Here is a 49352-nt window from a genome sequence, read left to right on the forward strand (position 1 = left end):
TCGAACCCGGAGTCCACGTCGCCGGAGTTCTTCGAGCGGTTGCTCGCCGGCGGATTCACGCGGATCTCGCTGGGCATGCAGTCGGCGGCCCAGCACGTGCTGAAGGTGCTCGACCGCACCCACACACCCGGACGTGCGGTGGCGGCGGCGCAGGAGGCCCGGGCCGCCGGATTCGAGCACGTCAATCTCGACCTCATCTACGGAACGCCGGGGGAGCGCGACGAGGACCTCGACCTCTCGCTGGACGCCGTGCTGTCCGCCGGGGTGGACCACGTATCCGCCTACGCGCTGATCGTCGAGGACGGCACCGCGCTGGCGAGGAAGGTGCGCCGCGGGGAACTGCCCGCGCCCGACGACGACGTCCTGGCGTCGCGGTACGAGCGCATCGACGCGCGGCTCGCCGACGCGGGCCTGACCTGGTACGAGGTGTCGAACTGGGCATCGGCGGACGCCGCGACGGGGGAATCACGCTGCCGGCACAACCTGGGGTACTGGGACGGCGGGGACTGGTGGGGCGCCGGGCCGGGCGCGCACAGCCACGTCGGCGGTGTTCGCTGGTGGAACGTCAAGCACCCGGCGCGCTACGCGGACCAGCTGGCGGCGGGAAGTCTGCCCGTCGGTGGGAGCGAAAAGCTGACCACGGAGGACGTCCACGTCGAGCGGGTGATGCTCACCGCGCGGCTGCGGACGGGACTCCCGGTGGCGGAGCTGGATGCCGCGGAGCAGCGCGCGGCCGAGACCTTGGTGGCCGACGGACTGCTGGTGCGCGAGGGCGAGCACCTGGTGCTGACCGACCGTGGGCGGCTCCTCGCCGACGCCGTGGTCCGGACGGTGCTGCGCTGACGCTCAGCCCTCGACCGCTCAGCCCTCGACCGCTCAGCCCTCGAATCCTCAGGCCGTGACGATGCCGGGCATCTCGTCGTAGTCGAAGACGCGGGCGTGCAGCACGACGCGGTTTCGCAGTGCCGAGCGCACGGCCCGGTGCAGTCCGTCCTCGAGGTAGAGCACCCCGTGCCACTGGACCGCGTGCGGGAACAGGTCGCCGTAGAACGTCGAGTCCTCCGACAGCAGCCGGTCGAGCTCGAGAACCTTCGTCGTGGTGACGATCTCGTCCAGCCGCACCTGCCGGGGTGGGATCTTGGACCAGTCGCGCAGCGACAACCCGTGGTCCGGGTACGGCTTGCCGTCCATGACACCTTTGAAAATCATCGCCTCGTCATCCGCCCGTGGTCGTTGCCTCTGCTCGTCTCCGGTCACCACAGTAAGGCCTGAACCGGTATCGGCGGCGCGGCGATTAGACTGGACCGAGCCGAGATGCACGTGCATCTGCACGTAGCTCAGGGGATGTGGCGGCCGATCCGAACGAAGGTTCGGTGACGCCGCTGCTCGTGATGATCGAGAACTGGAGGTGGACGGCGATGTCGAGTACGGACGACAGACGGTTCGAGGTTCTCCGCGCCATCGTCGCCGACTACGTCTCGACCCAGGAGCCGGTGGGATCGAAGGCGCTGGTCGAGCGGCACAACCTGGGTGTGTCCAGTGCGACGGTCCGCAACGACATGGCGTTCCTCGAGAGCGAGGGCTACATCGCCCAGCCGCACACGAGTTCCGGCCGTGTTCCCACGGACAAGGGCTACCGGCAGTTCGTCGACCGCATCGCCGACGTGAAGCCGCTGTCGACGGCGGAGCGGCGCGCGATCCTCGGTTTCCTCGAGTCCGGGGTCGACCTGGACGACGTTCTCCGGCGCGGTGTGCGCCTGCTCGCGCAACTCACACGCCAGGTCGCGGTTGTGCAATATCCCACACTCTCGGCGTCGTCGGTCCGGCACCTCGAGGTGGTCGCGCTGACGCCTGCCCGCCTGCTGCTGGTGCTCATCACCGATTCGGGTCGAGTGGATCAGCGCATCGTCGAACTCGGCGACGTGCTCGACGACCAGGACCTGGCGCGGCTGCGCGGACTGCTCGGGGGCGCCCTCGACGGCAAGCGGCTGGCGGCGGCGTCCATCGCGGTCTCGGAACTCGCCGACGAGGCCCCGGAGGATCTGCGCGACGCCGTGATCCGTTCGGCCACCGTGCTGGTGGAAACGCTCGTCGAGCATCCCGAGGAGCGGTTGGTCCTCGGCGGCACCGCGAACCTGACCCGCAACGCTGCCGACTTCTCGGGAATCAGCGGGTTCCCCGGTTCGCTGCGCGCGGTCCTCGAGGCACTGGAGGAGCAGGTGGTGGTGCTCAAGCTGCTGGCCGCCACGCAGGACGCGGGCACCGTGACGGTGCGGATCGGTGAGGAAACCCAGGTGGAGCAGATGCGCGGCACCTCCGTCATCTCGACCGGCTACGGTGCGGCAGGCACCGTGCTCGGCGGAATGGGCGTGCTCGGACCCACCCGAATGGACTATCCGGGAACAATCGCGTCGGTGGCAGCCGTTGCGAGATACATCGGCCAGGTGCTCGCGGAGCGCTGACGGCCGGCCCCGGCGACAGCGCCGCCGTGGGGCGAGCACAGGTACCGGTAGCGAGATAACGAAGTAGAGAAGGACGAGAGACTCAACGTGGCACGGGATTACTACGCAACGCTCGGCGTCGATCAGAAGGCGACCGATCAGGAGCTCAAGCGCGCGTACCGCAAGCTTGCGAGGGAACTGCATCCCGACGTGAACCCCGACGAGGCGGCGCAGGCCCGGTTCCGGGACATCTCGACGGCCTACGAGGTGCTGTCCGATCCGGAGAAGCGTCGCATCGTCGACCTCGGCGGCGACCCCCTCTCCTCGGGTGGTGGCGGCGGCGGTGCCGGCTTCGGCGGCGGTTTCGGTGGCGGCCTCGGCGACGTGTTCGAAGCGTTCTTCGGCGGCGGAGGCGGTGCAGGCCGCGGGCCGCGCGGCCGCGTCCAGCCGGGCGCCGATTCACTCCTGCGCACCAGGCTGACGTTGGCGGAATGCGCGACCGGCGTGAGCAAGCAGGTCACCGTCGAGACGGCGATCCTGTGCGACAGCTGCACCGGTGCGGGCACCAACGGCGATTCCAAGCCGGTGCGCTGTGAGACCTGTGGCGGCGCGGGCGAGGTCCAGTCGGTGCAGCGTTCGTTCCTCGGCCAGGTCATGACGTCGCGGCCGTGCCCCACCTGCCGCGGCGCCGGCGAGACGATCCCCGACCCCTGCCACAAGTGTGGCGGCGACGGCCGGGTGCGGGCCCGCCGCGACATCACGGTGAAGGTGCCCGCGGGCGTCGCAGGCGGAATGCGGATCCGGCTCGCCGCGCAGGGCGAGGTCGGCCCCGGTGGCGGACCCGCAGGCGACCTGTATGTCGAGGTGGTCGAGCAGGCGCACGAGGTGTTCGTGCGCGACGGCGAAGACCTGCACTGCACGATCCGGGTTCCGATGATCGACGCCGCCCTCGGCACGACCGTGACGATCGACACGATCATCGACGGACCCAAGGAGATCACCATCGAGCCGGGAACCCAGCCGGGATCGGTGACGGTCCTGCGCGGGCACGGCATGCCGAAGCTGCGTTCCGGCATCCGCGGCGACGTGCACGCCCACCTCGAGGTCGTGGTTCCGTCGCGCCTCGACCACAAGGAGACGAAGCTTCTCCGCGAACTCAAGGACCTGCGCGACCGCGACGTCGCCGAGGTGGTCTCCACGCAGTCGCAGCACAGCGGCGGATTGTTCTCACGCCTGCGTGAAGCGTTCAGCGGTCGCTGACCGTGGCGGCGACGGTCTTCTTCCTCGACCCGCTGCCCGAGGTGGGGAGCACCGCGGTTCTGGACGGCCCGGAGGGCAGGCATGCCGCGACGGTGCGCCGGATCGGTGTCGGGGAGCGGATCGTGCTGGCCGACGGCCGGGGTGGTCTCGCCGACACCGAGGTGACGGGGGCCGGTAAGGACCGGCTCGAACTCACCGTTCACGAGCGTCGTCAGGTGTCGGCGCCGTCGCCGCGTGTGACTGTGGTGCAAGCGCTTCCGAAGGCGGAGCGGTCCGAGTTGGCGGTCGAGCTGGCCACCGAGGCCGGAGTCGACGCGATCGTGCCGTGGCAGTCGTCGCGTTGCGTGGCCCGGTGGGAGGGCCCCAAGGTCGCGAAGGGTGTCGCTCGCTGGCGTAGCGCGGCTCTCGCCGCCGCCAAGCAGTCCCGGCGGGCGATCGTCCCCGAGGTGTCGGAACTGCACCGCACCGCCGGGATGCTCGCCGTCGTCCGTGAGGTGGTCGGCCGGGGCGGCGTCGTCGCCGTGCTGCACGAGGCGGCCACCCAGAGCCTCGCCGAGCTTCCACTGCGCTCGGCGGCCGAGATCGTGCTCGTCGTCGGCCCGGAGGGCGGTATCTCCGAGGAGGAGATCGCCGCGCTGACGGACGCCGGCGCCGTCCCGGTGCTGCTCGGTCCGCACGTTCTGCGGACCTCGACCGCCGCGGCCGTCGCGCTGGGCGCCATCGGTGTCCTCACGGACCGCTGGGGCGCGGCCCCGCTAGCCTGACTGTCCGTGGACCGCATTCGCATCGCCTACGGAAACGAACCGCAGCAGTTCGGGCACTTCTACCCGCCCGAGGAGCCCGTGGCCGCCGCGGTCCCGGTGGTGATGGTCGTCCACGGCGGTTTCTGGAGCGGGAAGTACCACCTGAACCTGGGCACGAGCTTCGCGGTCGACCTCGCCCGCCACGGCGTCGCCGTCTGGAACATCGAATACCGCAGGCTCGGTGCGGGCGGCCGGTGGGACGAGATGTCCGCCGACGTTCTCGCCGCGCTCGACGCGATCGCCGGTCCGGTCGCCGAGCAGTCGCCCGTCCCGTTCGACCTGTCGAAGGTCCGGGTCGTCGGCCACTCCGCCGGTGGACAGCTCGCGGTGTGGCTCGCCGGGGAGAGGCAGACCACGGTCCGGCCGGAGCGGGTCGTGTCCCAGGCGGGCGCCCTCGACCTCGCGTCCGCGGGGGAGCGGGGCCGGCGGATCGGCTACATCGAGGATCTCCTCGGCGTCCCCTTCGACGAAGACCCCGATCGGTACCGCGCCGCGTCCCCACGGCACCGCATCCCCACCGGGGTGCCGGTGGTGTGCGTGCACGGCACGGAGGACGCGCAGGTTCCGGCGAAGGTGAGTGTGCGGTACAGCGAGGTCGCGCGGGCGGCCGGGGACCCGGTCGCGCTGCACGTCGTCGAGGGCGAAGACCACTACGCGTTCCTCAATCCCGAGACCGACTGCTGGAAGATCTCGCGGGACGCCCTGCTGTCCGACGCCGGTGAGTGCTCGGGCTGACGCCCGACGACGGGGCCCGCGTCGGCGGGCGAGGCGCGGCAGTGACCGGGCGGGCATCCGAATGTCCCGAAGTCGTGACGGCGTCGCGTAATCGGGTGGGCGCTGTGACCTGCGAGCGATAGACTTCCCTCAGCACGACGACCGTCGTGACCAACCAGGAACCGGGAAGAAGGCCATATTCCTCACGTGAGCGAACAAGACCAGAACGGCGAGACGTTCGGCGCCACGCGTCCGGCGGAACGCACCGTGCGTTCGAGTATCGATCTCCCACCCGAAACGGTCCCGCCTCTCCTCGGTTCTTCCGACGAGAATCTGCGCGCTCTCGAACGGGTCCTGGACGCAGACATCCATGTACGCGGCAACGCCGTCACGCTGACGGGACGGCCCGGCGACGTCGCGCTCGCCGAACGGGTCATCGCCGAATTGGGCTCCATCGTCGGTCGCGGGCAACCGCTGACCCCCGACGCGGTGCGTCGCACGGTCGGCATGCTCACGCAGGGGCTGAGCGAATCACCCGCCGAGGTCCTGACCCTCGACATCCTGTCGCGGCGCGGCAAGACGATCCGGCCGAAGACGCTGAACCAGAAGCGCTACGTCGACGCGATCGACGCCAACACCATCGTGTTCGGCATCGGGCCCGCCGGTACCGGCAAGACCTACCTCGCCATGGCGAAGGCGGTGCAGGCCCTGCAGACCAAGCAGGTGTCGCGGATCATCCTCACCCGCCCCGCGGTCGAGGCGGGCGAGCGGCTCGGGTTCCTGCCCGGCACGCTGCACGAGAAGATCGATCCGTACCTGCGCCCGCTGCACGACGCGCTCCACGACATGATGGACCCCGAGGCCATCCCGAAGCTGATGCAGTCGGGTGTCATCGAGGTGGCGCCGCTGGCGTACATGCGTGGCCGCACGCTCAACGACGCGTTCATCATCCTCGACGAGGCGCAGAACACCACCGCCGAGCAGATGAAGATGTTCCTCACCCGGCTGGGCTTCGGGTCCAAGGTCGTGGTCACCGGCGACGTCACGCAGGTGGACCTGCCGGGCGGTGCCCGGTCCGGGCTCCGCGCGGCCACCGAGATCCTCGGTGACATCGACGACATCTACTTCGCCGAACTCAACAGCAGCGACGTGGTCCGGCACCGGCTGGTGTCCGACATCGTCGACGCGTACGAGCGTTTCGAGGCGGACCGGGACGGCAAGGTCGAGCTCGGGAACCGCGCACAGCGGAGAGCGGCGCACTCGCGTTCTCCACGACGGTAGGGTGAGTGTCGCCGGAACCAGGAGGAAGCGACACACATGAGCATCGAAGTCTCGAACGAATCGGGCATGGACGTCTCCGAAGAGGAGCTGATCAGCGTTGCCCGCTTCGTGATCGCGAGGATGGACGTGCACCCCGCGGCCGAGTTGTCGATGGTCCTCGTGGACTCGGCCACCATGGCCGACCTCCACATGCGGTGGATGGACCTGCCCGGTCCCACCGACGTGATGTCGTTCCCGATGGACGAGCTCGAGCCCGGCGGTCGCCCGGACTCGCCCGAACCCGGACCGTCGATGCTCGGTGACATCGTGCTGTGCCCGTCGTTCGCCGCGGACCAGGCCGAGAAGGCCGATCACCCGCTCGCCCACGAACTCGCTCTGCTCACCGTGCACGGTGTGCTCCACCTCCTCGGCTACGACCACGCCGAACCGGAGGAGGAGAAGGAGATGTTCGGGCTGCAGAACCAGTTGCTCGAGGACTGGTACGAGGATCTGCGCAGGGCCGAACGCGACGCCGCACTCGCTGCCCGGGATCAGAAGCTGCTCGGCAAGGCCGGCTTCTTCGACTCACCCGACCAGTAACCGCCACGTGAAGGGTCTTCTGTGAGTAGCGCCATCGCGCTGATCGTCCTCGCGATCGTCCTCGTCCCGCTCGGTGGTGTCTTCGCCGCCGTCGATTCCGCACTCAACACGATCTCGTCCGCGCGCATCGAGGAGATGGCGAAGGAGGATCGCCCCGGCGCCACCCGCGTGCTCCGCATCCTGTCGGATCGCCCCCGCTACGTGAATCTCATGGTGCTGCTGCGCATCCTGTGCGAGATCACGGCGACGGTGGTGCTCGTCGGTGGCCTGTCCGATCTCCTCGAGCCGGTGTGGGCGCTCACGTTCACGGCGATCATCATGGTGCTCGTCGACTACGTGGTGATCGGGGTCGGCCCCCGGACACTGGGCCGCCAGCACGCCTACTCGATCGCGTTGATCACGTCGTTTCCCCTGCAGGTCATCGGAACTCTGCTCGGCCCGATCAGCCGCCTCCTGATCCTGATCGGTAACGCGATCACCCCGGGTAAGGGATTCCGCAACGGCCCCTTCGCCTCCGAGATCGAACTGCGCGAACTCGTCGACATGGCGCAGGAACGCGGCGTGGTGGCCGACGAGGAACGCAGGATGATCCAGTCGGTGTTCGAACTCGGCGACACGTCCGCCCGCGAGGTGATGGTGCCGCGCACCGAGATGGTGTGGATCGAAAACGACAAGAGCGCCGGACAGGCGACGTCGCTGGCTGTCCGCAGCGGACATTCGCGGATCCCCGTGATCGGGGAGAACGTCGACGACGTGCTCGGGGTGGTGTACCTCAAGGATCTCGTGCAGGAGACGTATCACTCGCGCGACGGCGGACGCAGCGTCCGCGTCGCCGACGTGATGCGGCCCGCCGTGTTCGTGCCCGATTCCAAGCCCCTCGACAGCCTGCTCGCCGAGATGCAGCGCGACCGCAACCACATGGCCATCCTGGTGGACGAATACGGCGGGATCGCCGGGCTCGTCACCATCGAGGACGTCATCGAAGAGATCGTCGGTGAGATCGCCGACGAATACGACCAGGACGAGACACCGCCCGTCGAGGATCTCGGCGACGGCATGTACCGGGTCTCCGCGCGCCTGCCGATCGAGGATCTCGGTGAACTGTTCGGCATCGAGGTGGAGAACGACGAGGTCGAAACAGTCGGTGGGCTCATCGGTTACGAACTCGGCAGGGTGCCGCTCCCGGGGTCGGAGGTCGTGTCGCACGGTCTCGTCCTGCGCGGCGAGGGCTCACCCGACGTGCGCGGACGGGTGCGCATCAGCACGGTCTTCGTGCAACGCGCCCCCATCGACGAGGACGACGACAGTGGCGACGGCGACCGGGAGGACGGCGATGACTGAACTGGGCGACGAAGACGCCACACTGGTCGTGCTCGCGCGAGGAGCGTTCGGCCGCACCGGAAGTGGTCAGGGCGCCGCCGTCCGCGATCTCGACGGACGCACCTACGCGGCGGGCGCGGTCGCGCTGGCGGCGTTGTCGCTGACCGCGCTGCAGGCCGCCGTCGCGGCGGCGGTGTCGAGTGGCGCCGAGGGATTCGAGGCCGCAGTCGTGATCGGCGGCAGCCCGGAAGACCCGGGCATCGCCGCCCTACACGAAGTCAGTGCGCAGGCGGCCGTCGTCTTCGCGCGAACCGATGGATCCGTGATCGAGGAGCAACATGAGTAAAACCGAATTCCGTTCCGGATTCGTCTGTTTCGTCGGACGGCCCAACACGGGCAAGTCCACGCTGACCAACGCGCTGGTGGGCAGCAAGATCGCGATCACGTCTTCGCGTCCGCAGACCACCCGCCACACCATCCGCGGCATCGTGCACCGCGACCACGCGCAGCTGATCCTCGTCGACACCCCCGGGCTGCACCGCCCCCGGACGCTCCTCGGCCAGCGCCTCAACGACCTCGTGCGCGACACCTACTCCGAGGTCGACGTGATCTGCCTGTGCATCCCGGCAGACGAGAAGATCGGCCCCGGCGACCGGTGGATCGTGCAGCAGGTCCGTCAGATCGCGCCGAAGACCACGCTCGTCGGCATCGTCACGAAGATCGACAAGGTCAGCAAGGACATGGTCGGGCAGCAGTTGCTGGCCGTGTCCAAGCTCCTCGGTCCCGAGACGGATGTCGTGCCCGTGTCCGCCGCCTCCGGTGAGCAGGTGGAGGTGCTGGTCGACGTCCTCGCGTCGAAGATGGAGGAGGGCCCGGCGTTCTACCCGGACGGCGAGCTCACCGACGAACCCGAAGAGACGCTGATGGCGGAACTCATCCGCGAGGCCGCGCTCGAGGGGCTCGGCGACGAACTGCCGCACTCCCTGGCCGTGGTCATCGAGGAGATCATCCCCCGCGAGGGACGCACCGAGAAGCAGGGCGAACTGCTCGACGTCCACGCCCTGCTCTACGTCGAACGCCCGTCCCAGAAGGGCATCGTGATCGGCAAGGGCGGCGCCCGCCTCCGCGAGGTGGGGACCAAGGCGCGGCTGCAGATCGAGAAGCTGCTCGGCACCAAGATCTTCCTCGAACTGCACGTCAAGGTGGCCAAGGACTGGCAGCGCGACCCGAAACAGCTGGGCCGCCTGGGGTTCTAGGTGGCTGCGCCGCCCGTGCGCGGTTGACGAGCCCTGAGACTCGTCAACCACTCACGGGGCCGGCGGCCCTCAGAAGGAGGAGCACCGACGTCGCGAAGTCCTGATCGCCGTCGCTTCCGGTCGCGAGTCTCCTGAGCTGCAGGCCGGCGATGGTGGCGACGATGGTCGGCGCGACGGACGCCGCGTCCGGGACGCCGAGGGCGGTGAGGATCGTCACCGTCAAATCGTCGTACGCGGCGAAACATTCGGCGGCAGCCTGACGCAGCTCGTGGTCACGTCCCGCCTGGATGTACAGCTCGAACGGGGCGATCCGCTCGGCGGAGAACGCCAGATCCTTCGCGACCTTCCCGGTGAGTGCCGCGGCGTCCTCGAGGCTCAGCCCCTTGTCCCGGTATCCCTCCGCCAGATCGGACAGCCGCTGCGTCTCCTCCGTCACGAACCCGGACAACGCGGCGCGCAACAGGTCGGTCTGCGTGGGGAAGTGGTACGTGATGGAGCCGAGCGACACCCCGGCCTGCGCGGCGATCCGCCGATTGGTCACGCCCGGAATGCCTTCCGTGCCGACGATGTGCAGCGCCGCCGCGAGGATGCGGTCACGGACGTCCGTCGAAGCCATCGGTCACCACCACCTCTCGGGACGTTCCAGGTCCCACCGCAGCACCGACTCGAGCTGGGCCGCGACCGACACCAGCAGCGGCTCGGCACCGTCGTGTCCCATCAGCTGGGCTCCGGTCGGCAGGTTGCCGGACGTGAACCCGGCCGGGACGTTCACGCTGGGCCAGCCCAGCACGTTCCACGGCCACGCGTACGGGCAGACCGCGGTGATCACCTTGTCCGTGGCCCAGGAGCTGATGCCGTCGATCCCCTCGACCCTCGGTGGGGGAGTCGCGGTGGTCGGGGCGAGGACGAGGTCGTACTTGTCGAAGATCGCCCCGACCCGTCGCTGCATCCTCGGCTCGGCGGCGCGGGCGGCGCGTAATGGCGCCCCGCGCAACAGTCGTCCGGTCCGGGCGTTGCCCTTCGTGCGGGGGTCGACGAGTGACGGGTCCGGGACCTTCCGCACCCAGTCGTCGATGCCGACCATCGACCGCGGGAGGAAGCCGAGCCCGAACATGATCCCGTAGTCGGGGTCGTCCACCACGACGCGATGCCCGAGCCTGCGCAGCGCCTCGGCGATCCGCGCGACGCCCTGGCGGACTTCGGGATGCAGTGACGTGGGGGTCGCGGTGAACGGGATCCGCAGCGACAGCGCGATGCGTAGCGGTCCGGGGTCGCGGCCGACGGCGTCGCTGACGGTGACCGGTGCGGGCGTGTGCAGGTCGCCCTCGTGCGGTCCCGATGCGACGTCGAGAAGCAGGGCCGCGTCGGCGACCGTCCGGGCCAGCGGGCCGTTGACGGTGAGGCCGTAGAACGCCTCGGCAGCAGGCCAGGTGGAGATTCGGCCGCGTTGCGGCTTGATCCCGACGAGGTTGGTCCAGGCGGCGGGGATGCGGATGGACCCGGCGCCGTCCGAACCGATCGCCGCGGACACCACACCGGCGGACACGGCCGCCGCGGCGCCGCCGGACGACCCTCCGGGGGTGTGGTCACCGTTCCAGGGATTGCGGGTGTACCCGAAGGCCGATCCGCCGGTGAGCGGCCACTGTCCCAGCTCGGGACTGTTGGTCTTGCCCACGACGACGGCGCCGGCGGCGCGCAGCCTTCGCACCAGCTCGGAGTCGCGCGCCGCGGGCGGGAAGTCGCCCGGGCACCCGAACGCGGTCGGCTCGCCGGCCACGTCGACGTCGTCTTTCACGGCGATCGGGACCCCGAGCAGCGGCAGGCGCTCACCGGCGGCGATCCGGTGGTCGGCCTCGGCGGCTTCGGCCAGTGCCGTGGTCCGGCGGATCACCTTGAACGCGTTGAGTGTCGGCTGGCTCGCGTCGATGCGGTCGAGGGCGGCGCGGGTGGCCGCGACCGACGTCGTGGCGCCGGAGGTCAGCGCCGTCACCTGCTCGACGAGTCCCGGGGCCCGATCCCCGTCGTCGTCGCGCTGCCGTCGATCGTCCAAGTGTTCCGCGCTCATGTCGCCCCTCCCCGTGACTGTTCGTTCGAACGAACAGTATCAGCCGAGATGTCGCCGGACTACCCCGCCGATCGCCTCGGCTGCCCCGCGGGCCCGCGATTCGGGCAGCCGGGCATACCCGCACACCAAGCCCCGCGGTCCGTCCGGGGTGGTGCGGTAGTCGGCGAGGCTCGGGACCGTCACACCGTGGTCCCGCAGCTCAGCCGACAGGGCGACGTCGTCGACGGAACCGGGCAGCGTGAGGACGACGTGGAGACCGGCCTCGATGCCGGCGAGCCCGACACCGCCCGTGTGGACCGCGGACAGTTGGTGCTGCAGTGCCGTGACGAAGGCGGCCCGGCGGGCCGAGTAGGTGCGGGAGGCGCGGGCGAGGTGCCGTGACAGCGCACCCGAGTCGATGAAATGCGCCAGCGCGAGGGCGGTGATCGAGCAGCACGCCTCACCGCTCGCGTCGAGGGCCCGGACGAGTCCCGGCCGCAGCGCCGGAGGGGCGATCACCCACGCCACCCGGATCGAGGGCGTGAGGATCTTCGACGCGGTGCCCACGTACGCCACGCATTCGGACCCGCGGTCGATGCTGCGCAGGGCGGGCAGCGCCGACACGTCGTAGCGGAACTCGCCGTCGTAGTCGTCCTCGATGATCACCGTTCCGGACGCTGCGGCGTCGGCCACGAGCCGGGCCCTGCGGCCCACCGGCATCCGGGCACCCATCGGATACTGATGGGCAGGCGTGCAGTAGGCCGCGGCGTCGGACGCACGCAGCAGCGCGGGGTCGAGGCCGTCGCCGTCCACGGACACGCAGCGCGTCCGCACCCCCGAACCGTCGAGGACGGTGCGGGCCCGGCTGTAGCCGGGCTCCTCGAACACCACGTCCCGGCCGTCGAGTCCTGCGGCGGCAACGAGAGTGCGGAGCGCAGCGCCCACTCCGGGGACGATCACCAGTTCGTCGGGGCGCGCGGCGATCCCCCGGGTGCGGCGTAGATGCGCCGCGAGAGACCGTCGCAACTCCGGGTGTGCGCCGGGGCCCGGGAGGTCCGACGTCACGGCCGCGGCGGCGGCCGACCGCCACGCCCGGCGCCAGTCGACGGTGGAGATCAGGGCGGGATCGGGGTGACCCGGAGTGAGATCCCAGAGCGCCGCCGGCTTCTCGGGGGCGGCGGAGGACGCCCGCTCCGAGGTTCGGGTGATCGTGTGCGAGGCGACGTGGGCGCGAGCCGCCACGTCGGCGCCCGGTGCGATCCGCGTGCCGGAACCGGCGCGGGCGTTCGCGTATCCGGACGAGCAGAGTTCGTCGTAGGCGTCGACCACCGACGCCCGCGCGACCGTCAGGTGTTCGGCCAGCGCCCGCGTGGAGGGCAGTGGGTCGCCGGGCCGCAGGCGACCCACGCGGATCTCGTCGAGGATCGACTCCGCGATGCGGTGCCGAAGCGGCGCGTCGGTGTCGGGGAGCCGCAACGTCAGGTGCAGTTCGGGGCTGATCCGGGGCATGGTCCTGACAATACTGGTCTGCCGATAATGGTGATTGTGGATCTGGATGGGTAATCCACATGGGGTGAGGATGGTCTCGTGGACAAGATCATGAGATACCCGGACCGTGCCCGCACCGAACGAGCGCAACTCGACGCCGTCCTCGACGCCGCCCCGATGGGCACCCTCGCCACCGTCGTCGACGGGCTGCCGTGGGCCGTGCCGATGCTCTACGCCCGCGACGGCGACAGGATCCTGCTGCACGGCTCCACCGGGGCCGGCGCGTTGCGGCAGGTGGCGGCGGGCGCACCGGCGGCGCTGTGCGTCGCGATGCTCGACGGAATCGTCGTCGCGGACACCCTGTTCGACTCGTCCGCCAACTACCGTTCGGCGGTGGTGCGGGGCAACCTCGTCACCCTCGGCGAAGACGAATCCGCCGACGCACTGAACGCGCTGTCGGACGTGCTGATCCCCGGCCGCAGCACGGAGGTCCGGGGGCACCGGCGCAAGGAACTCGCCGCGACACTCGCCCTCGCCCTCCCGATCACGGCGGGCCAGTGGACCGTCAAGGTGCGGGACGCACCACCGGGTGAACCCACCGAAACCAGCAGCGCCTGGGCCGGCGTGGTCCCCGTGCGGTCGGTCGCCGGTGCGCCCGTCCCGGCACCGTGGGTGGCGAGCAACACACCCGTGCCCGCGTCCGTGTCGCGGCTGACCCGGACCGCGTAAGGAAAGCGTCAAGAGCCGTAGGAGCCCCGTAAGCGCTTCGTCAGCGCCGCCTCTTTCGCCGAGATCGCGCGTGATGCTGGCATGACACCCCACAACCGTGGGGTGTCATGCCTGCGCTGAACCGCAGGATCAGTACGAAGAGGGATCCTCACATGGCCGATGTGGCCTACGTCGCGCTCGTCCTCGGCGGATTCGCCTGTTGCGCGCTCGTTCTCCGTGCCCTGCAGACCGGACGCGTGAAATGACGGGCGCCGGAATACTCGCGGTCGCGCTCGTCGCGATCGCCGCCGCGCTCGTCGTGTACCTCCTGATCGCGCTCATCGACCCGGAGCGGTTCTGATGACGCCTGCCCTGGCGGCCGGACTGCAGGTCGCTTTCGTCCTCGCGGTACTCGCGGTCGCGTACGTGCCGGTGGGCGACTACATGGCGCGCGTGTACGAATCACGCCGTCACCTTCGCGTCGAATCCGTGCTGTACCGCCTGTGCCGCATCAACCCCCACACCGAGCAGACCTGGTACGGCTACGCGGGCAGCGTGCTGGGATTCTCGGCGGCGAGTGCGCTGTTCCTCTACTCCCTGCAGCGCATCCAGGGAGTGCTGCCGCTGTCCGGCGACCTCTCCGGGGCCAGCCCCGCCGTCGCCTTCAACACCGCCGTGTCGTTCGTGACGAACACCAACTGGCAGTCGTATGCGCCCGAAACCACAATGAGCAACCTGACCCAGCCGGTCGGGCTCGCCGTGCAGAACTTCGTGTCCGCAGCGGTGGGCATGGCCGTCGCAGTGGCGCTGATCCGCGGGTTCGTCCGGGTGTCGCGCGGCGGTGAGATCGGCAACTTCTGGGTGGACCTCACCCGCGGCAGCCTGCGCATTCTGCTGCCGCTCTCCTTCGTGATCGCACTGATCCTGCTGAGCCAGGGCGTGATTCAGTCCTTCCACCCGGGCTTCGCGTCCACCGGTCTGGACGGCAACTCCGTCACCAACGCGCTCGCACCCGTCGCCTCACAGGAAGCGATCAAGGAACTCGGCACCAACGGCGGCGGGATCCTCGCCGCCAACTCGGCGCATCCGTTCGAGAACCCGACGCCGGTCAGCAACATCGTCGAGATCCTCGCGATCCTGCTGATCCCGGTCTCCCTCACCCGCACGTTCGGCACTATGGTCGGCGATCGCAAGCAGGGGCTGACCCTGCTCGCCGTGATGGGAATCCTGTGGGGATCGCTCCTCGCGGTCACGCTCGCGGCGGAGTCGGGTCGGCGCGGCGTCGCCGCCACCGCCGCGGGCGCGATGATGGAAGGCAAGGAGGTTCGTTTCGGAATTCCCGGTACGGCACTGTTCGCCGTGAGCACCACCGGAACGTCCACGGGCGCGGTGAATTCGGCGCACGACAGCCTGTCGCCACTCGGCGGCGGAGCCGTTCTGCTCAACATTCTGCTCGGTGAGATCGCGCCCGGCGGTGTCGGCACCGGGCTCTACGGAATCCTCGTCCTCGCCCTGATCGCCGTCTTCGTCGGCGGACTCCTCGTCGGCCGCACACCCGAATACCTGGGCAAGAAGCTGCGGCAGCGGGAGATCACGCTCGCCGCCCTGTCCGTGCTGGTGATGCCGGCGCTGGTCCTGATCGGCACCGGGATCACCGTGATCCTGTCCTCGACCACCGGCTACCAGGGCAACAGCGGCGACCCCGGAAGTCCCGGATCCATCCACGGGTTCTCGGAAGTGCTGTACGCGTTCGCGTCGGCCTCGAACAACAACGGCAGTGCGTTCGGCGGGCTGACGGTGACGAGCGACTGGTTCCAGACCGCCCTGGGCCTGTGCATGCTGTTCGGCCGGTTCCTGCCGATCATCTTCGTCCTCGCGCTCGCCGGATCCCTGGCGTCGCAGAAGAAGACCGCCGCGGGCGCCGGAACCCTGCCGACGGCGGGCCCGATGTTCACCGGGCTCCTCACCGGCACCGTCGTGCTCGTCGCGGCGTTGACATTCTTCCCGGCCCTCGCGCTGGGACCGATCGCGGAGGCTCTGCAATGAGTGTGAACGTGACCAGTCGTCCGGAAACCGGGGCGGCGACCATGACGCCCGAGGCCGGCCACGACCCGGCGCCCATGAAGGCGGGAATCTTCAGCCCCGCTCAGCTGGTGACGGCGCTACCGGGCGCCCTGCGCAAACTCGACCCCCGGCACCTCGCCCGCAACCCGGTGATGTTCGTGGTGTTCGTCGGTTCCGTCGTCACCACCGTCATGGCCGTCGCCGACCCGTCGGTGTTCTCCTGGGCTGTCGTCGCCTGGTTGTGGTTCACCGTGTTGTTCGCGAATCTGGCCGAGTCGGTCGCGGAGGGGCGGGGCAAGGCGCAGGCGGCGAGCCTGCGGAAGGTGAAGCAGGACACGGTCGCCCACCGGATCACGGTGAGCGGCCGGGTGGAGTCGGTGGCGGGTACCGAACTCACCGTCGGCGACCGGGTCGTCGTCGAGGCGGGTGAGGTGATACCCGGCGACGGCGACGTCGTCGACGGCATCGCGACCGTGGACGAGTCGGCCGTCACCGGCGAATCGGCGCCCGTCGTCCGCGAATCCGGCGGCGATCGGTGTGCCGTCACCGGTGGCACGACCGTGCTCTCCGACCGGATCGTCGTCCGCATCACCGCGGCCCCCGGACAGTCGTTCGTGGACCGGATGATCGCCCTCGTGGAGGGGGCGGCGCGGCAGAAGACGCCGAACGAGATCGCGCTGAACATCCTGCTGGCGTCGCTGACGATCATCTTCCTGCTGGCCGTCGTCGCGATCGGTCCGATGGGCCTGTACGCGGGCCAGGAGCAGGATCCGATCAAGCTGATCGCGCTGCTGGTGTGCCTGATCCCCACCACGATCGGGGCCCTGCTGTCGGCCATCGGCATCGCCGGGATGGACCGGCTGGTGCAGCGGAACGTCCTGGCGATGTCGGGGCGGGCGGTGGAGGCCGCCGGCGACATCGACACACTGCTGATGGACAAGACCGGCACCATCACGTTCGGTAACCGGCAGGCCACGGCCTTGCATCCCGCACCGGGGGTTTCCGCGATCGAGTTGGCCACGGCCGCACGGTTGTCCAGCCTCGCGGACGGCACCCCCGAGGGTCGCAGCATCGTGGACCTGTGCGCCCGCGACTTCGGGCTGGACCCGGCACCGTCCGAGGTGGAGAGAGCAGCGGAGTTCGTGCCGTTCACGGCGCAGACCCGGATGAGCGGACTCGACATCGACGGTGCCCGGATCCGCAAGGGCGCGAGCGACGCCGTGCTGACCTGGGTGCAGGCGCACGGCGGGCGCGCGGCGCCCGCGGTCACCGACAGCGTGAACCAGATCGCGCAGTCCGGGGGAACGCCGTTGGTGGTCGCCACCGTCCGCGGAGACGCGGCGACCGTCCTCGGCGTGATCGCGCTGTCGGACGTGGTGAAACCGGGCATCGCCGAGAGGTTCGCGGAACTGCGGGCCATGGGGATTCGCACGGTGATGATCACCGGCGACAACCCGTTGACGGCGAAGGCCATCGCGGCCGAGGCCGGAGTCGACGACTTCATGGCCGAGGCGACACCCGAGGACAAGCTCGCGCTGATCCGCAAAGAACAGGAGGGCGGCCGGCTCGTCGCGATGACCGGGGACGGCACCAACGACGCTCCGGCGCTGGCCCAGGCGGATGTCGGGGTGGCGATGAACACCGGCACGTCGGCGGCGAAGGAAGCCGGGAACATGGTGGATCTCGATTCGGATCCCACCAAGCTCATCGAGGTGGTCGAGATCGGCAAGCAACTGCTCATCACGCGCGGTGCGCTCACCACGTTCTCGCTCGCCAACGACCTGGCCAAATACTTCGCGATTCTCCCCGCCCTGTTCAGCGGCATCTATCCGCAGCTGGACACGCTGAACATCATGCGGCTGGCCACCCCGGAATCGGCCATCCTGTCGGCGGTGATCTTCAACGCCGTGGTGATCGTCGCGCTGATCCCGTTGTCGCTGAAAGGCGTTCGCTACCGTCCGGCGTCCGCGTCGACGCTGCTGGGCCGCAACCTGCTGATCTACGGCCTCGGCGGTGTGATTACGCCGTTCGCCGGTATCTGGCTCATCGACCTCGTCGTTCGTCTCATTCCCGGAATTGGGTGATCCCGCATGCGATTTCTCATCGGCCTGCTCCGGCAGACCTGGGCCGGACTACTCGTCCTGCTCGCACTCACAGCAGTCCTCGGTGTGCTCTATCCCGCCGCAGTGTGGGGGGTGAGCAGGATCGGCGCCGGAGCGGCCGAGGGGTCTGCGGTGCGCGACAGCACCGGCTGCGTCGTCGGGAGCCGGTGGGTCGGTGTCGACCCGCAGGTGCCGGCGGGGGAGCCGGATCCGTTATTCCACAACCGGGTCACCGGGTCGGTGGCCGATCAGGATCCGTTCGCGCCGGGAGACCCCGCTACCGCCCTGCCCACCAATCAGGGGCCGAGCAGCGAGATCCTGGCGACGTTCATCGCCGACCGGCGGGCGGCGATCGCCACCCGGGAAGGGGTGGACCCCGCCGAGGTACCGGCGGACGCGGTCACCGGTTCCGGCTCGGGCATCGACCCGCACATCAGCCCCGCGTATGCGGCGTTGCAGGTGCCGAGGGTGGCGGCGGAGAACGGCCTCAGCGAAACCCGGGTCCGGCAACTCGTCGACGAGAACACCGAGGGAAGGCAACTCGGCTTCCTCGGTGAGGAACGGGTGAACGTCCTCGGACTGAACCTGGCCCTCGGACTGACCGCTCCTGAGTGCACGGCCCCGACCGCTGGTGGATGATGGCGAGGTGAGCGGTACCGGAACCGACGGCGAGCGCCGGGACATCGAACGCCGACGCGGTGAACTGCGCATCTATCTCGGTGCCGCACCGGGCGTCGGCAAGACGTTCGCGATGCTCGGTGAGGCGCACCGCCGCCGGGAGCGGGGGTGCGACGTGGTCGCGGCCGTGGTGGAGACCCACGGCCGCGACCGCACGGCGGCGCAGCTCGGCGACCTCGAACTGATTCCGCCCAAGCTGATCGCCTACCGGGGCACGCTCGGCCGGGAACTCGATGTCGAGGCCGTACTGGCCCGCAGGCCGGCGCTGGTCCTCGTCGACGAGCTCGCGCACACGAACACGCCGGGCAGTGTCCACGAAAAGCGCTGGCAGGACGTGGAGATACTCCTCGCCGCGGGGATCGACGTCCTCTCGACGCTCAACGTCCAGCACCTCGAAAGCCTCAACGACGTGGTCCAGCGGATCACCGGCGTGGTGCAGCAGGAAACGGTTCCCGACGAGGTGGTGCGCGCCGCCACCCAGGTCGAATTGGTCGACATCACGCCGGAGGCTTTGCGCCGCAGGCTGTCCCACGGAAATATCTATGCCGCGGACAAAGTCGACGCGGCCCTGAGCAACTACTTCCGGAAAGGGAATCTCACCGCACTCCGCGAACTCGCGCTGCTGTGGGTGGCCGACCAGGTGGATGCCGCACTCGCGAAATATCGTGCGGAGAACAAGATCACCGACACGTGGGAGGCCCGGGAACGGGTGGTGGTCGCGGTGACGGGCGGACCGGAATCGGAGACGCTGGTTCGCCGCGCCGGCCGGATCGCGTCGAGATCCAGCGCCGAACTGATCGTCGTGCACGTGGTGCGCGGCGACGGCCTCGCAGGTGTCTCGGCCCCGGAGATGGGCAAGGTACGGACCCTCGCCGCGAATATCGGCGCGAGTCTGCACAGCGTCGTCGGCGACGACGTCCCGACCACTTTGCTCGACTTCGCCCGGACCGCGAACGCCACACAACTGGTGCTGGGCACGTCGAGACGCTCACGGTGGGCGCGGATCTTCGACGAGGGCATCGGCGCAAGCGTGGTGCAACAGTCCGGGTCGATCGACGTGCACATGGTGACGCACGGCGAATCCCACCGCCCGAGGCGCTTGTCGCCGGTGGGATCCCGTTCGCGCACGGCGATCGCCTGGATCGCCGCGGTCCTCGTACCGACCGTGGCCACGCTGGTGATGAGTGCCGTCGACCGTCGGCTCGGATTGGTCGGCGAGGGGGCCCTGTTCTTCATCGTGGTGCTGCTCGTCTCGCTGCTCGGCGGTGTCGCCCCCGCCGCGTTCTCCGCGCTGATCTCGGGTCTGTTCCTCAACTACTTCTTCACGCCGCCGGTGCGGAGCTTCACCATCGCCGAACCGGACAACTTCATCACCACGGTCGTGCTGCTCGTGGTGGCCGTCGCCGTCGCGGTCCTGGTCGACGCGGCCGCCAAGCGGTCGCGGGAAGCCCGCCGGGCGTCGCAGGAAGCCGAGTTGCTGGCACTGTTCGCCGGATCGGTGCTGCGCGGCGCCGACCTCGACACCCTGCTCGAGAAGGTGCGCGAGACCTACAGCCAGGATTCGGTCAGCGTGCTGCACCGGGACCGCGGTCCGGTGGGGTCCGTCGGGCCGCACCCACCGGTGAGCGTCGACGACGCCGACACCGTCTGCGAGGTGGGGGAAGGGGAATACGCGCTCGCCCTGCGCGGCAGCGAACTGCACGCCCGGGACCGTCGCGTGCTGCTCGCTGTCGCCAACCAGGCGGTGGGCATGATCCGCCAGACCGAACTCGCGCAGGAGGCGGGTCAGGCGCAGGCGCTGGCCGAGGCCGACCGGTTGCGGCGGTCGCTGCTGTCCGCCGTCAGCCACGACCTCCGGACCCCGCTGGCCGCGGTCAAGGCCGCCGCGTCCAGTCTGCGCAGCGACGACGTCGACTTCTCCCCGGAGGACACCGCCGAACTGCTCGCGACCATCGAGGAATCGGCCGACGTGCTGACCTCTCTCGTCGGCAACCTGCTCGACTCCTCCCGTCTCGCGGCGGGAGTGGTGACCCCGGCGCTGCGGCCGGTGTACCTCGACGAGGTGGTGCACCGGGCGCTGGTGGGTCTGGGAATCGGCGGCCGGACCGGGACCAGGGCCCGGGAAAGGGTGGAAGTCGACGTCGGAACGGTCACGGCGATGGCGGATTCGGGCCTGCTCGAGCGGGTGCTCGCCAATCTGATCGACAACGCACTCCGCTACGGTGAGGATTCCGTGATCCGGGTCGGTGCCGCGGCGGTGGGAGACCGCGCCGTCATCACCGTCGCCGACACGGGGCCGGGAATTCCGCGTGGGCGGGCAGACGAGTTGTTCGCCCCGTTCCAGCGGCTGGGGGACCGCGACACGACCACGGGAGTCGGGCTCGGGCTCTCCGTCGTCCGCGGATTCGTCGACGCGATGGGCGGGACCATCAGCGCCACCGACACCCCCGGCGGTGGTCTGACGATGGTGGTGGAGCTGGCCGGGGCGGGAGGGGAGCATTCATGACGAGAGTTCTCGTCGTCGACGACGAACCGCAGATTCTCCGCGCCCTGCGGATCAATCTGAGCGTGCGCGGGTACGACGTGGTGACGGCCGCGTCCGGTGCGGCCGCCCTGCGCGCCGCGGCCGAGCGGCCGCCGGACGTGATCGTGCTCGACCTCGGGCTACCCGACATGGACGGCACCGAGGTGCTGGCCGGCCTCCGCGGATGGTGCCCCGCACCGGTGATCGTCCTGTCGGCGCGGACGGATTCCGCCGACAAGGTCGAAGCCCTCGACGCCGGCGCCGACGACTACGTCACCAAGCCGTTCGGGATGGACGAGTTCCTGGCCCGGGTGCGTGCGGCCGCCCGCCGGGCGACGACGGTCGTCGACACGAGTGAACCTGTGGTGGAGACGGATTCGTTCACGGTCGATCTGGCGGCGAAGACGGTGCGGCGGGCGGGGGCCGAGGTGCACCTGACACCGACCGAGTGGGGAATGCTCGAGATGCTGGTGCGCAACAAGGGCAAGCTGGTGGGACAGAAGGAACTGCTGCGGGAGGTGTGGGGGCCGGCGTACGCCACCGAGACCCACTATCTGCGGGTGTATCTGGCGCAGCTGAGGCGCAAACTCGAGGACGACCCGTCCCATCCGCGTCACCTCATCACCGAGGCCGGGATGGGGTACCGGTTCCAGATGTGACTGGGCGTTGTGATCCTGCTCACGACCGATGATTCCGGCCGGCTCCGGGAGTCCTACCTTCGACCGCAGCATCACACTCGACCGGAGGAGCCACGAATGCCCGCACCGAAGACCCCGCAACCACTCGCGCACACCTTCACGGCGCCGATCCAGAAGGACGGGGCGTTCGCGACGTACGTGACCGTGCCGGACTCCGCCGAACTTCTCGGAACGCGGCGGCCGGTGAAGGTCGGCGGGACCATCGACGGCCACCCGTTCAATGCGACCCTGATGCCCTCGGGTGAAGGTCCGCACTGGCTTCCCCTGAAGATCGCACTGTGCACGCTGATCGGTAAGGACGGTGCCGGGGAGGAGGTGACGGTGCACCTCGAGCAGCGTTTCAGGTGACGCCGGGCGGCGTCCGGGTTTGATCCGGGGAGAGTGGGGTACGGATCACCCGGAAGCGGTCTGCGTTTCCGAACGGGTTTCGAGGTGTGTCGTGCCGATGTGGCCGCGGTTGTCGGGGTGGCTCCCCACTCTGGGGGTCGTGGTGCTCGTCGCCGCGTGCGGAGCGAGCGACGACGGCGGCACGAGCGAAAATTTCGCCGGCACCGTCGACATCGGCGGGGGTAGGCACATCCATCTCGAGTGTGCGGGCACAGGCGCACCGACCGTCGTGTTCGTGTCCGGTCTCCGGTTCGGTGCCGATCAGTGGACGACGACGGCCGATCCGGCGAGCACCTCGGCCTTCGACGGGGTCGCCGAGTTCACCCGAGTCTGCTCGTACGACCGGCCGGGAGTCGTGCTGGGCGACGACGCATTGAGCCGCAGCGACCCGGTTCCGCAGCCGATCACCACCACGGACGCGGTCGCCGACCTCCAGTCGCTGCTGGGCGCCACCGGCGAGGCCGGCCCCGGCCCCTACGTGCTGGCCGCCCACTCCTACGGCGGTCAGATCGCGAGACTCTTCGCCGGCACCCATCCCGACGAGGTGGCGGGCATGGTGCTGATCGACGCGCAGTCGGAGGAGTTGCAGACACTCCTGCCGCCGGAGCAGTTCGAGGAGTTCCTGCGGCTCAACACCCCGCAGCAGGACAGTCTCGACGAGTACCCGGACCTCGAGCGTGTCGACTTCGTCCGCAGCTTCGACGAGATCCGCGCCGCCGAACCGATCCGGCCCCAGCCGCTCGTCGTCCTCTCCGCCGACCGTTCGGTGGCGCCGCAGATCGCGGAGGGCATTGCGAACGGAAGCCTCCCCGCCGACATCGATCCCGGCTACGGCCCGGCCCTCGACGCCGTGCAGCCGAAGGCGCAGGCGGATCTGGCACAACTCGTCCCGGGTGCCACGCATGTCACGAACACGAACAGCGGCCACAACATCAACATCGAGCAGCCGCAACTCGTCATCGACGGAGTCCGCGACGTCGTCGACGCCGTGCGCGACGGGCGCACCGAGCCCTGACCGTCGCACGCGGCTCGGCCTGCGGAATGTGGTCGCCTCGACGTGGGAGACTGGACCGGTGAGGTTGTATCGAGACAATGCGGTGGTCCTGCGCCAGCACAAGCTGGGCGAGGCCGACCGTATCGTCACACTCCTCACCCGGCAGCACGGTCTGGTGCGCGCGGTCGCCAAGGGGGTGCGCCGCACGAAGTCCAAGTTCGGTGCCCGGCTCGAGCCGTTCGCGCACATCGACGTGCAGCTCTACCCCGGCCGCAACCTCGACATCGTCACCCAGGTCCAGACGGTCGACGCATTCGCGACCGACATCGTCGACGACTACTCCCGGTACACCACGGCGTGCGCGATCCTCGAGACCGCCGAGCGTCTCGCCGGTGAGGAACGGGCTCCGGCGCCGCAACTGCATCGCCTGACGGTCGGGGCGCTGCGGGCCGTCGCCGAGCACAACCGCCCGTGCGAGCTGATCCTCGACGCCTTCCTGTTGCGGGCCATGGGTTTTGCGGGATGGGCTCCCGCCCTCGACGACTGCGCGCGGTGCAGCGCCCCCGGACCGCACCGGGCATTCCACGTGGCCGCCGGGGGAGCGGTGTGCGTCCATTGCCGGCCGCCGGGCGCCGCCACGCCGTCACCGGGTGTCCTCGACCTGATGGATGCGCTGATCCGCGGCGACTGGGCGAGCACGGAGGACGTGCCCGAGTCGTTGCGGGGGCAGGCCAGCGGTCTGGTCGCGGCGCACCTGCAGTGGCACCTCGAACGGCAACTCCGCACTCTCCCGCTGATCGAACGCGCACGACCGCATGCGGCGGTAGGGGTGGAGAATTCGGTCAGGCAGGATGGGGACCGTGATTCGACGACGCGAACCTCGAGCCCCGCATGATTCCGGGGCCGAGCGCCAGATCCGGCTGCCGGACCCGCACCCCTCGGGTGCTCGCCCGCCGGGCCTGCAATCCGAACTCGTGCCCCGGCACATCGCGCTGGTGATGGACGGCAACGGCCGCTGGGCGCAGGAGCGGGGACTGCCCCGGACCGCGGGCCACGAACGCGGCGAGGCCGTGTTGATGGACGCCGTCTGCGGGTGCATCGAGATGGGCGTCGAATGGTTGTCGGCCTACGCGTTCTCCACCGAGAACTGGAAGCGCAGCCCCGAGGAGGTCCGCTTCCTGATGGGCTTCAACCGCGACGTGATCCGCCGTCGCCGCGACGAGATGCACGAGATGGGAGTGCGTGTGCGGTGGGCGGGCCGCCGGCCCAAGCTGTGGCGCAGCGTCATCAAGGAACTCGAGATCGCCGAGGAGCTCACGAAGCACAACACGGTCATGAACCTCACCATGTGCGTCAACTACGGCGGGCGCGCGGAAATCGCGGACGCGGCGAAGGAGATCGGCAGGCGGGTCGCGGCGGGGCAACTCGACCCGGAGAAGATCACCGAGGCGACCGTGGCCCGGTACCTCGACGAGCCGGACATGCCGGACGTCGACCTGTTCCTCCGGCCGTCCGGCGAGCAGCGCACGTCCAACTTCCTGATCTGGCAGTCGGCCTACGCCGAGATGGTGTATCAGGAGAAGCTGTTTCCCGATTTCGACCGCCGGGACCTGTGGGCGGCGTGTGTCGAGTACGCGTCGCGTGACCGTCGGTTCGGTGGGGTGAAATGACCGTCGACGGGGCGCCCGCGCTGCTGGCGCGCGCGGCGGACGCGCTCGAGCACTTCGCCACCGTCACCCGGGCGGAGGACGGTTCGCTGAGTTTCGAGTACGCCGGGGCGCTGTGCTCGATCAGTGCGATGACCCTCACCGAGGGCCTCGACGTGCTGTCGATGACGTGCGTGCTGGCCTGGGATCGTCCGGTCAGCGCGTCGCTGCACAAGAAGGTCGCGGAACGGAACAGCGCACTGCAGTTCGGTTCGATCGCGGTGTTCGCTCACGGCCGGCTCGCGGACGTCATCCTGCGCTACACGTTCCCCGCCGCCGGGCTCGAGGACGAGGCACTGACCACGATGCTGCTTCTCGTGCTCAGCGGCGCGGACACCGCCCGGCAGGGGCTGATCCCCTGACGCTCACTGCGTCGCGGTGCAGTCCTTGCAGAGGCCGAAGATCTCGATGGTGTGGCTGACGTCGGAGAAGCCGTGGGCGTCGGCGATCGACTGCGACCACTGCTCGACGGTCGGTCCCTCGACCTCGACGGTGTAGCCGCAGGCACGGCAGACCAGGTGATGGTGATGTCCGGACGAGCAGCGCCGGTACACGGATTCACCGGTGTCGGTGCGCAGGACGTCGACCGTTCCGGCGTCGGCGAGAGTCTGCAAGGTGCGGTAGACGGTGGTCAGCCCGATGCCCTCGCCGCGCTTGCGGAGTTCGTCGTGCAGTTCCTGCGCCGACCGGAACTCCTCGATGTCGTCGAGGAGCGCGGAGATGGCGCTGCGCTGCTTGGTAGCGCGTACTCCCACGACGACGGGTTTGCGCTGGCCGGTGTTCTGGGTCAAGGCTTCTGTCCTTCCTCGGCGTGCGCGACGGCGTCCACGACGATGTGGGCGAGGTGGTCGTCCACCAGGCGGTAGAGGACCTCACGTCCCGTGCGTTCGCCGCGGACGACGCCCGCGGCCTTGAGCACGCGAAGATGCTGGCTGATCAGTGGCTGGGTGACTCCGAGTGCCCCGACGAGTTCGTGCACGCACCGTTCCGATTCGCGGAGCTGGAGGACGATCGCGATCCGGACGGGGGCCGCGAGGGCGCGCAGGATGTCGCCGGCCGCCGCAAGGGTCTCCTTCGACGGCACGGGAGCGGGCGCCGCCGCCTCGAACGGATGCAGATCCCCGGGATCGATGACGCTCACCAGTGATCTCCTTCGGTGTGCCGGACAATGGACGGGACCGTGGCCGCGAGGCCGTCGGCCCGGGAGGATCACCCTCACCTTATTGCAAATCGATTCCATTTTGATATGCACGAATACGCATGTCAACCGGGTGGGTGAACCGACCGCGGTCGGGCAGATAGGCTGGGCTCCGAAAAGCGCACGTGAACCATGCATCTATTACCCAGATGGAGAGCACCCGAGTGGCACCGAAGTCCAAAGTCGAAACCGTCGTCAATCTCGCCAAGCGTCGTGGCCTGGTCTACCCGTGCGGTGAGATCTACGGAGGCACGAAGTCGGCCTGGGACTACGGCCCCTTGGGCGTCGAGCTCAAGGAGAACATCAAGAAGCAGTGGTGGCGCAACATGGTCACCAGCCGCGAGGACGTCGTCGGCCTCGACTCCTCGGTCATCCTGCCCCGCGAGGTGTGGGTGGCGTCCGGTCACGTCGGCGTGTTCAACGACCCGCTGGTCGAGTGCCTCAACTGTCACAAGCGCCACCGTCAGGACCACCTGCAGGAGGCCTACGCGGAGAAGAAGGGCCTCGACAACCCGGACGACGTCCCGATGGACGTCGTGGCCTGTCCCGACTGCGGCACGGTCGGTCAGTGGACCGAGCCCCGCGACTTCAACATGATGCTCAAGACGTACCTCGGCCCGGTCGAGAGCGAAGAGGGCATGCACTACCTCCGCCCGGAGACCGCGCAGGGCATCTTCGTGAACTTCGCGAACGTGCTCACCACGTCGCGCAAGAAGCCGCCGTTCGGTATCGGCCAGATCGGCAAGAGCTTCCGCAACGAGATCACGCCTGGAAACTTCATCTTCCGCACCCGCGAGTTCGAGCAGATGGAGATGGAATTCTTCGTCAAGCCCGGCGAGGACGAAGAGTGGCACCAGTACTGGATCGACTACCGCATGGACTGGTACACCGGGCTCGGCATCAACAAGGACAACCTGCGCCTGTACGAGCACGCCCAGGACAAGCTGTCGCACTACTCCAAGCGCACCGTCGACATCGAGTACCGCTTCCACTTCCAGGGCAGCGAGTGGGGCGAGCTCGAAGGTGTGGCCAACCGCACCGACTTCGACCTGTCGACCCACTCGAAGCACTCCGGCACCGATCTCAACTACTACGACCAGGCCACCGGTGAGCGCTACACGCCGTACGTCATCGAGCCGGCAGCCGGTCTCACGCGGTCGCTGATGGCGTTCCTCGTCGACGCGTACACCGAGGACGAGGCGCCGAACGCGAAGGGCGGCGTCGACAAGCGCACCGTGCTGCGTCTGGACCGTCGTCTCGCCCCGGTGAAGGCCGCGGTGCTGCCGCTGTCGCGTAACGCGGACCTGACGCCGAAGGCCAAGGATCTCGCCGCGACGCTCCGCCAGCACTGGAACGTCGAGTTCGACGACGCCGGCGCGATCGGCCGCCGCTACCGCCGTCAGGACGAGATCGGCACACCGTTCTGCATCACCGTGGACTTCGACACGCTCGAGGACCACGCCGTGACCGTGCGTGAGCGTGACTCCATGGCTCAGGAGCGGGTCGCGCTCGACCAGGTCGAGGGTTACCTGGCGCAGCGCCTCATCGGTTCCTGATCCGCCGTCACCTGCGCGCGCCGCAGGTGGCGGTCAGATAGTTCGTCAGGATTCGCCGGTTCTCCTCGGACACCGGGATGCGCGAGTATTCCGGTTCCGAGGAGCCGACGGCGATCCACAGCGGAAAGACGAAGGGCTTCTTCGCTTCCGCGAGGGCATGGGGATCGCAGCGCGCCGCGTCGATCGTGATGTCGACGCTCAGCCGGTCCTCGTCCGCCCGCATGGTGGCGGGCAGCGCGCCGTGCAGCGCATACAGGACGCTGCCGCCGATCTCGTCCACCCGGACGTCGCCCGATGCGGTTCCCCGGCTCACGACGAGCTGGGCGGGGAGGGGCGCGGTCGGCTCGGGCGGAGCCGCCGCCGGGATCAGTGTCACCGGCACGGCCCGCGCCAGATCCTGTGCGGCGCAGTCGTCGTCGTGAATACGGGAGAGGACGTCGTACGGGGCGGCGAGCGGCACCCGCACGGGCGAGCCGTCCCGATCGGCGACACCGATCAGGGCGTACGCCGGCTCCGGGGACGTGTCGCAGCGAACCGGGCCGTACTCGGTCTCGACATCGATCCGGTTGCCGGGGCCGAGTTCGACCTCGCGCCGCGTCGCGGGCGCCGCCTCGAAGCCGGGACTGTCCAACGCCACGGATGTCACGGCGACGGGCGCATCGCCGGTGTTCGCGATCCGCACGTGAATCCGCCCACCCGCCGCGTCGTCCTCCCGGCTGCGATAGGCCTCAGCGGACAGCGGGATCGCGTCGTCCTCGGCCGGGTTCCCGACCGCGCAGCCCGACAGGCCGCCGCAGGCGGTGGCCGCGACGCAGGCGAGTGCGACGAAGACTCGGGAGGACGTCAGAATCGGCCGCCCCCACTGATCCGGCCGGAGCTGCTCGGCCCGCCGAAGGACCGCGGGCCGCTGCTGCGGCCGCCGCCGGAGCCCCGGCTTCCCCAATTACCGCCGCCGCTGAATCCGCCGCGCAGGATGCTGTCGATCAGGATGCCGCCGAGGATCGCTCCGGTGGCATTCCCGCCACCGCTTCCGGGTCCGGGGCGCTGGCGGGACTCCCAGCGGCTCACGTCGTTCTGCGCCAGGCGCAGTGCGTCGGCCGCCAGGCCGGCCGCGGCCTGGGCGTGCTGAAGCGCGCGGGAGGCGTCGGTGGCGCGGAGTTGTTGCGCGCCCGCCAGGTGCCGCTGCGCCTCGGTGAGGCGGGTCCGGGCGTCCGCTCCCACCGCGCCGCGTCGGGTGCCGATGAAGTCCGACGCCGCCGTGACCTGCGACTGCGCGGCCACGATGTCCTGCTCGAGACGCTGCTGCGCACGTTCGGCCTGCTGCCGGGATTCCTGCGCCTCGGCGAGGACGGCGTCGAGTTCCGCGTCTGCCGTGACGATCTGGGTGAAGCTGCCGAGCGGGTCGGTGTCCGCGGCGGTGCGGGCCGCCGCCAGTGCTGCCTCGGCCGCGGCGCGGACCGAGGCGAGCCGGTCCCCACCCTGCTCGGTGAACTGGGCCGCGGCCGCGATCCCGGCCTCCACGTCGGCGATCGCGGCCGGCAGCGTGGCGATGGCGTGCCGGATGTTCTCCGCGGCGTGGTCGACGGCGTCGAGTAGCGTCCGGGCCTGTTCGAGGGCGCCCTCGGCTCCGCGGATCGCCGACACCGCCGGTCCCTGCTTCCCGGGCGGCAGGGCGATCGCGTCCCGGCCGTCGGCCACGGCCCGTTCCGCGAACGCGAGCCGCTCCTCCGCCATCGTCACGTTGTGGGCGACGGAAGCGAGTGCAGCGGCCGGGAATTCGGTCTGCAGGGTGGCGAGAGTCTGCGTGGAGTCGGGGATCCGCACGGTCAGCGCGACCATGTCGCGGGTGAGCGCGTCGAGCCGGTCGGGGGCATTGATCAGCAGGTCCCGGAGTCCGTCGAACTCCTGGACCCGCTCGTTGAGTTCGCGGTCGGCGCGCCCGCACGAGGTGATGATGTCGATGAGCATTTCCCGCTGCTGCTGCGGGGTCTCGGGGATCGCGTCGTCGAGTCGCTGACGGACGGTGAACGCGGCCGCGAGTGTCGCCTTCGCCGTATCGAACGCCGCCGTGAACGACGCCGTGGCCTGCTCGCCGAATTCGCCGCGGGCCAGTTCGAGTTCCTCCTGGCTCGTGCGCAGCGCGTCGTCGGTCTCGACGAGCACCTCCTTGGCGCGCTCGTCCAGGGTCGGCAGCGGGAGCGCCGTCAACGCGGCGGTGTCCTCGGGGCTGATGCTGCGCGCCGCCTCGACACCGGCCCGGGTGCGGTCGTGCTTCTTCTTCCGCGAATACAGCACGACACCCCCCGCACCCACGACGACGACACCGCCGCCGATCAGCAGTGTGCGCACCGACATTCCTTCGCCCGGAGTCATCGCGTCGCCCAGGCCGCCCGCCGCTGCGATGGCGCCTCCGGCCCAATCCTCCTCGCGCAGAGCGGGTTCCACCGCATCCACCCGGATCGACTCGGCCTCGTCACTGGTGATCTCCGACAGTCCGTCCGGCGCGATGAGGGCGTACTCGCGGTCGACCGTCGCGACCGCGAGCAGGGCGTCGCGGTCGCCGAGCGAGGAGGCCTGCGCAGTCTGATCCGCCCACGGACCGGCGCCGAGACCATTGAAGTCGGGCACGTACACCACCCACAACCGCACCTTGTGCTCGTCGTACAGCTGGTCGATCGCGGCCTGGACGTCGCTCTGCTGGTCGGCGTCGAGCACTCCGACGGTGTCCGTGATCTGACCGGGAAGACGGAACGGTGCGTCCGCCGCGGCGATCGCGGGAGAGAACAGGATCGCCACGAGAGTCAGGAGCGCGGAGACGGCGCCGAGGGCGGCGAACCGCCGAGCACGGGGCTGTCGGGGGCGGGACGACGGCGTCTGCTCGAGGCGCGGTGCGAGTGGCATGGCAGCAAATCTATCGGGTGTGGCGAGTCGTCATCGGGACAGTTCGGCGACAGCTGGCAGAATCAGGGAGTGAATTCTGCACCGAGCCGCGAACGCCACGACCTCCCGCGCCGTCCTGCGCGCCTGGGGTTCGCCGGCACGCTGGCCCGGTGGACCCGCCGCATCATCGCCGGCGTGGTCCTCCTCGCCGCCGCGCTGGTGCTGGGCACCGCGGTCCGGGTGTGGCAGGTCGCGCGGATCGACGACACGTCGGCCGCCGACGCGATCGTCGTGCTCGGCGCCGCCCAGTACTCGGGAACCCCGTCGTCAGTGTTCGAGGCCCGGCTCGAGCAGGCGTACAAGCTGTACGAGCGAGGGGTGGCCCCCGAGGTCATCACGGTCGGCGGCAAGCAGGAGGGCGACGAGTACACCGAGGCGGCGTCCGGCAAGAACTATCTGATCTCGCGCGGCGTCCCCGCCGACAGCATCACCGCGGTCGAGGAGGGGTCCGACACCCTGCTCAGCATCGAGGCGGTGAGTGAGGCGATGGGGGAGCAGGGCATCGACTCGGCGGTCCTGGTCAGCGACCCCTGGCATTCGCTGCGGACGCGGACGATGGCACGCGACGCCGGACTCGACGCCTGGACGGCGCCCACCCGGCAGGGGCCCGCCGTGTTCACCCGCGAATCTCAGTTGCACGGAATCGCCCGGGAGACAGGGGCGTTGATCTGGTACCAGCTCACCCACTTCTCGGCCGACTTCCCCTACACGGCGGGACAGTAGACATTCGATGACAGCACACACGACACCCCTCGGCGACGTGTACTCCGCGCACGACGTCGCCCGCCGGGTCCGCGAGGCACCGAAACGGGCGGGAATCCCGGGCAGCCAGATCGCGGCCGCGCAACACCGATCCGTCTTCTCCCGGGACCGCGCCCGCGTCCAGCACTCCGCTGCGCTCCGCCGACTCGCGGACAAGACCCAGGTGGTGGGCCCCCGGGACGGTGACACTCCGCGGACGCGGTTGACGCACTCGATCGAGGTGGCGCAGATCGGCCGCGGAATCGCCGACGGTCTCGGCTGCGATCCCGATCTGGTGGACCTCGCGGGCCTCGCGCACGACATCGGTCACCCACCGTACGGTCACAACGGGGAGAAGGCCCTCGACGAGGTTGCGGAAAGCTGCGGCGGGTTCGAGGGCAACGCCCAGAATCTGCGCATCCTCACGAGCCTCGAACCGAAGGTGCTGTACCCCGACGGGAGCAGTGCCGGGCTCAACCTGACCCGCGCGTCGCTGGACGCGGCGATCAAGTATCCGTGGACCCGGCCGCGCCCCGGCGCGAAGTTCGGGGCCTACGACGACGACGCCGACGTGCTCGCGTGGATCCGCGAGGGCGCCCCCGACGGCCACCAGTGCCTCGAGGCTCAGGTCATGGATTGGGCCGACGACGTCGCCTACTCCGTGCACGACGTCGAGGACGGCGTGATCGACGGGCGCATCGATCTGCGTTCACTGGCCGATCCGGTGGACCAGCGGGCACTCGCCGAGTTCGGTGCGTCGGAGTTCCCGGGACTCGACGTCGAGGAACTGGTCGAGGCCGCGACGCGGTTGAGTCTTCTGCCCGTCGTCGTCGAGGTGGGCAGCTACGACGGCACGCTCACCAGTTCGGTTGCCCTGAAGAACCTCACCAGCGAACTGGTCGGCCGGTTCGCGACCGCCGCGATCATCGGGACCCGCGACGTCCACGGCGACAAGCCGGTCGCCCGGTACGACGCCGACCTGGTGGTCCCGCCGGTGGTCGCGGCGGAGGTGGCACTGCTCAAGACGTTCGCACTGAACTACGTGATGTCGGATGCCGGCCACCGGGCGCGGCAGGCACGCCAGCGTGACCGCGTGCACCGCGTCGCGGAATGGCTGCTCGCGACCGCACCCGCCGGTCTCGACCCCATCCTGGTTCCCGCCTGGAACGCGGCGGCCGACGATCCCGCACGGGTCCGGGTCGTCGTCGACCAGATCGCCTCCTACACCGAGAGCCGGCTCGAACGCGTCGACAAGTCCAGTCTCGGAGCCCAGGCGAGCTGGGGCTGACAAAGTCGGAAGTCGGACCCGTCCGGCCGCCGCGGTGCTACGAATAGGTCTACAGACAGCTTGCACCCAATGGTCAGGGAGCCCGGATGAAGTCTGCAGTGCGCAAGATCATCGGTTCGACGTCCGCAGCGCTGGCGGTGGCGGTCGGTGCCGCCCTGCTGGCCCCACCCGCGGCACAGGCCGCGCCCGTGTACCCGTTCGCGGACCCCGATCCGTTCTACGGTGCGCCCGCCGACGTCGGGACACGCGCCGACGGTGACGTGCTGGCGAGCCGACCGGTCGCGGCCACCGGTTTCCCCACCGCCGACGCCTGGCAGGTGAAGTACAAGTCGACCAACTCCGCGGGGGCGCCCATCGCCGCAGTCACCACGGTGCTGGTACCCCGCGGCACTCCCGCGAACCGGCCGCTCGTGTCCTATCAGCCGTTCGTCAACGCTCTCGGGCTCGAGTGCGCGCCGTCGCACCAGCTGTTCAACGGCGGAATCCAGGAGGGGCCCGCCCTCAACGCCCTGCTCGCGCGGGGCTGGGCCGTCGCCGTGCCCGATCACCTCGGACCGACCAGCGCGTACGGGGCCGCGAAACTCGGCGGCCGGCTCGTCCTCGACGGCGTCCGCGCCGCGCAGCGGCTCCCGGAGGCCGGACTCGGTGGCAGTCCGGTCGGGCTGGCCGGCTACTCGGGCGGCGCCATGGCGACCAACTGGGCCGCGGCGCTCGCACCCACCTACGCCCCGGAACTGAACATCGTGGGCGCCGCCCAGGGCGGCACACCGGTCAACATCGGTGAACTGGCCGACCGCCTGGGCACCACCCGCTCGCAGGCGTTCGGCCTGGGTTTCGCGGCCGCCATCGGGCTCGAGCGGGAATACCCGACGCGTTCACCGCTGGGGGACGGCCTCAACGGCGCCGGACTCGACCTGCGGACGCAGATGAGCAACATGTGCACCGATTCGATCCTCGGCGCCGGTGCGGGGAAGTCGCTGCCCGACCTCACCAATGGTCCCGGGATCCTCGCCGATCCGTCCGGCCGCTCGGTGATGGACGAGAACAGCGTCGAACTGTATCCGGGAGTCCCGAGGACGCCGATGTTCGTCTGGCACGGCAGCGCGGACCCCCTCGTCGCCATCGGGCCGGTGCAGAACACCGTCGCCCGGTACTGCTCACAGGGTGCGCGCGTGCAGTTCGACGTGATCCCGGGCGCCGACCACGGAACCGCCACCATGCTCGGTGCCGGTCCCGCATTCGGCTATCTCGGCGACCGATTCGCCGGGATTCCCGCCCCGTCGAACTGCTGACACCGAGGCGGAAGTTCGGGCCGCGGAAGAGCGCCTAGACTGTCCTCCGTGGCTGGCAGAATCCCTGATCGTGACGTTGCGGCCATTCGCGAGCGCACACGGATCGAGGACATCGTAGGGGAGTACGTCTCCCTCAAGCGCGCGGGCGGCGACTCCATGAAGGGGCTGTGCCCGTTCCATGACGAGAAGTCGCCGTCGTTCCACGTGCGGCCCAACCACGGGCACTACCACTGCTTCGGGTGCGGCGAGGGCGGCGACGTATACTCGTTCCTCCAGAAGATCGACCACATCAGTTTCGTCGAGGCCGTCGAGCAGCTCGCCGACCGGTTGAACTACACCATCTCGTACGAGGGCGGCGGCACCTCGGTGCAACGCGACCGCGGCACCCGCTCCCGGCTGGTCGCGGCCAACGCGGCCGCGCAGGAGTTCTACTCGGCGCGCCTGCAGGAACCCGACGCGCAGGCGGCCCGCGACTACCTGACGGAACGGAACTTCGACGCGCAGGCCGCGCAGCAGTTCGGGTGCGGGTATGCACCCGACGGCTGGGACATCCTCACGAAACACCTGCTGGGCAAGGGTTTCGACGTCAAGGAACTCGAGGCCGCGGGCCTGTCGAAAGCCGGGCGGCGTGGTCACATCGACCGCTTCCACCGGCGCCTGCTCTGGCCGATCCGGAACCTGTCCGGCGACGTCATCGGTTTCGGCGCCCGCAAGTTGTTCGACGACGACACCATGCCCGGCAAGTACGTCAACACGCCGGAAACCATGCTGTACAAGAAGTCTCAGGTGCTGTTCGGGCTCGACCTCGCCAAGCGCGACATCGCCAAGGGGCATCAGGCCGTGGTGGTCGAGGGATATACCGACGTCATGGCGATGCACCTGGCCGGGGTCAAGACCGCCGTCGCCGCCTGCGGCACCGCCTTCGGTGAGGACCACCTCGCGATGCTGCGGCGACTGCTGATGGACGACAGCTACTTTCGCGGCGAGATCATCTACACCTTCGACGGCGACGCCGCCGGCCAGGCCGCGGCGATGAAGGCGTTCGAGGGTGACCAGAAGATGGCCGGGCAGACCTTCGTCGCCGTGGCACCCGAGGGCATGGACCCGTGCGAGCTGAGGCAGAAGTCCGGTGACGCCGCGGTCCGCGACCTGGTGGCGCGTCGCACACCGATGTTCGAGTTCGTGGTCAAGTCGATCCTCACCGAGCACGACCTCGAGACCGCCGAGGGCCGGGTCGAGGCGCTGCGGCGCACCGTGCCGGTGGTCGCCCAGATCAAGGAAGCGACGCTGCGTGACAGCTACGCCGTCCAGCTGTCCGGCTGGGTGGGCTGGGACGACATCGCCGCCGTCCGGCAGCGGGTGCGGGACGAGGCGCGCAAGCGGGCGTCCACCCGCGGGTCGCTGCCTGCGCCGCTGAAGAAGAAGGCCTCCCGGGACGAGGACCAGGACGCCCCGCAGTTGCCGGTCGGCCTCTCCCGGCCGCGGCCGAACGATCCGACGCTGTGGGCGCAGCGCGAGGCGCTGAAAGGCGCGTTGCAGTACCCGGCGATCGCGGGCACCGTGTTCGACTCGCTGCCGGTGGAGACGTTCACCCATCCGACGTACGTCGTGATCCGTGAGTCGATGATCGCGTCCGGCGGTACCAGCGCAGGACTCGGTGGCGGCGAGTGGGTCGACGCGGTCAGCCGCGGTGTCGACGACGTCACCGCGGCGTCCCTCGTGTCGGAACTCGCCGTCGAGCCGTTGCCCGCCGAAGAGGACACCGTGCCGCGATACATCTCCGGCGTGATCGCACGCCTGCAGGAGGTGTGGGTGGGTGAGCAGGTGGCGGAACTGAAGTCCAAGCTGCAGCGCATCTCACCGGCGACGGCGTCGGACGAGTTCCATTCACTGCTCGGCGACCTCGTCGCCCTGGAGCAGTACCGCCGCAGCCTGCTCGATCAAGCGATCGGCGACACCAACCGGGACGGGATGGCCGGCTGAACCGGCCGCTGCCCGGCTACTTCTTCTTGAGCTGATCCTGGGGAACCAGGATGGTCGTTTCCTCGTCGAGCGGTTTCATGGGCTCGAGCTTCGGCTGAGTGTTCAGGGAGTCGGACAGCTTCTGACGCGACATCTGCAGCACCTTCTTCGTGGCCGGGCTGGTGGCCACGGCCTTGGTGGCCCGGCTGATCTGTTCGTAGCGCGCACGTCCTGCTCGCGTACCCAGCACGTACCCCGCAGCGATACCGATCAACAACCGCATCATTCCCGCTTCCTCCCGACGCACAACGACCTGCACCCATCCTGCCTGATGCGTCGACAGGCAGGCGATTTGGTACTGGGGTGGGGCTATGCGCTACAGTTTCTCTCGCATCGCCGGGAACGGCGAAGCACAGCAGAATAATCCCCTGTAGCTCAATTGGCAGAGCTTCCGACTGTTAATCGGACGGTTGCTGGTTCGAGTCCAGCCGGGGGAGCACCGAAACCCCGTCCGGTTGATCCGGGCGGGGTTTTCTGCTGCGCCCGGCCAATTCGAACAGGTGCACCGTCTGGGGCGAGTACATTCCCGCTGTATCGGCAGCAATCGATCGCGGGGTGTGCGATGAGCGAGGACGGCCGCGAAACCGGGCGGACAGGGTCGATCGGGCGCTTCGGCACGAACGACGCCCCCCGGTGGCTGCTGCCCTCGATCCTCTACGTCCTGCTGGCCGTCGCCGCCTACCAGTTGTCGGGTTGGCTGTTCGTCAACCTGCGGAGCTTTCTGGGTTTGCTGTTCCTCGCGTGGTTGTTCAGTATCACCATCGAACCGGTGGTCGACTGGCTCGAGCGCCGGGGGTTGCGGCGCGGCGCCGCCACCGGGCTCGTCCTGTTCGCGCTGTTCGTCTTCGCCATCGGCTTCCTGGCCCTGTTCGGGACCCTGCTCGCCCAGCAACTCGCCCAGCTCCTCAAGGCCCTGCCGGACGCGCTGTCCTCGGTGACCGACTGGTCCAATCGTGTGTTCGACACCGACTTCGCGACCGGTGAGGACCTCATCCGCCTCACGCCCGAAACCATCCGAGATCTCGCCGAGCGATTCACGCCGGGAGTTCTGGGCGTCTTGTCCTCGCTGCTCGGCGTCGTGTTCCAGATGCTGACGCTGCTGCTGTTCGTCTTCTACATGTCCGCGCAGGAGCCGGCGCTTCGCCGCACGATCTCGAGCTGGTTTCCGGCGCGGCAACAGCGAGTCATCTCGGTGGTCTGGGAGATCTCGGTCGAGAAGGCCGGCGGCTACGTGGTGTCGCGGCTGATCCTCGCTGCGGTGAGTTCGGTCGCCACGGGCGTCTTCCTCGTGGCGATCGGCGTGCCCTACTGGCTGCCGCTGGCGCTGTGGACCGGCATCGTCTCGCAGTTCGTCCCCACCCTGGGCACCTACCTCGCGATCGCGCTCCCCGCGATCATCGCGGCGGCATCCCAGCCGATGGACGGGGTGTGGGTGATCGTGTTCGGGACCGTCTACCAGCAGATCGAGAACTATGTGCTGCACCCGCGCATCACGTCCGCGACAGTCTCGATCCACCCCGCGGTCGCGTTCGGATCGGTGATCGTGGGCGCCTCACTGTTCGGCCCGGTCGGCGCCCTGGTGTCGGTGCCGGTGGTCGCCGCGATCGAGGCCCTCGTCGAAACGTACGGGCGACGGTACGAACTCGTCGCAGACGCACCGGCGCCGGTCACCTCAGTCGAACAACGCAAACACGCGGGCGACGAAGAAAGCCGCGACCGCGAGGACGAGTAGCCCGACCACGATGAACGCGAGGATCGGCACCGTCCGGCCCGGCATCGGCTGCGGATGCGACAACCCCGAGGTCTGGCCGGCATCCGGTGGCGTGTCACCCGGCTGAACGCTGCCGCCCTCGTCGAGCGCCGGTGCATCTTCCGGTTCCGGTCCTGGTCGTTCGACGCTCATACTCTGCTCCCATCTCGTGGTCCTCCGCAGTGCGGATCACACCCGCGTACCCCGGGAGACGCGTTCGCACACACGGTGACGAGGCAGCGTCCACGTCGGGGCGCCGATGTGGTCCGCCGACCACGAAAAGTCCTGTCACGGCGGGCTTCGTCCCGGCTACGCGCCCACGGCGGGCGCACGGTAACATCGGCACGCCGCGATCGCGAGAACTGCGGCGATGGGGCGGTAGCTCAGTCGGTTAGAGCCGTGGACTCATAATCCATTGGTCGCGGGTTCGAGCCCCGCCCGCCCCACCGTCTTCCGCGGATCCCCGATGGTCGAACGCCCGCTCCGTCGTTGTTCTCCGTGCCGGAGCGGGGCAGACTGAATGGCATCCGAGGAGGCCATCGTGGACCTGCAGATCGTGGCGATCGACAAGCCCGACGACATGAACGTGATCGTCGGACAGTCCCACTTCATCAAGACCGTCGAGGACGTGCACGAGGCGCTGGCGGGAGTGAGCCCCCACCTCCGGTTCGGTATCGCGTTCTGCGAAGCCTCGGGGCCTCGCCTCGTTCGCTGTTCCGGCAACGACGACCGTCTCGTCGAGTTGGCCACCCGCAACGCTGTTGCCGTCGGCGCGGGACACTCATTCTTCGTGTTCCTGGAGGACGGCTACCCGGTGAACGTCCTGAACACGCTGAAGCAGGTGCCGGAGGTGTGCGGCATCTTTTGCGCCACCGCCAACCCCGTCGAAATCATCGTGGCCGAGACGGAACTCGGCCGGGGCATCGCCGGCGTGATCGACGGGCGCTCACCCGCCGGTGTCGAGACCGACGCCGACGTCGCTGACCGCAAGGCGTTGCTCCGGACGATCGGTTACAAGCTCTGAGCGAGCGGAACTCGGACTACACCAGCGGATCGACGCGTTCCCAGGCAACGGGGAGTTGCACGTCGACACCCTCGGACCGGCCCTTCTCGGTGAGGAACCGCAGGGACCGCCGGAAGTTGTCGGCGAAGCGGGGGAGCGGCGTCAGCGGCCTGTCGAGTGGCTTCCAGAAGTTGTCCCAATGGATCGGGATCACGCGGCGTGCGCCGGTCCGGGTCACGAGTGCGTCCCAGTAGTCGCGGCGGAACTGGTCGGATTGCTTGCCGAGTGTGCCGATGCCGAGATAGACGGTGTCGGCGTCGTATCCGTCGAGCGCACCGGGCACGAAGTTCGCGCTGGCGTGGACGAGGACGCGGCCGTCGGGGTGCGCGAAGTGGAACGAGAAGCAGTCGCCCTGCGCGTATTCGCCGATCGATGCCGGCGGGTGCACCGCGTGTTCGATCGTGCCCGGGAACTTCGCCCGGGGGCTGTGCTCGGCGGGCAGCGCCGTCACCTCGTATGCGCCGTATCTCAGGGGAGTTCGCAGCTGGATCGTTCGGAACCGGTCCATCGCGAACCCATAACCTTCGGCGATGTGACGCGTCGACGGCGAACCGACGAGCTCCGCACCGGTGCGCTGCGCCACCGTCGGGGAGTCCATCGCGTGGTCGTAGTGCGAGTGCGCGACGAGGACGGCGGCGAGGCGGTCGGTTCGGGTTCGCGTGAGGGCGCGGTCGACGGCGGCACCGTCGGGGCGCAGCGGACGGAGTACCGATCGCAGGAGCGGCGGTCTGGAGAAGAACCCGTCGGTCATCAGCGATGTCTCGCCGTCGGACAACAGGATCGTGGAAACACCGAGGAAGGTGGCGTGCATGCTCGCGACCGTACCGGTGGGCGGCACTCGCACGTCGGGATCTGTGGTCGCTCTACGATGACGGCCATGGCGATCACTCCCGACACGAAGAACTGGACCTGGGTCCTCGACCGGGCGTGTCCCGACTGCGGGTTCGACTCGGCGGCAACCCGGTACGAGGACATTCCGGCGCTGGTCCGGGTGAACGTGGAGGCATGGTCGCCGGTCCTCACCCGCCCCGACGTGACAGTCCGGCCGGACGAGCAGACGTGGTCGGCGCTCGAGTACGCCGCACACGTTCGCGACGTGTTCCGGATCTTCGACGTCCGGCTCCGGCTCATGCTCGACGAGACGGATCCACTGTTCCCGAACTGGGATCAGGACGAGACCGCGGTCGCCGAGCGCTACAACGAGCAGGATCCGGCCGTCGTGGACGCCGAGCTGCGTGCGGCCGGTGCGGCGGCGGCGGACGACTTCGAAGCCGTCGCGCCGGAATTCCGGGTGCGGACCGGGCGGCGGAGTGACGGCGCGTCGTTCACGGTGGAGTCGCTGGCCAAGTATTTCGTCCACGATCCGATCCATCACCTCCACGACGTGTCGGGGTAACAGTTTCGGATTCCCGGACCCGATTCGGTAGAACGTGTTCCAATTCAGCCCGTTTGTGTCTATCGTCACATCAGCAGATGCGCAGACATGAATGAAGGGTTGGGAGTCACATGAAGACCAAGGGTGCGATCCTGTGGGGCCTGAACGAGCCGTGGTCGGTCGAGGAGATCGAGATCGGCGATCCGGTCGCGGGCGAGGTGCAGATTCGCATGGAAGCCGCCGGAATGTGCCACTCCGACCACCACATCGTCACCGGTTCGATGCCGATGGCCTCCTTCCCGGTGATGGGCGGGCACGAAGGGTCCGGCGTCATCACCAAGCTGGGGCCGGAGGTGAAGGACCTCGAAGTCGGCGACCACGTCGTGCTGTCGTTCGTGCCTGCCTGCGGGCGCTGTCCGGCGTGCTCGGCGGGACACCAGAATCTCTGTGACCTCGGGATGGGACTTCTGAGCGGGCTGGCGATCAGCGACGGCACCTTCCGCATCCACGCGCGCGGCGAAAACGTCATCCCCATGTGTCTCCTCGGGACGTTCTCGCCGTACATGGTCGTGCACGAGACGTCGGTCGTGAAGATCGACAAGGACATTCCGTTCGACGTCGCCGCCCTCGTCGGCTGCGGCGTTCCCACCGGGTGGGGTTCGGCCACGCGGATGGCAGAGGTGAAGCCCGGCGAATCCGTCGTCATCATGGGCGTCGGCGGCGTCGGCATGAGCGCACTGCAGGGCGCAGTCGCGTCCGGGGCGCGTCAGATCTTCGCCATCGACCCGGTGCCGTGGAAGCGGGAACAGGCGCTGAAGTTCGGGGCCACCCACGCGTTCGAGAGTGCCGCGGCCGCAATCGAGCCGATCATCGCGCTCACCAACGGGTTGATGGCACAGAAGACGATCATCACGGTCGGGGAGATGCACGGCGAATACGTCGAGGAAGCACTGTTGCTCACCAGCAAGTTCGGCACGTGCGTCGTCACGGCCATGGGCGCGATGACCGACATGGACGTCAAGCTGAACCTGTTCCTCTTCTCGATGCTGCAGAAGGACCTGAAGGGCACCATCTTCGGCGGCGGAAACGCCCGGGTCGAGATCCCCAACCTGCTGGCCATGTACAAGTCGGGGCAGCTGAACCTCGACGACATGATCACCCGCACCTACACCCTCGAAGGTGTCAACGACGGGTATCAGGACATGCTCGACGGCAAGAACATTCGCGGCGTCATCCGGTACACCGAAGCCGACTGGTGACGGCTCGCCGCAGCCGACCGCGGGCCGCTCTCGTAGGCTGACCGGGTGCAGAGTCTCGATCAGATTGCCCGATGGCCCGTGGACAACGCTGCGGCGGTGGTCCTGTCGCGCGACGAAGGGGTGCTCGGCGAGTACGGCGACCAGCAGCGCGTCTTCCCCCTGGCCTCGGTGACCAAACTGCTCTGCGCGTACGCAGTCCTGGTGGCCACCGAGGAGGGGGCCGTCGAACTCGACCAGCCCGCAGGTCCGGAGGGCTCGACCGTGCGTCACCTGCTGGCGCACGCGTCGGGTCTCGCGTTCGACGCGAATCGTGTGCAGACGGCACCGGAGCGTAAGCGGATCTACTCGAGCGCCGGCTACGAGGTGCTCGCCGACTTCCTCACCGCCGAGACGTCGATCGATTTCGCCGACTACGTCGCGGAATCCGTCTTCGCCCCGCTCTCGATGGGCGGGTCCGCTCTCGTCGGGCCCGCCGGCCACGGCGCGCAGGCGTCGGCGGGCGATCTCGGCCGGTTCGCTGCGGAACTGTTCCGCCCGGCCCTCATTTCGCCTCAGACGTTCACGGACGCCACATCCGTGCAGTTTCCCGGCCTGGACGGAATCCTGCCCGGATACGGCTCACAGCGGCCCAACGACTGGGGTCTGGGGTTCGAGATCCGTTCGGGCAAGAGCCCGCATTGGACGGGCACCGCGAACTCGCCGCAGACCTTCGGCCACTTCGGGCAGTCCGGCACCTTCCTGTGGGTCGATCCCGCCGCCGGACTGGCGTGCGTCGCGTTGACGGACCGGGATTTCGGCGACTGGGCCAAGCCCCTGTGGACCGAGCTGAGCGACGGTATCCTCGCGGAACGCAGAGGACGATGACACACCGATTGCTCGAATCACTGGCGCAACACAGGCATCACAAGGCACACTGGTCAACCGAGCGTGCTGCACACACCGACTGAGGCCGTTGGGGAAGACGTCCCTCGTCGAAGCAGGAGGCTCGAGTGCGCGCATTGAATCAGTTCGCGGACGCGACGGCTGGTGTTGTCTACATCCACTCGTCGCCCGCCGCGTTGTGCCCCCATATCGAATGGGCGTTGACCGCGACCCTCGACTGCCGAGCCAACCTGAAATGGACCTCGCAGCCGGCCTCCAACGGCGTTCTGCGCGCGACCACCAGCTGGGTAGGGCCTGTGGGCACCGCCTCGCGCCTGGTCAACGCACTCCGCGCCTGGCCGATGCTGCGGTTCGAGGTCACCGAGGACGCCAGTGAGGGCGTGGACGGTGAACGGTACAGTCACGTGCCCGGCATGGGTCTGTGGCACGGGTCCACCAGCGCGAACGGCGATGTCGTCGTGGGGGAGATGCGCCTGCGGGCACTGATGCAAGCGGGGGGCGACATCGCCGCCGAACTGGAGTACGCACTCGGAACCGCCTGGGACGAGGCTCTCGAGCCGTTCCGCAGCGGCGGAGAAGGCGCCGAGGTCACCTGGCTGCGCCGGGACGTCGGCTGACACCCCGCTCACGAACGCGAAAAGGCCCCCGCCACAACACCGGCGGGGGCCTTCTCTCGACCAGAGCTCAGATCACAGCGGGATGTTCTTGTGGTCGCCGCGGCAGGCGGGAGCGGCGGCGAGGGCGGCGGTGATGACACTGCGCGTCTTGGCGGGATCGATCTCCTCGTCCACCACCCCGATCGCGACGGCACGGTCGACGCCCCCGGCGATGCTCTCGTGTTCGACGGCCAGACGCTCGTGCAGGGCCTCACGCTCTTCTTCCGGCGCTGCGGCCAGGGCGCGCTTGTGCAGGATGCCGACGGCGGCCTTGGCGCCCATGACAGCGACCTCGGCATCGGGCCATGCGTAGACGGCGGTGGCGCCGAGCGCGCGGGAGTTCATGGCGATGTAGGCGCCGCCGTAGATCTTGCGGGTCACGACGGTCACGCGGGGGACGGTGGCTTCGGCGAACGCGTGGAGGAGCTTGGCCCCGCGGCGTACGACGCCTTCCCATTCCATGCTCACACCGGGGAGGTATCCGGGAACGTCCACGATCACCACGAGCGGGATGCCGAATGCGTTGCACAGCCGGACGAAACGAGCCGACTTCTCGGCACTCTCCGAGTTCAGGCAGCCACCCAGGCGGAGCGGGTTGTTGGCGATGACTCCGACGGTGCGGCCACCGAGGCGGCCGAGACCGGTGACGATGCTGCGGGCGTAATTGCCCTGCAGTTCCTCGAAACTCGACTCGCCCTCGACGTTGTCGAGAAGTTCGTGAACGATCGGACGGACGTCGTAGGCGCGCTTCGCCGACTCGGGCATGAGCGCGCGGAGATCGGTGTCGCCGTGCGCGGCCGCGGCCTGATCGAACTCGCCCTGTTCGCAGAACATCGACACCAGGCGGCGTGCCCGGTGCAGGGCGTCGCCCTCGTCGTGGGCGGCGATGTGCGCTACACCCGACTTCTTCGTGTGCGTGTCGGGACCGCCGAGGGACACCATGTCGACCTGCTCACCGGTGACACTGCGGACCACGTCCGGTCCGGTGACGAAGACGCGGGCCTCCGGCGCCATGATCACGATGTCGGTCAGCGCGGGACCGTACGCCGCACCGCCGGCTGCGAAGCCGAGGACGACGGAAATCTGTGGGACGCGGCCGGACGCGCGGACCATGGCCTCGAAGACCAGTCCGACCGCGTGCAGGGCCTCGACGCCCTCGGCGAGACGCGCGCCACCCGAGTGCCAGAGACCCACGATCGGGGCGTCTTCCTCGAGGGCGGTATCGATCGCCGTCACGATGTGCTTGCAGCCTTCGACGCCCATGGCGCCGCCCATGACGGTGGCATCGGAGCAGTAGGCGATGGTGCGGACACCGTCGATGTTGCCGGACGCGGCCAGAACACCGGACTTGTCCCGCGGATGGAGTGGGACGACTGTCCCGGCGTCGAACAGCTTCTCCAGGCGCGCAAGGGGATCGCGCGGATCGATCGACGCATCGGACTTAGTCGCGGGTGCCAAGATTGTCATCGCGTCCTCCTTGTGGCGGGCCCGGGTGGGCTGTCGATGGGTGGAGACCCCTTCAGAGAAGGGGTCTCCACCCGCGATCTAGCAGGACCGGCTGTCAGGCCCGGCCGAAGGCGAGCGCGACATTGTGCCCACCGAAACCAAACGAGTTGTTGATCGCGAAATCGATCTCGCCGTAACGGGCTTCGCCCTTGACGACATCCAGGTCGATCTCTGGATCCTGATTCTCGAGATTCAGCGTGGGCGGAATGACTCCGTCACGCAGACTCAGGACCGTGAGCACCGCCTCGAGCGCACCGACGGCGCCGATCGAGTGCCCCAACGCGGACTTCGGTGCGTACACCGCAGCATGGTTGCCGACGGCAGCCTTGATGGCGTTCGCCTCTGCCGTGTCACCGATCGGCGTGGCCGTGGCGTGCGCGTTGATGTGCTGGATGTCCGACTTCGTCAATCCAGCAGTCTCGATCGCCCTCGTCATGGCCCGCGCAGCGCCCGAACCCGAGGGGTCGGGCGCGACGATGTGGAACCCGTCGGAGGTGATTCCCGCGCCCAGCAGACGGGCGTGGATGGTGGCACCGCGAGCCTTGGCGTGCTCCTCGGTTTCAAGGACCATCATCGCTCCGGCCTCACCGAACACGAAGCCGTCACGATCCTTGTCGAACGGCCGCGAAGCCGCCTTCGGATCGTCGTTGCGGGTGCTCAGCGCGCGCATCATCGCGAAACTCGCGATCGGCACGGCGTCGAGGTATCCCTCCACACCACCGGCGACGATGATGTCCGCGTCGCCCATCACCAGCATGCGGTACGCATGGGCGATGGCCTCGGAACCCGAGGAACAGGCCGACACGGGAGTGATCACTCCGGCGCGGGCCCCGAGCTCGAGTCCGACGGTGGCCGACGGACCGTTGGGCATCACCATCTGGACGGCGAACGGCGACACCTTGCGGTAGCCACCGGCCTTCATCTTCTCGACGGCGTCGATCAGAGCTTCGCCGCCGCCCAGTCCGGTGCCGATGACGACGCCGAGGCGATCCTTGTCGACCTCCGGGCTGCCGGCGTTCTCCCAGACCTGACGGCCCAGGACGAGCGCCAGCCGCTCGACGAAGCTCATCCGGCGGATCTCGACCCGGGACAGCGACTCGTCGGGCGACACCTTGAGCTTGCCGCCGATCGTCACCGGAAGGTCGTTCTCCGTGACGAAGGCTTCCCGGATGGTGTCGATGCCGCTCTCGCCGGCCAACAGGCCCTTCCACGTGGCATCCACGTCACCAGCGATCGACGTCGTGGCCGCGAGGCTGGTGACGACGATGTTGGGGAACTGCTTCCCGTTGGTCGAGGCGGAAGTCACGGCTGAGCTCACTCCTCGTCGTTCTTGGCAGCTTCGAGCTTCGCCTTCACGGCCTCCGCGTCGGCGCCACCTTCTGCTTCGAGCTTCTGGATGTAGGACACGGCGTCACCGACGGTGCGCAGTCCGGCGAGATCCTCGTCGGGGATCTTCACGCCGTACTTGTCCTCGGTCTGGACGGCGATCTCAACCATGGAGAGGGAGTCGATGTCGAGGTCGTCGACGAAAGACTTTTCGATGGTCACCTCGGACGGCTCAATACCGGTGACCTCCTCGATGATCTCCGCGAGTCCGGCGATGATGTCTTCCTGGGTGGCGGCCACTGAGTGGCTCCCTTCTGATTCGGTGTAGATGTATCTGGAGTTGTGCAGGCACGTCCCCATCGGCCGCGCCTGCGGGCCCTGCACGCACCGAGGTGCGCGCAGCAAACTAGCCGAGTTCTGTCAGTTCGGCTAGCGCGGAGATATCCCCCGGGGTCTTGAGTGCCAGAGTCGGCGTACCGCGCATTTCACGCTTGGCGATACCGACGAGGGTTCCGGCTGGTGGAAGTTCCGCAATCGCGGAGACCTGAGCGGTCCGCAGGCTTGCGGTGCACAGGTCCCAACGCACAGGTCGGGTTACCTGCGCGGCCAGTTTAGTCAGTGCGTCGGCTCCGGATGCGACCGGTGCGCCGTCGGCGTTGGAGAGCAGAGTGCGGGTAGGTTCACCCGGTGTGATCTTGGACGCAGCCTCGGTGACGGCCTCCTGCGCGGGAGCCATGAACCGGGTGTGGAACGCGCCTGCGACGGGAAGTGCGCGCACCCGCGCCTTCTCCGGCGGGTTGGCCGCGAGTTCCTCGAGCGCCGACAGCAGACCTGCCGCGACGATCTGGCCCGCCGCATTGCGGTTGGCCGGCTCGAGGCCCAGTTCGTCGAGGCGGGCGAGCACCTCGGCCTCGTCGCCCCCGAGGACCGCGGACATGCCGGTCGGTTCGAGTGCGCAGGCCTTGGCCATCTCTGCGCCGCGGACGGCGGCGAGGGCGACGGCATCGTCGGCGGAGAGGACTCCGGCGACGGCGGCTGCGGCGAGTTCACCGACCGAGTGCCCGGCCGCGATGGTGTCTGCGGGAACCAGGCCACGCGCGTCGAGTTCCTCGAAGGCGAGGAGTGCGGCGGCCACGACGAGAGGCTGAGTCACCGACGTGTCGGTGATCTCCTCCGCTGTCGCGGTGGTACCGAGGCGGACGAGGTCGAGGCCGGCAGCCTTCGACCACAGTGCGACACGGTCATGAGAACCCGGCAGCTCCAACCAAGGGATGAGCATGCCGGGAGTCTGAGAGCCCTGACCCGGGGCGAGCAACGAAATCACTCTTCAAGAGAACACCGTCAACGGCGTGCTGCGAGATGTCGTTGCGGATGAACCTTTGTCGGCGGATTTGTTGGGTTCCCACAAAATTGCACGTGGGGTCCTCGCATCGAATCTGGACAGACGTTCGTTACAGCCCTGCTTCTCCGAATGGGAAGGGTGTGACTGGTGTTAAACGTGATATGGGTTCGTTATGGGAATGTGTCAATCGACCCACTGTGGCAGCCACTCTGAGTACATACGCATCCCGTGGATTCGTCGGATCGCGACCGGTGACTTCGGCGATTCTCTTGAGTCGATACCGCACAGTATTTGGATGAACAAACAGCTGCCGGGCACAAGTCTCAACCGCACCTCCACAGTCGAGATATGCGTCCAAAGTGTCGGTGAGAACACCTCCGGCGGCCGCCAGTGGCGCGACCAGATGGTCGTTCAGAGCGGTGACCGCGGCGTTGTCCCCGAGCAGTGCGCGCTCGGGTAGCAACTCGGCGGCGTGGACGGGCCGAGGGGCTCCCCGCCAGCCGGCGACCGCCTGCATCGCGGCGAGCGCCTCGACGGCACTGAAGTGCGCCGCGCCCAGCGTCGGCGTGGTCGGCCCGATGATCACCGGCTCGTCCGAGAACTTGCCGAGCAGGTCGGTCATGAAGCTCGAGTGCCCCGACCCCTCCTGGAGTTCGCCGCTGACGACCATCACGAGCCGCGAACCCTGCACCACGGCGAGGGCGGCGCGGCCGTGTTTCTGCGCGATGGTGTGGACCGTGCCGACCACGGAGACCCGTTCGTCCTCGGGGGGAGTGCCCACGATGACGGTGGCGGGGGCGGTGGCGTCCCAGTTGAGGGTCGCCGCCCGCGACAACATGTCCGAGCCCGTGTCACCACGGACCACAGCGTCGACCACCAGTGCCTCGAGCCGGGTGTCCCAGGCGCCGCGGGACTCCGCGGCACTCGCGTACACCGAGGCGGCCGCGAAACCCAATTCGCGACCGTAACGGAGGACGGCCTCGGTGAGGGCGATCAGTTGCTGGTCGTTGCGGGCGAGCGCCGGGAGCCACTGCTCGAAGAACTCCATCGCCACGCGGACCATGTCCACCGTCTGGCTGAGGGTGAGCCTGCGCGCGAGATCCTGCGGAATCACCTGGAACGCGTCCAGGCTGAACCGGATGTCACTGTCCGGATTCTTGAGCCACTCGAGGAAGTTGACGACCGCCGTCTGAACCAGCAACTGCACGTTGGAGCGTTGAGCGGCGTCGAGGTCGTCGAAGAACGGCAGTTGATCCTGCATCGTCGTGACGGCCTCGGTCGAGAGGCGACCGGAGAACTGTTTGACGCGACGCAACAGTGCGTCGGGCAACGGATCCCGGGTTTGTCGTCTGCGGGAGACCAACGGACTCTGCTCGACCATAGTCAAGAACCTACGCCCACCGCCGCCCGTGTTGTCCGACGGACACACGGGCGGCGGTGGGTGAGGATCTCGGCGTTACGCGCTACCGGTATCCGTGTAGGAGACGGCCGCGGCGCGGACGTCGTCGATGCGGTACCGGTTGGCGGCCTCGACGGCCTTGGAGCGGTCGAGGGTGCCTTCGCCGGCGAGGGCGGACAGCACGGCGACGACGATGGATTCGGCGTCGACGTTGAAGTACCGGCGGGCGGCGGGGCGGGTGTCGGAGAAGCCGAACCCGTCGGTGCCGAGGGTGGTGTACGAGCCGGGGACCCACTGGCGGATCTGGTCGGCGACCGCGCGCATCCAGTCCGAGGCCGCCACGAACGGGCCGGCGGCGTCGGACAGGGCCTGCGTGACGTACGGCAGCGGGGCGTCGGTGCCGGGGTCGCGCAGGGCCTGCTTCTCCCGTTCGATGCCGTCGCGGCGCAGTTCACCCCAGGAGGTGACCGACCACACGTCGGCGGCCACACCCCACTCGTCGGCGAGCAGCTGCTGGGCCCGCAGCCCCTCGGGCATGGTGACACCGGAGACCAGGATCTGCGCCTTCGGGCCCGATGCCTGCGACTTTTTGAACAGGTACATGCCCTTGAGCAGGCCCTCGACGTTGAGGTCGGCGGGTTCGGCGGGCTGGGAGTAGGGCTCGTTGTAGAGGGTGATGTAGTAGAAGATGTCCTCCCCACCGAACCCAG

Annotated in this window: 50 protein-coding genes and 2 tRNA genes (1 of these 52 running past the window's edge); 35 read left to right on the forward strand and 17 right to left on the reverse strand. The window is 68.9% G+C overall.

What is annotated here, in order from left to right:
* On the forward strand, positions 1-843 hold the 3' portion of the coding sequence (hemW, locus tag HGB39_RS31865; protein ID WP_043793990.1) for a radical SAM family heme chaperone HemW. It extends 396 nt beyond the left edge of the window; only the last 843 of its 1239 coding nucleotides appear in the window; the start codon falls outside the window, past its left edge; it ends in the stop codon at positions 841-843.
* Between the two features lie 48 nt (positions 844-891).
* Here hemW and HGB39_RS31870 read toward each other — a convergent pair whose 3' ends face one another.
* Complete coding sequence (locus HGB39_RS31870) at positions 892-1209, reverse strand: type II toxin-antitoxin system VapB family antitoxin (protein ID WP_005261240.1); 318 nt, start codon at positions 1207-1209, stop codon at positions 892-894.
* A 209-nt stretch (positions 1210-1418) separates the two neighbouring features.
* Here HGB39_RS31870 and hrcA point away from each other — a divergent pair, with 209 nt between their 5' ends.
* The 9 genes from hrcA to era all read left to right on the forward strand — a co-directional run bounded on the left by hrcA (position 1419) and on the right by era (position 9654).
* A complete protein-coding gene (hrcA, locus tag HGB39_RS31875) occupies positions 1419-2462 on the forward strand; it encodes a heat-inducible transcriptional repressor HrcA (protein ID WP_005574647.1) in 1044 nt (347 codons plus the stop codon).
* 87 nt (positions 2463-2549) lie between these two features.
* Entirely contained in the window at positions 2550-3701 is a 1152-nt protein-coding gene (dnaJ, locus tag HGB39_RS31880) for a molecular chaperone DnaJ (protein ID WP_005247937.1), read from the forward strand.
* Between the two features lie 2 nt (positions 3702-3703).
* Positions 3704-4465 (forward strand): 16S rRNA (uracil(1498)-N(3))-methyltransferase, encoded by a 762-nt coding sequence (locus HGB39_RS31885; protein ID WP_005574649.1) that lies wholly within the window; start codon positions 3704-3706, stop codon positions 4463-4465.
* Between the two features lie 6 nt (positions 4466-4471).
* Positions 4472-5239 (forward strand): alpha/beta hydrolase family protein, encoded by a 768-nt coding sequence (locus HGB39_RS31890; protein WP_054248716.1) that lies wholly within the window; start codon positions 4472-4474, stop codon positions 5237-5239.
* A gap of 186 nt (positions 5240-5425) precedes the next feature.
* Positions 5426-6499, forward strand: coding sequence for a PhoH family protein (locus HGB39_RS31895; RefSeq protein WP_005247930.1), 1074 nt, complete (start codon positions 5426-5428; stop codon positions 6497-6499).
* 36 nt (positions 6500-6535) lie between these two features.
* The gene (gene ybeY, locus HGB39_RS31900) at positions 6536-7078 is read left to right on the forward strand and encodes an rRNA maturation RNase YbeY (RefSeq protein WP_005247928.1); all 543 of its coding nucleotides are present in this window, start codon (positions 6536-6538) and stop codon (positions 7076-7078) included.
* A gap of 21 nt (positions 7079-7099) precedes the next feature.
* A complete protein-coding gene (locus HGB39_RS31905) occupies positions 7100-8419 on the forward strand; it encodes a hemolysin family protein (protein ID WP_005569892.1) in 1320 nt (439 codons plus the stop codon).
* Positions 8412-8744 carry a cytidine deaminase-like protein gene (locus tag HGB39_RS31910; RefSeq protein ID WP_043791452.1) on the forward strand — a complete coding sequence of 111 codons (333 nt, stop codon included), beginning with the start codon at positions 8412-8414 and terminating at the stop codon, positions 8742-8744. The genes HGB39_RS31905 and HGB39_RS31910 overlap by 8 nt, the downstream gene beginning before the upstream one ends.
* On the forward strand, positions 8737-9654 hold the full coding sequence (era, locus tag HGB39_RS31915; RefSeq protein ID WP_005247923.1) for a GTPase Era: 918 nt from the start codon (positions 8737-8739) through the stop codon (positions 9652-9654). Before HGB39_RS31910 ends, era begins: the two co-directional genes overlap by 8 nt.
* Positions 9655-9697: 43 nt before the next feature.
* Here era and HGB39_RS31920 read toward each other — a convergent pair whose 3' ends face one another.
* The 3 genes from HGB39_RS31920 to pdxR are packed head-to-tail and all read right to left on the reverse strand — an operon-like array spanning position 9698 to position 13207.
* A complete protein-coding gene (locus HGB39_RS31920) occupies positions 9698-10270 on the reverse strand; it encodes a TetR/AcrR family transcriptional regulator (RefSeq protein ID WP_005261232.1) in 573 nt (190 codons plus the stop codon).
* Positions 10271-10273: 3 nt separating this feature from the next.
* Positions 10274-11719 carry an amidase gene (locus HGB39_RS31925; RefSeq protein WP_005569894.1) on the reverse strand — a complete coding sequence of 482 codons (1446 nt, stop codon included), beginning with the start codon at positions 11717-11719 and terminating at the stop codon, positions 10274-10276.
* Between the two features lie 39 nt (positions 11720-11758).
* Positions 11759-13207, reverse strand: coding sequence for a MocR-like pyridoxine biosynthesis transcription factor PdxR (gene pdxR, locus HGB39_RS31930; protein ID WP_064080897.1), 1449 nt, complete (start codon positions 13205-13207; stop codon positions 11759-11761).
* Between the two features lie 78 nt (positions 13208-13285).
* Between pdxR and HGB39_RS31935 the strand changes: the two genes are divergently transcribed.
* From HGB39_RS31935 to HGB39_RS31990, 12 genes are all read left to right on the forward strand, one after another.
* Positions 13286-13915 carry a pyridoxamine 5'-phosphate oxidase family protein gene (locus HGB39_RS31935; RefSeq protein ID WP_005561974.1) on the forward strand — a complete coding sequence of 210 codons (630 nt, stop codon included), beginning with the start codon at positions 13286-13288 and terminating at the stop codon, positions 13913-13915.
* Positions 13916-14156: 241 nt separating this feature from the next.
* A complete protein-coding gene (locus HGB39_RS31940) occupies positions 14157-14255 on the forward strand; it encodes a potassium-transporting ATPase subunit F (protein WP_005561976.1) in 99 nt (32 codons plus the stop codon).
* Complete coding sequence (gene kdpA / locus HGB39_RS31945) at positions 14255-15940, forward strand: potassium-transporting ATPase subunit KdpA (RefSeq protein WP_005561978.1); 1686 nt, start codon at positions 14255-14257, stop codon at positions 15938-15940. Before HGB39_RS31940 ends, kdpA begins: the two co-directional genes overlap by 1 nt.
* Positions 15937-18042, forward strand: coding sequence for a potassium-transporting ATPase subunit KdpB (gene kdpB, locus HGB39_RS31950; protein ID WP_005561979.1), 2106 nt, complete (start codon positions 15937-15939; stop codon positions 18040-18042). The genes kdpA and kdpB overlap by 4 nt, the downstream gene beginning before the upstream one ends.
* Positions 18043-18048: 6 nt before the next feature.
* The gene (locus HGB39_RS31955) at positions 18049-18699 is read left to right on the forward strand and encodes a potassium-transporting ATPase subunit C (RefSeq protein WP_005561981.1); all 651 of its coding nucleotides are present in this window, start codon (positions 18049-18051) and stop codon (positions 18697-18699) included.
* Between the two features lie 7 nt (positions 18700-18706).
* Positions 18707-21244, forward strand: coding sequence for a DUF4118 domain-containing protein (locus HGB39_RS31960; protein WP_005561983.1), 2538 nt, complete (start codon positions 18707-18709; stop codon positions 21242-21244).
* The gene (locus HGB39_RS31965; RefSeq protein WP_054248442.1) at positions 21241-21921 is read left to right on the forward strand and encodes a response regulator; all 681 of its coding nucleotides are present in this window, start codon (positions 21241-21243) and stop codon (positions 21919-21921) included. The genes HGB39_RS31960 and HGB39_RS31965 overlap by 4 nt, the downstream gene beginning before the upstream one ends.
* A 96-nt stretch (positions 21922-22017) precedes the next feature.
* Positions 22018-22308, forward strand: a complete 291-nt coding sequence (locus tag HGB39_RS31970) for a DUF1905 domain-containing protein (protein ID WP_043790025.1) — start codon at positions 22018-22020, stop codon at positions 22306-22308.
* Between the two features lie 97 nt (positions 22309-22405).
* Positions 22406-23362 (forward strand): alpha/beta fold hydrolase, encoded by a 957-nt coding sequence (locus tag HGB39_RS31975; protein WP_005567068.1) that lies wholly within the window; start codon positions 22406-22408, stop codon positions 23360-23362.
* 58 nt (positions 23363-23420) lie between these two features.
* Entirely contained in the window at positions 23421-24236 is an 816-nt protein-coding gene (gene recO, locus HGB39_RS31980; RefSeq protein WP_043790027.1) for a DNA repair protein RecO, read from the forward strand.
* Complete coding sequence (locus HGB39_RS31985) at positions 24202-25011, forward strand: isoprenyl transferase (RefSeq protein WP_064080898.1); 810 nt, start codon at positions 24202-24204, stop codon at positions 25009-25011. Before recO ends, HGB39_RS31985 begins: the two co-directional genes overlap by 35 nt.
* Positions 25008-25409 carry a hypothetical protein gene (locus HGB39_RS31990; RefSeq protein WP_005574845.1) on the forward strand — a complete coding sequence of 134 codons (402 nt, stop codon included), beginning with the start codon at positions 25008-25010 and terminating at the stop codon, positions 25407-25409. The genes HGB39_RS31985 and HGB39_RS31990 overlap by 4 nt, the downstream gene beginning before the upstream one ends.
* 3 nt (positions 25410-25412) lie before the next feature.
* Here the strand turns inward: HGB39_RS31990 and HGB39_RS31995 are convergent, their stop codons facing one another.
* Together HGB39_RS31995 and HGB39_RS32000 are read right to left on the reverse strand one after the other, a co-directional pair.
* Positions 25413-25838, reverse strand: coding sequence for a Fur family transcriptional regulator (locus HGB39_RS31995; protein WP_005247888.1), 426 nt, complete (start codon positions 25836-25838; stop codon positions 25413-25415).
* Positions 25835-26188, reverse strand: coding sequence for an ArsR/SmtB family transcription factor (locus HGB39_RS32000; RefSeq protein ID WP_005574847.1), 354 nt, complete (start codon positions 26186-26188; stop codon positions 25835-25837). The genes HGB39_RS31995 and HGB39_RS32000 overlap by 4 nt, the downstream gene beginning before the upstream one ends.
* Before the next feature lie 221 nt (positions 26189-26409).
* Between HGB39_RS32000 and HGB39_RS32005 the strand changes: the two genes are divergently transcribed.
* Positions 26410-27801: a glycine--tRNA ligase gene (locus HGB39_RS32005; RefSeq protein ID WP_005571613.1), complete on the forward strand. Its 1392-nt coding sequence runs from the start codon at positions 26410-26412 to the stop codon at positions 27799-27801.
* Between the two features lie 7 nt (positions 27802-27808).
* Here HGB39_RS32005 and HGB39_RS32010 read toward each other — a convergent pair whose 3' ends face one another.
* A complete protein-coding gene (locus tag HGB39_RS32010; RefSeq protein ID WP_240960714.1) occupies positions 27809-28744 on the reverse strand; it encodes a hypothetical protein in 936 nt (311 codons plus the stop codon).
* Entirely contained in the window at positions 28645-30702 is a 2058-nt protein-coding gene (locus HGB39_RS32015) for a TPM domain-containing protein (protein ID WP_064080896.1), read from the reverse strand. Before HGB39_RS32015 ends, HGB39_RS32010 begins: the two co-directional genes overlap by 100 nt.
* 69 nt (positions 30703-30771) lie before the next feature.
* Here HGB39_RS32015 and HGB39_RS32020 point away from each other — a divergent pair, with 69 nt between their 5' ends.
* The 4 genes from HGB39_RS32020 (at position 30772) to dnaG (ending at position 36045) form a co-directional block, all read left to right on the forward strand.
* On the forward strand, positions 30772-31464 hold the full coding sequence (locus tag HGB39_RS32020) for a YdcF family protein (protein ID WP_005247872.1): 693 nt from the start codon (positions 30772-30774) through the stop codon (positions 31462-31464).
* A 7-nt stretch (positions 31465-31471) separates the two neighbouring features.
* Positions 31472-32770: a deoxyguanosinetriphosphate triphosphohydrolase gene (locus tag HGB39_RS32025; protein WP_005261214.1), complete on the forward strand. Its 1299-nt coding sequence runs from the start codon at positions 31472-31474 to the stop codon at positions 32768-32770.
* A gap of 86 nt (positions 32771-32856) precedes the next feature.
* Positions 32857-34062, forward strand: coding sequence for a lipase family protein (locus HGB39_RS32030; RefSeq protein WP_064080895.1), 1206 nt, complete (start codon positions 32857-32859; stop codon positions 34060-34062).
* Between the two features lie 48 nt (positions 34063-34110).
* On the forward strand, positions 34111-36045 hold the full coding sequence (gene dnaG, locus HGB39_RS32035) for a DNA primase (protein WP_005570859.1): 1935 nt from the start codon (positions 34111-34113) through the stop codon (positions 36043-36045).
* A 16-nt stretch (positions 36046-36061) separates the two neighbouring features.
* Here dnaG and HGB39_RS32040 read toward each other — a convergent pair whose 3' ends face one another.
* Complete coding sequence (locus HGB39_RS32040) at positions 36062-36310, reverse strand: hypothetical protein (RefSeq protein WP_005570860.1); 249 nt, start codon at positions 36308-36310, stop codon at positions 36062-36064.
* 138 nt (positions 36311-36448) lie between these two features.
* Between HGB39_RS32040 and HGB39_RS32045 the strand changes: the two genes are divergently transcribed.
* Positions 36449-36521, forward strand: a tRNA-Asn gene (locus tag HGB39_RS32045).
* A gap of 125 nt (positions 36522-36646) precedes the next feature.
* Positions 36647-37816 (forward strand): AI-2E family transporter, encoded by a 1170-nt coding sequence (locus HGB39_RS32050; protein ID WP_064080894.1) that lies wholly within the window; start codon positions 36647-36649, stop codon positions 37814-37816.
* Here the strand turns inward: HGB39_RS32050 and HGB39_RS32055 are convergent.
* The gene (locus HGB39_RS32055) at positions 37757-37987 is read right to left on the reverse strand and encodes a DUF6480 family protein (RefSeq protein ID WP_064080893.1); all 231 of its coding nucleotides are present in this window, start codon (positions 37985-37987) and stop codon (positions 37757-37759) included. The genes HGB39_RS32050 and HGB39_RS32055 overlap by 60 nt on opposite strands.
* A gap of 219 nt (positions 37988-38206) precedes the next feature.
* Here HGB39_RS32055 and HGB39_RS32060 point away from each other — a divergent pair.
* Positions 38207-38280: transfer RNA gene (locus HGB39_RS32060), tRNA-Ile, on the forward strand.
* Between the two features lie 74 nt (positions 38281-38354).
* Positions 38355-38858, forward strand: a complete 504-nt coding sequence (locus HGB39_RS32065; protein ID WP_206032578.1) for an adenosine-specific kinase — start codon at positions 38355-38357, stop codon at positions 38856-38858.
* A 16-nt stretch (positions 38859-38874) separates the two neighbouring features.
* On the opposite strand, the gene HGB39_RS32070 is transcribed toward HGB39_RS32065, so the two are convergent.
* Entirely contained in the window at positions 38875-39708 is an 834-nt protein-coding gene (locus HGB39_RS32070; RefSeq protein ID WP_210753108.1) for an MBL fold metallo-hydrolase, read from the reverse strand.
* Between the two features lie 66 nt (positions 39709-39774).
* On the opposite strand from HGB39_RS32070, the gene HGB39_RS32075 reads away from it, so the two are divergent.
* The 4 genes from HGB39_RS32075 (at position 39775) to HGB39_RS32090 (ending at position 43030) form a co-directional block, all read left to right on the forward strand.
* Positions 39775-40293, forward strand: a complete 519-nt coding sequence (locus HGB39_RS32075; RefSeq protein ID WP_005570866.1) for a DinB family protein — start codon at positions 39775-39777, stop codon at positions 40291-40293.
* A gap of 110 nt (positions 40294-40403) precedes the next feature.
* On the forward strand, positions 40404-41531 hold the full coding sequence (locus HGB39_RS32080; protein ID WP_005247847.1) for an NDMA-dependent alcohol dehydrogenase: 1128 nt from the start codon (positions 40404-40406) through the stop codon (positions 41529-41531).
* A 45-nt stretch (positions 41532-41576) separates the two neighbouring features.
* Entirely contained in the window at positions 41577-42395 is an 819-nt protein-coding gene (locus tag HGB39_RS32085; RefSeq protein ID WP_005572425.1) for a serine hydrolase domain-containing protein, read from the forward strand.
* A gap of 125 nt (positions 42396-42520) precedes the next feature.
* The gene (locus HGB39_RS32090) at positions 42521-43030 is read left to right on the forward strand and encodes a DUF3145 domain-containing protein (RefSeq protein ID WP_005261205.1); all 510 of its coding nucleotides are present in this window, start codon (positions 42521-42523) and stop codon (positions 43028-43030) included.
* Between the two features lie 72 nt (positions 43031-43102).
* Here the strand turns inward: HGB39_RS32090 and HGB39_RS32095 are convergent, their stop codons facing one another.
* The 6 genes from HGB39_RS32095 to HGB39_RS32120 all read right to left on the reverse strand — a co-directional run.
* The gene (locus HGB39_RS32095; protein ID WP_005261204.1) at positions 43103-44536 is read right to left on the reverse strand and encodes an acyl-CoA carboxylase subunit beta; all 1434 of its coding nucleotides are present in this window, start codon (positions 44534-44536) and stop codon (positions 43103-43105) included.
* A gap of 94 nt (positions 44537-44630) precedes the next feature.
* The gene (locus HGB39_RS32100; RefSeq protein WP_005571522.1) at positions 44631-45881 is read right to left on the reverse strand and encodes a KasA/KasB family beta-ketoacyl-ACP synthase; all 1251 of its coding nucleotides are present in this window, start codon (positions 45879-45881) and stop codon (positions 44631-44633) included.
* Between the two features lie 8 nt (positions 45882-45889).
* Positions 45890-46201 (reverse strand): meromycolate extension acyl carrier protein AcpM, encoded by a 312-nt coding sequence (gene acpM, locus HGB39_RS32105; protein WP_005247839.1) that lies wholly within the window; start codon positions 46199-46201, stop codon positions 45890-45892.
* A gap of 106 nt (positions 46202-46307) precedes the next feature.
* Complete coding sequence (locus tag HGB39_RS32110; RefSeq protein ID WP_005247836.1) at positions 46308-47225, reverse strand: ACP S-malonyltransferase; 918 nt, start codon at positions 47223-47225, stop codon at positions 46308-46310.
* Positions 47226-47352: 127 nt separating this feature from the next.
* Positions 47353-48624, reverse strand: a complete 1272-nt coding sequence (locus HGB39_RS32115; RefSeq protein WP_005261202.1) for a PucR family transcriptional regulator — start codon at positions 48622-48624, stop codon at positions 47353-47355.
* Between the two features lie 75 nt (positions 48625-48699).
* Positions 48700-49352, reverse strand: a 653-nt coding sequence (locus HGB39_RS32120; RefSeq protein WP_446676964.1) for a transketolase-like TK C-terminal-containing protein, incomplete at its 5' end; no start/stop codon positions are given.

The organism is Rhodococcus opacus (genome assembly GCF_012396235.1).
Taxonomy (GTDB): Bacteria; Actinomycetota; Actinomycetes; order Mycobacteriales; family Mycobacteriaceae; genus Rhodococcus_F; species Rhodococcus_F opacus.

What these genes read in the sequence shown, in the direction of transcription:
- HGB39_RS31870 (WP_005261240.1), bottom strand. Translation starts at nt 1,209, where the DNA reads ATGATTTTCAAAGGTGTCATGGACGGCAAGCCGTACCCGGACCACGGG.
- hrcA (WP_005574647.1), top strand. Translation starts at nt 1,419, where the DNA reads ATGTCGAGTACGGACGACAGACGGTTCGAGGTTCTCCGCGCCATCGTC.
- ybeY (WP_005247928.1), top strand. Translation starts at nt 6,536, where the DNA reads ATGAGCATCGAAGTCTCGAACGAATCGGGCATGGACGTCTCCGAAGAG.
- HGB39_RS31910 (WP_043791452.1), top strand. Translation starts at nt 8,412, where the DNA reads ATGACTGAACTGGGCGACGAAGACGCCACACTGGTCGTGCTCGCGCGA.
- era (WP_005247923.1), top strand. Translation starts at nt 8,737, where the DNA reads ATGAGTAAAACCGAATTCCGTTCCGGATTCGTCTGTTTCGTCGGACGG.
- HGB39_RS31920 (WP_005261232.1), bottom strand. Translation starts at nt 10,270, where the DNA reads ATGGCTTCGACGGACGTCCGTGACCGCATCCTCGCGGCGGCGCTGCAC.
- HGB39_RS31925 (WP_005569894.1), bottom strand. Translation starts at nt 11,719, where the DNA reads ATGAGCGCGGAACACTTGGACGATCGACGGCAGCGCGACGACGACGGG.
- pdxR (WP_064080897.1), bottom strand. Translation starts at nt 13,207, where the DNA reads ATGCCCCGGATCAGCCCCGAACTGCACCTGACGTTGCGGCTCCCCGAC.
- HGB39_RS31940 (WP_005561976.1), top strand. Translation starts at nt 14,157, where the DNA reads ATGACGGGCGCCGGAATACTCGCGGTCGCGCTCGTCGCGATCGCCGCC.
- kdpA (WP_005561978.1), top strand. Translation starts at nt 14,255, where the DNA reads ATGACGCCTGCCCTGGCGGCCGGACTGCAGGTCGCTTTCGTCCTCGCG.
- kdpB (WP_005561979.1), top strand. Translation starts at nt 15,937, where the DNA reads ATGAGTGTGAACGTGACCAGTCGTCCGGAAACCGGGGCGGCGACCATG.
- HGB39_RS31955 (WP_005561981.1), top strand. Translation starts at nt 18,049, where the DNA reads ATGCGATTTCTCATCGGCCTGCTCCGGCAGACCTGGGCCGGACTACTC.
- HGB39_RS31965 (WP_054248442.1), top strand. Translation starts at nt 21,241, where the DNA reads ATGACGAGAGTTCTCGTCGTCGACGACGAACCGCAGATTCTCCGCGCC.
- HGB39_RS31970 (WP_043790025.1), top strand. Translation starts at nt 22,018, where the DNA reads ATGCCCGCACCGAAGACCCCGCAACCACTCGCGCACACCTTCACGGCG.
- HGB39_RS31975 (WP_005567068.1), top strand. Translation starts at nt 22,406, where the DNA reads ATGTGGCCGCGGTTGTCGGGGTGGCTCCCCACTCTGGGGGTCGTGGTG.
- HGB39_RS31990 (WP_005574845.1), top strand. Translation starts at nt 25,008, where the DNA reads ATGACCGTCGACGGGGCGCCCGCGCTGCTGGCGCGCGCGGCGGACGCG.
- HGB39_RS32015 (WP_064080896.1), bottom strand. Translation starts at nt 30,702, where the DNA reads ATGCCACTCGCACCGCGCCTCGAGCAGACGCCGTCGTCCCGCCCCCGA.
- HGB39_RS32025 (WP_005261214.1), top strand. Translation starts at nt 31,472, where the DNA reads ATGACAGCACACACGACACCCCTCGGCGACGTGTACTCCGCGCACGAC.
- HGB39_RS32030 (WP_064080895.1), top strand. Translation starts at nt 32,857, where the DNA reads ATGAAGTCTGCAGTGCGCAAGATCATCGGTTCGACGTCCGCAGCGCTG.
- HGB39_RS32040 (WP_005570860.1), bottom strand. Translation starts at nt 36,310, where the DNA reads ATGATGCGGTTGTTGATCGGTATCGCTGCGGGGTACGTGCTGGGTACG.
- HGB39_RS32050 (WP_064080894.1), top strand. Translation starts at nt 36,647, where the DNA reads ATGAGCGAGGACGGCCGCGAAACCGGGCGGACAGGGTCGATCGGGCGC.
- HGB39_RS32055 (WP_064080893.1), bottom strand. Translation starts at nt 37,987, where the DNA reads ATGAGCGTCGAACGACCAGGACCGGAACCGGAAGATGCACCGGCGCTC.
- HGB39_RS32065 (WP_206032578.1), top strand. Translation starts at nt 38,355, where the DNA reads ATGGCATCCGAGGAGGCCATCGTGGACCTGCAGATCGTGGCGATCGAC.
- HGB39_RS32070 (WP_210753108.1), bottom strand. Translation starts at nt 39,708, where the DNA reads ATGCACGCCACCTTCCTCGGTGTTTCCACGATCCTGTTGTCCGACGGC.
- HGB39_RS32075 (WP_005570866.1), top strand. Translation starts at nt 39,775, where the DNA reads ATGGCGATCACTCCCGACACGAAGAACTGGACCTGGGTCCTCGACCGG.
- HGB39_RS32080 (WP_005247847.1), top strand. Translation starts at nt 40,404, where the DNA reads ATGAAGACCAAGGGTGCGATCCTGTGGGGCCTGAACGAGCCGTGGTCG.
- HGB39_RS32095 (WP_005261204.1), bottom strand. Translation starts at nt 44,536, where the DNA reads ATGACAATCTTGGCACCCGCGACTAAGTCCGATGCGTCGATCGATCCG.
- HGB39_RS32115 (WP_005261202.1), bottom strand. Translation starts at nt 48,624, where the DNA reads ATGGTCGAGCAGAGTCCGTTGGTCTCCCGCAGACGACAAACCCGGGAT.